This is a genomic window from Actinophytocola gossypii (assembly GCF_025165815.1).
Classification (GTDB): domain Bacteria; phylum Actinomycetota; class Actinomycetes; order Mycobacteriales; family Pseudonocardiaceae; genus Actinophytocola; species Actinophytocola gossypii.
The window spans coordinates 56,955-114,625 of record NZ_JAFFZE010000003.1; the positions used below are offsets into that span (position 1 = coordinate 56,955).

The window sequence follows — 57,671 nt, forward strand, 5'->3', positions numbered from 1 at the left end:
GCAGCACCCGGAACAGCAGGAAGCCCAGCACGATCACCAGCACCAGGCTGACCAGGCCACCGCCGGCCTTGGTGAGGAGGTAGCGGAGGGCTCCGCCGCCACGGGTGGGCGGCGGAGCCTCGGCCAAAGCCTCCTCGGTCGGCGTCAGGATGTCCGACACGAGTCTCCAATCGGGAAAGGAGCGGGCTACTCCCGGTCGTCCGCGGTCCGGCGACGGCCACGAGCGAACAGGAAACCACCCACCAGGAGCACGACGACCACGCCGCCGATGATGGCCAGGACCAGCCCGGTGTTGCCGCCGTCCTCGCCGGCCGCGTTCGTGGTGTCGGTGTCCGACGCCCCGCTGGAGTCGGAGACCATCATGCCGTTCTCGTCGAACGTCGGCACCGGACCCTCACCAGCGGGCGTGGCACCGTAGTAGCCCCAGTAGCCCTGCTGGTTCATGATCACACCGCTGTCCGCCGGCTGCAGCGGGAAACCCTCCCACGCGTCCTTGCGGTAGGCCTCCAGCACGTTGTCGTACCCGAGGATGACCATGGTCGCCCGGTCGTAGAGCACCTCCTGCATCTGCTTGACCAGGTCGACCCGCTTGTCCCGGTCCAGCTCCTGCAGCTGCTCGGCGTAGAGCCGGTCGTACTCCTCGTCACACAGGAACGAGTCCGGCGTGCCGCCCTTGCCCTGCGCGTTCGGCCGGTTCGCGCACGTCTGCAGGGACAGCACGAAATCCGGGTCCGGGTTGGCGTTCCACCCGCTGAACGCCAGGTCGAAGTCACCACGGGTGGTGTCCTCGTTGACCTGGGTGTCCGACACCGGCTCCAACGTCACGTTGATGCCGATCTCCTTCAGCCAGCCGACGATGTACGGGCCGCCGTTCTCGTCGATGTTGGTACCCGCGTGCGCCAGCAGCCGCAGGTTCAGCGGCTTGCCCTGCTTGTCGAGCCGCACCCCGTTCGGGCCCATCTCGTAGCCGGCCTCGTCGAGCATCCGGTTCGCCTCGTCGAGGTCGAACTCCCGCTTGACGTCGTCACCCGGCGACCAGGCGAAGTCGGAGAAGATCGGCGGCAGGTAACCCGCCGCCGGCTCCGCGTAACCGCCCCAGACCTTGTCCACCAGCGTCTGGGAGTCGATCGCCGTGGCGATGGCCTGCCGCAGCTTGATGTCCTTGAGCGCCGGGTTCCCGCTGCCGATCGGCTTGCCGTCCTCGGTCGCCGCGCCCGGATTGATCAGGATCTCGTTGAACCGACGGCCCTGCGCCTGCACCAGCTCGATGTTCGGGTCGCTCTTGAGCGCGTCGTACTGGGTCGGGTTGAGCCGGTTGACCACGTCGACGTCGCCGTTCTGCAGGCCCTGCACCGCGGCGTCGGCGTTGCGGTAGTAGATGAAGTGGACCTCGTCGATCTTCGGCGCGCCCCGCCAGTAGTCGGGGTTGGCCTTCATCTTCGTGTACTGGGCCTCTTCGAACTCGGTGATGGTGTACGGGCCGCTGCCGACCATCGGCATCTCCGGCTCCGCGCCGACGTCGGACATCGTCGACCACACGTGCTCGGGCACGACCGGGATGTCCAGGGCGGTCATCGTCGCCTGCGGCACCTTCGTCTTGATGACCAGCGTGTACTCGTCGGTGGCCTCGACCGACTCGAACTGCTCGACGTAGCTGCCGTTGGCCGTACGGGCGACCTCGTTCTCCAGCATCAGGTTGTAGGTGAACGCCGGGTCCTCGGCGGTGATCGGCTGACCGTCCGACCACGTCATGCCCTCGCGGATCTTGAAGGTCCAGGTCAGCTTGTCCTCGGAGGTCTCCCAGCTCTCCGCCAGCGCGGGCACCGGGGACATGTCCTCCTGGCTGTAGACCGTGAGGAAGTCGAACGCCGTCCGCAGGATGTCCGTGCCCGTACGGGTGATGCTGATGAACGGGTTCAGCGAGTCGATCTCCTGGGTGACCCCCACCCGAAGGATCTGTGTCTGGTTCGCCGCCTCTGCCCGTACCGCCGGTTGCGTCGACGCGCCGGCAGGCACCCCTACGGGCACCGTGACCAGCGCGGACACGAGCACGGTGATACCGAGCGCGACACGCCTCGATCTCACGATGATCACCTCTTCCTGATAGTTGGAAGGAAGTAACCACTTGTTCCACTAAGAAGTCAATCTGTGTCGGCAACGTGTACCAACCCGTAACGTGTACCCCGTGCGGATCATGATTTCAGCCGACATGGAAGGCGCCACCGGTGTCACCTGGACGGCGGACGTGGAGATCGGAACCCCCGAGTGGCAACGGCTACGCCCCGTGTTCACCGGCGACGTCAACGCCTGCGTCGCCGGCCTCCACAACGGCGGCGCCACCTCCGTCCTGGTCAACGAGGCCCACTCGTCCCAACGCAACATCCTGCTCGAAGACCTCGACACCCGAGCCACCATGCTCACCGGCAAACACAAACCACTGTCCATGATGCAAGGCATCGACCAGGGCATCGACGGCGTCGTGTTCCTCGGCTACCACACCGGAGCCGGCGTCGACGGCGTCCTCGCCCACACCTACCTGCCCAACCAGATCACCGGCGTCTGGCTCGACGGCGTCCACGCCAGCGAAGGACGCCTCAACGCCGCCCTCGCCCACGAACACGGCGTCCCCGTCATCCTCGTCACCGGCGACGACCTCACCTGCGCCGACGCCCACACCTACGCACCCCACGCCCGAACCGTCGCCGTCAAGGACTGCGTCAGCCGCTACGCCGCCATCTGCAAACCCCCCACCGTCACCGCCGCCGAGATCACCGAAGCCGCCACCACCGCCATGACCCACGCCGGACGCACCGAAGGCACCGTCACACCACACCGCATCGAAGTCGAGTTCGACGCCGCCCACCTGGCCGCCGCCACCGCCGTCATCCCCACCGTCACCCAACTCGACGTCCGACGCGTCGGATTCGACGCCGACTCCATGACCGAAGCCATGAAAGCCTTCAAGATCGTCACCGCCATCGCCAGCGGAGCCACGGAAGGAAGCTATGGCTGAGCACCCAGTAGAGGACCTCTGCGCACAACTGATCCGGTTCGACACCACCAACCACGGCGGCGGATCATCCGAAGGCGAACGGGACGCCGCCGAGTTCGTCGCCCAACACCTCTCCGCGGCCGGCATCGAACCCACCCTCCTCGAACGCGCCCCCCGCCGCACCAACGTCATCGCCCGCGTACCCGGCACCGACCCGACCCTGCCCCCACTGCTCATCCACGCCCACCTCGACGTCGTCCCCGCCGACCCCACCGAATGGACCGTCCACCCCTTCGCCGGCGAGATCCGCGACGGCTACGTCTGGGGCCGAGGCGCCGTCGACATGAAGGACATGTGCGCCACCCTGCTCACCGTCCTGCACCGCTGGACCACCGAAGGCCGCGCACCCCGCCGCGACCTCGTCCTCGCCTTCGTCGCCGACGAGGAGGACAACGGCGAATGGGGCGCCCACTGGCTCGTCGACCAACACCGCACCCTCTTCGACGGCGTCGCCGCCGCCATCGGCGAATCCGGCGGCTACACCGTCCGCGCCACCACCGCCGACGGCCAACCCGTCCGCCTCTACCCGGTCGCCACCGCCGAACGCGGCACCTCCCACCTGCTCCTGACCACCACCGGCCGCGCCGGCCACGGCTCCCGCCGCAACGACGACAACGCCGTCACCACCCTCATCGCCGCCGTCCACCGACTCGCCGCCCACCGCTGGCCGGTCCGCCTCACCCCCACCGTCGAAGCCTTCTTCCACCAGACCGGCAAAGCCCTCGGCATCCACGTCGACCTGTCCACCGACGACGCCGTCGACGACACCCTCCGCCGCCTCGGCCCCGCCGCGAAGATCGCCGAGAACACCGTCCGCAACAGCACCACACCCACCGTGCTGTCCGCCGGCTACAAGGTCAACGTCATCCCCGGCCTCGCCCAGGCCCGAATCGACACCAGAGTCCTCCCCGGCGCCGACACCGAACTGTTCACCGAGGTCGACCGCCTACTCGGCCCCGACGTCACCCGGGAGTTCCTCACCAACCAACAAGCCGTCCAGGCCCCCGTCGACTCCCCCTGGTTCACCGCCATGGCCGACGCCCTCACCGCCGAAGACCCCGAAGGCGTCGTCGTCCCGTTCTGCATGGGCGGCGGCACCGACGCCAAAGCCTTCGCCCCACTCGGCATCGACTGCTACGGCTTCGCCCCACTCTGGCTACCGGAGAACTTCGACCACCGACACATGGCCCACGGCGTCGACGAACGCGTCCCGATCGAGGGCCTCCGCTTCGGCACCAACGTCCTCGACCGCTTCCTGTCCAGCGTGTAGCCAACCCTCAACACTCAATCGAGGGTCAACCTCAACCCCCGGTCGAGCCCCTCAACACACCCTCGAGTGACACCAGAGACAACACCATCTCACCGCCGGTGAAACGTGAACCGCCCCGTCGTCAAAAAGTACGGCGCGAACACCGGAAGCCGCCTCCCCCGCCGAAGCCGCCCCGCCGCCGCCCGCCACCACGACCGCACATCCGTACCCGTCGCGAACACGTGCAACACGTCCCCGTCCACCACCGCGGCCGGACCACACACCCCCGCGCCGTACCAGTCCGCCGCACCCACATCGGTATCCAGCAACCGCTCCACCGGCCCCCACGAACCACGACCCCCAGGAGCCCGCACACCCTCCGTCAACCAGAGACCCTGACTCGGGAACGGCGTCGTCCCGTGCAGATTCGTCCCCCGCGCCAACACCATCCGCCAACACCCCGGAGCACCGAACACCGTGTTGTCGAAGAACCCCTCCTCCACCGACGCGAACCGCTCCGGCGCACCCCACGACGTCCCGTCGACACTCTCGGTGTACCGCAACTCGTAGTCCGGCTGCTCACCGCGACCCACCTCGCCGATCGCGGACAGGAACCACATCCGCCACAACCCGTCGGAGTGGACGACGAACGGCTCCAACGCGCTGGGCCGCGCCGCGTCCCCAGTGAGGACAGGCCCCGAGTGGCGCTGCCAGGCCCCATCCCGGTACTCGAGGTACCCGATGGCGTACCGACTGCCCGGACCCGTCGACTTCCGAGTGCTCCGCCCCGCGTAGTAGATCCGCTCCACCTCGCGACCGTCCACCGAGCCACGCACATAACTCGGGGTGTGCATCCCCGCCGCGTCCCACCCCCGCCGACCGGAGGGCGCACCGAGCTCGACCGCACGCCCCGCCCTGTCGACGACGAACTCCCAGGAGTCATCGGCGACACTCGCCCCGACCGGAAGCCGAGCCTCGACGATCCGCACCACGAACTGCGTGGTGAACGCGCCGATGAACATCGACCACGTCCCGTCGCGGTGGTGCACGTCCGGGTCACTGACGCCGATCAGACCATGCCCCGGCCTCGGCTCGTCGAGCATGCCGAACAGTGGACGTGCATCAGTCAAGGTCCAATCGCTCGCCGCCATGGCCGCCAGACTACGGACAAACACCCCACCGGCCACCAAACAGGTCCACCAGCACCAGCGTGCCCCTCCCCTGGCCCGAAGCGTCTTTGATCTGTCGGTACGGCTCGGGACAGGCCGGGCCGATGCTCGGCGAAATAATCGGACATCAATATAGTTACTAGAATATTTTAGTGAACCAGGGGAGCAGCGCCGGTCGACCGGCCGGGATGGCCCAGGCGCCCGCCGAGCGCGAGAACCAGCCGACCCGTGAGGGGTGGCCCCTGACCTTCAGCTGAAGGCGCCCGCCGAGCAGCACGGATGCCCCCACGGAGCCCGTCGTCGGGATCGCCCGACCTTGGACCGGAAGATCATCCGAAAGCCGCGGCCATCGTCCGGCTTCGCCGGCCTCTGGGACCCCTTCGCGTGACTGATCGGCAGGTCGCGCGGCATCGCCACCCGTCCTGATCTCCCCACTCCCCTCTTGGCGGCGGGGTGCTTTGGTCGTCGGGCCGCGTGGTGGCCGATGTGGATGCCGCGTAATATCGGACATCTAAATAGTTACTAAATGATATTTAGAGGTCGTGCCCTGCACCACGGCGAAGGTGGCCGCGCTCGACCGACTCCTCGTCGGCACACTCCGGCACTTCGACGGCACTGCACGACGCCTACCCGCCGTCCGAAGACCCCGTCGAGGGCGCGACCGTATGACGTCAGCGAAACGCGACAGGGAACGGCGGTGCTACCTCGACCCCTCGGGAAGCCGCCTGGTGCGGTAGTGGTACCGCGCCACCTCGGTGAACCCAGCGCCCCGGTACAGCGTCAGCGCCGGCTCGTTCTCCGCCCGCACCTGGAGCCAGCAGTCGCGCGCTCCCCCGTCGCCCACCAACGCCTGAGTCGTCGCCGCGGCCAGGCCCCGCCGGCGCGCGTCCGGCCGCACCGCCACGCAGTACAGCCCGCCCCAGCCGTCCACCAGCGCCAGCCGGGCCACCGCCGCCGCCCCTGCCCCGTCCCAGGCCGTCGCGTAGCGGGCCGGGCCCGCGGTCAGGATCCGCCGCGCGACCGACCTCGCCCGCTCGTCACCCCGGCCGTCCACCCGCCACCACAGGTCCATCCACTCCTCGTCCGGCTCGTCGGCGACCGTCACCCGAGCCGCGCCCGCCGGCAGCCGGTCGAGCACCTCCGCCGCCGAGGCCGTCATCACCAGCGTCGGCGACCCGTACGCGTAACCCCGGGCCGCCAGCAGCGCGTCCAGGTCCGGCGGGTACACGGTCGGGCCGAGCTGGAACACCGCCGGGAGCCCGCGTGCCCGGTACGTCGACGCCACTCTGGACAGTGCGGCGTCGACATCGGACGGAGGGGTCAGCGGCAGCACCGAGTTCGCCCGCTGCGTCACCCCACCCGAGAACCTGGCCAGCCAGCCGTCCATGCTGACCTCCTCCAGCGCCGGCCACCCCCGCCGCATCAGCTCATCCAGCACGCCCCGAGCATGTCACCGCACCGGTTCACGGTCACCCGCACCGTGCCGACCGGCTGACGTCTCAACCGACACCGCTGGTGGCCGGCTCCTGGTCGAACTGGGTGCGGTACAGCTCCTCGTACCGGCCGCCCGCCGCCAGCAGGCTCGCGTGTGTGCCGCGCTCCACGATCCGACCCTCCTCGACGACCAGGATCTGGTCCGCCGCCCGGATCGTCGACAGCCGGTGTGCGATCACCAGCGCGGTCCGGCCGGCCAGCGCCTCGGTCAGCGCCGCCTGCACGGCCGCCTCCGACGTCGAGTCCAGGTGCGCGGTCGCCTCGTCCAGGATCACCACGCGCGGCCTCGCCAGCAGCAGCCGCGCGATCGTCAGCCGTTGCCGCTCACCGCCGGAGAGCCGGTAGCCGCGCTCCCCCACGATCGTGTCCAGGCCGTCGGGCAGCGACGAGACCAGGTCGTGCAGCCTGGCCCGGCGCAGCGCGTCCCACAGGTCCTCGTCGGACGCCGCCGGGTCGGCCAGCAGCAGGTTCGCCCGGATCGACTCGTGGAACAGGTGTCCGTCCTGGGTGACCAGGCCGAGCGTGTCCCGCAACGACGCGAACGACACGTCCCTGGCGTCCGCCCCGCCCAGCCGGACCGCGCCGGCGTCGACGTCGTACAGCCGGGGCACCAGCGAGGCGATCGTCGACTTCCCCGCTCCCGACGAGCCGACCAGCGCCACCAGCTGCCCCGGCTCCACCCGGAACGAGACGTCGTGCAGGACCTCCACTCCCCCGCGGGTGTCCAGCTTCGCCACCTCCTCCAGCGACGCCAGCGACACCTTGTCCGCCGACGGGTAGGCGAACGACACGTGCTCGAACTCCACCGACACCGGCCCGTCCGGAACCGGCACGGCGTCCGCCTTCTCCTCGATCAGCGGCTTCAGGTCCAGCACCTCGAAGACCCGCTCGAACGACACCAGCGCGCTCATCACCTCCACCCGCGCGCTCGCCAGCGCGGTCAGCGGCGCGTACAGGCGGGTCAGCAGGAACGACAGCGCCACCACCGTGCCCGGGTCGAGCGTCCCGACCAGCGCGAACCAGCCGCCGAACCCGTACACCAGCGCGAGCGCCAGCGCCGACACCAGGGTCAGCGCGGTGATGAACACCGACTGCACCATCGCCGTGCGCACCCCGATGTCGCGCACCCTGCGCGCCCGCACGGCGAACTCCTCCGACTCGGCGTCCGGCCGGCCGAACAGCTTCACCAGGGTGGCGCCCGGCGCGGAGAACCGCTCGGTCATCTGGGTGCTCATCAGCGAGTTGTGGTTCGCGGCCTCCCGCTCCAGCCTGGCCAGCCGGGAACCCATCCGCCGCGCGGGCAGCACGAACACCGGCAGCAGCACCAGCGCCATCAGCGTGATCTGCCAGGACATGCCCAGCATCACGACCAGGGACAGCACCAGCATCACCAGGTTGCCGACCACCCCGGACAGGGTGTCGCTGAACGCCCGCTGCGCGCCGATCACGTCGTTGTTCAGGCGCGAGACCAGCGCACCGGTGCGGGTTCGGGTGAAGAACGCGATCGGCATCCGCTGCACGTGGTCGAACACCGAGGTGCGCAGGTCGAGGATCAGCCCCTCACCGATCCGCGCCGACTGCCACCTGGTCAGCAGCCCGAGCCCGGCCTCCGCGACCGCGATCGCGGCGATCAGCACCGCCAGCCGCACCACCACCGACCCGGGCGAGCCGTCCACGATCGCGTCGACGACCTGGCCGGCCAGCACCGGCGTGGCCACCGCCAGCGCCGCGGCCACCACACTGAACAGCAGGAACCACCCCAGCAGCCGCCGGTGCGGGCGCGCGAACCGGCCGATCCGGCGCAGCGTGCGCACGGAGAACGGGCGCCGGTCGTCCGTGGCGTTCATCGCGTTGTAGAGCGACATCCACGCCGTCGTCTCCATGTCCATCGTGCTGCTCCCACCCTGCGTTCGTGTGCCGTACGCGAGTCTGGCACCGCGTACCGACAGTTCCGGTCGAGCCGGACGAAAGCGACGGTAGAAGCTCGAGTTAGCTCGAGGTCAAGCCCGTTCCAGTCCCGTCGGGTTGATCTCCGGCAGCACCCCGGACGCCCACAGGGCCGACACCGACGGCGCCAGCACCTCGACCAGCCGGTCCACCCCGGCCTCGCCGACGGCCGACAGCCCGCCCCGCCAGGACGCGGCGTCGGTCCGCTCCTCCACCTCGGCCAGCAGCTCCCGGCCCGCCGCGGTGAGCCCGCCGTCCCCGGTCAGCAGCCCCCGGTCGGCCAGCCCGGTCGCGGCCGAGTCCCACGCGTGCTCCGACCAGCCGCGCACCGACCGCAGCTGGCTGCCGGGGAACCGCCCGAACCCGACCTGCAGCAGCAACGCCTCCAGCCCGCTCAGCCCGCACGCCACCAGCGCCGCCACGTGCCCGTCGCCCCGGTGCTCGCGCAGCGTCGTCGCCACCTGCCACAGCGCCGCCACCGGATCGTCCGGCAGCGGCAGGCAGGCGTTCGCGGCGTGCAGCGGCCGGCCCGTGCCGTCGGCGGCGGCCAGCACCGGACCCAGCTCCGCCGCGACGGTCGCGCAGACCGCCTCGTCCACGCCGACCTTCCGCAGCGCGGCCGCGCTCACCTCGGACCGCGCGACCAGGCACGCCGCCGGGGTCGCCCTGGCCCACGCCTCCGGCAGCGCCTTGGCCACCATCGACGGCTCGAACCCGGCGAACGCGGCGACCACGGGTTCGGCGCCGACCGGGCCCAGCGGCGCGGCGCGGAACGCGAAGTAGGTCATCCAGAAGCCACGCAGGCCGATCGCGACACCGGCGTCGCGGACCCCGGGCGCGAAGTAGACGACGTCGTGCAGGGGCTCCAGCGAGGACCACAGGCGACGAGCAGGGTGCATGGCGGCAGTGTGCCCGGGAAATGGGATCATGCGCCACCGAAACGTCGATCGACCCGGCGAGGAGCTGTCGCGGATGAGTGCTCGGGGTTTCTTCTCGTCGTTCGAGAACACCGACCCCCCGCTGACCTGGATCGACGGCGTCGACGTCGACGCGAACAACGCGCCCCGCGCGGCCGGCGCCACCATGAGCACCCGCGAGGGCGGCGGCCCCGCCAAGCCCTACACCGCCAGGCCAGGCGTCGGGTTCACCGGCCGCCGGGCCCTGCGCTACCAGGGCAACCACCCCGGACGGGGACCCGCGTACGTGGTCAACCGGCTGTTCCTCGTCGACCTGCTCGTCTCCCGCGACACCGTCCTCGAGTACGTGCTCCTGCCCGAGCTGCTCGGCGACGACCTGCGCTACCCCAGCACGTTCGTCGCCGTGGACCTCGCCTTCGACGACGGCTCCCGGCTCTCCGACCTCGGGCTCGCCGACCAGCTCGGGTTCGCGCTGACCCCGCGCGGGCAGGGCGAGTCCAAGGCCCTCTCCCCCAACCAGTGGAACCGCCGGTTCGTCCGCATCGGCGGCGTCGCCGAGGGCAAGATCGTCACCACCGTGCTCCTGGGCTACGACAACCCCGCCGGCCCGGCCCGGTTCGCCGGCTGGGTCGACGACATCGCGATCGTCGACCGCCCGAGGCCGGAGCCGCGCCGGCCGGTCGACCACGTGATCACCACCCGGGGCACCAGCTCGGTGAAGTCGTACTCGCGCGGCAACACCTTCCCGGCCACCGCCGTCCCGCACGGGTTCAACTTCTGGACCCCGGTCACCGACGCCGCGCGCCTGGACTGGATCTACAGCTACGCCCGGCACAACAACGACCGCAACCTCCCCGCCGTCCAGGCGTTCGCGGTCAGCCACCAGCCGAGCCCCTGGCTGGGTGACCGGCAGACCTTCCACGTGCTGCCCTCGGCCGCCGCGGGCAAGCCACGCGCCGGACGCCGGCGGCGAGCCCTGACCTTCCGGCACAACAACGAGATCGCCCGCCCGCACCACTACGGCGTCCGGTTCACCAACGGCATCCGGGTCGACATCGCGCCGGCCGACCACGCCGCGATCCTGCGGTTCACCTTCCCCGGTGAGGACGCCAACCTCGTCTTCGACAACGTGACCCGGCACGGCGGCCTCACCCTCGACCCGGTCGCCGGCACCGTGTCCGGGTACTCCGACGTCCGCAGTGGACTGTCCGAGGGCGCCGGCCGGATGTTCGTGCACGCCACCTTCGACCGCCGCATCGCCGGCGGCGGGAAGCTGCGCCGCGGCCTGTCCCGCCGGGTCACCGGCTACCTGCGGTTCGAGCCCGACCCGGACGGCGAGACCGTCGTGACCATGCGCATCGCCACCTCGCTGATCAGCCTCGCGCAGGCCAGGCGCAACCTGTGGCTGGAGATCGCCGACGACGACACCTTCGACACCGTCCGCGAACGCGCCGCGCGGCAGTGGGACGACATCCTCGACCGGGTCGAGGTCGACGGCGCCTCCGACGACCAGCTCACCACCCTCTACTCCAACCTCTACCGGCTGTTCCTCTACCCCAACAGCGGCCACGAGAACACCGGCACCACCGAGAACCCCAGCCACGCCTACGCCAGCCCGTTCGCCAAGCCGGCGAAGAAGAACACCCCCACCCAGACCGGCGCCGCGCTCGTCCAGGGCCGGATCTACGTCAACAACGGGTTCTGGGACACCTACCGCACCGCCTGGCCCGCCTACGCGCTGCTCGACCCCGCCCGCTGCGCCGAACTGGTCAACGGGTTCCTGCAGCAGTACACCGAGTCCGGATGGGTCGCCCGCTGGTCCTCCCCCGGCCACGCCGACCTGATGACCGGCACCAGCTCCGACGCCGCGTTCGCCGACGCCCACCTCAAGGGCGTGCCGGGCATCGACCTGCGCGCCGCCTACGAGGCCGCGCTGCGCAACGCCACCGTCGCCCCGCCAGACGACACCGTGGGGCGCAAGGGACTCGACCGGTCGATCTTCCTCGGCTACACCCCGGACACCGTCCGGCACGGGCTCGCCTGGACCCTCGACGGCTGCGTCAACGACTTCGCCATCGCCAACCTCGCCGCCGCCGTCGGCGACCGCGACAACCACGGGTACTTCCTCGACCGCGCCCGCGCCTACGTGCGCTCGTTCGATCCCAACACCGGGTTCTTCCAGGGCCGCAGGAAGGGGAACTGGCGGCAGACCGCCAGCCAGTACGACCCGCGCGCCTGGGGTGGCGACTACGTGGAGACCAACGGCTGGAACACCGCGTTCTCGGTGCCGCACGACGGCGCCGGTCTCGCCGCGCTCCTCGGCGGCCCGGCCGCGCTGGCCGCCCGGCTCGACGAGTTCTTCGCCACCCAGGAGACCGGGCGCGCCCGCGGCGCCTACTGGCGCACGATCCACGAGATGCCCGAGGCCCGGGACGTGCGGATGGGCCAGTACGCGCACTCCAACCAGCCCTCGCACCACATCATCTACCTGTACGCGTACGCCGGAGCGCTGTGGCGGACCCAGGAGAAGGTGCGTGAGGTGCTGTCCCGGCTCTACGCCGGCAGCGAGGTCGGCCAGGGCTACCCCGGCGACGAGGACAACGGCGAGATGTCGGCGTGGTGGCTGTTCGGCGCGCTCGGCCTGTACCCGCTGCGGGTCGGCAGCCCCGAGTACGTCATCGGCTCCCCGCTGTTCCGCCGCATGTCCGTGCGCGTCGGGGAGGACGCGACGCTCGTGGTGAACGCCCCGAACAACAGCCCAACCAACGTGTACGTGCAGGGCCTGATGGTCAACGGCACGCCGTGGGAGAAGGCGTGGCTGCCGCACGAGGTGGTCGCGCGCGGCGCGGTACTGGACTTCCAGATGGGCCCGGAACCGTCCCGGTGGGCGTGCGGTCCGGACGCCGCCCCGCCGTCGCTCACACCACCCGGCACCGTGCCCCGCACGATGGTCGACATCACCGCCGACCCCGGCGGGCACGCCGAGGGCAGCGACGGTGTCGCGGTGGCCGCCCTGTTCGACGACACCAGCCGCACCCAGGTCACCTTCCGCACCCCCGCCGCGTGGGTCGGCTATCGGACCTCCGGGGCGGCCGCGGGCGTGGCGTACTACACGCTCACCTCGGGCACCGGACGCGACGACCCGCGCAGCTGGGCGCTGCGCGGGTCGAACGACGGCGTCAACTGGACCGTGCTGGACGAGCGGTCACGCGAGACCTTCCGGTGGCGCCGGCAGACCCGCGCGTTCGCGGTGGCCAACCCCGGGCAGTACACCCACTACCGGTTGGACGTCACCGAGAACACCGGGACCCCGACGACCACCCTCGCCCAGCTGGAACTACTGGCGCGGTAGCCGGCGGGACTGCAGGAACTGGGTGGTCTGCGCGTTCATGGCCATCACCAGCGCGATGACCGGCATGATCGCGAAGAAGATCGCCGAGCCGATCAGCACCGCCTTCGCGCCCTCGAGCATGTCGATGCCGCCGGAGTCCAGCGTCGAGTACACGATCATGTAGAACAGGCAGATCGCGATCTCCACGATCGCGGCCACCACCAGCAGCGTGCGGCTCTTGCCGGACATGAGCTGCAGACCACCCAGGATCAGCAGGACCACGCCGGCGGTCTGGGCGAGGGCGACCATGAGCTGGATGAGCAGCGCGGTGCCCTCGAGGTTGGGCACACCGGTCCAGACCAGGATCGTGGTGATCGCGGTGATGCCGGCCTGCACGTAGGCGAGCACACCGGCGGTGGTCGCCACGCCCGGGCGGGGGATCGGACCACTCGTGTACTCCTGCGACGCCTGCGGCATCCCGCCGTAGCCGGGAGCAGGCGGCATCCCACCGCTGTTCGGGTACTGGCCGCCAGGCTGCTGAAAGCCCCCGCTACCGGGGTTGTGCCCACCGGGTTGCTGCGGCTGCTGGCCGCCGTATGGCTGCGTCATCACTTCTCCTTCGGCCTCCGGCGACACGCCGGAGGCCGGATTGTTCACTTGAGGGGTGCACGAATACTGGCACAGTCGCCGGAGCTCCGTGCGGGTTTCACGCAGTTCGCGACCCGTGTCGACCGTGCTACGGTCAGCGGCCGGTCTCGCCGCCCGGGACGGCCTCCCCCTGCGGGACCTCCGGGGTCGGCTCCGGCGGCACGATGCTCGCCAGCTCGCCGCCGTTGTCGTTCATCCGCAGCACGAACGGGCGGGTGTCGGTGTACTGCACCACCGACACCGAGGCCGGGTTCACCACGATCCGCTGGAAGCCGTCCAGGTGCTGGCCGAGCGCGTCCGCCAGGATCGCCTTCAGCACGTCACCGTGGCTGCACAGCAACCAGACCGCGCGCTCCCCGTGCTCGGCGGTGATCCGCGCGTCGTGCGCCCGGACCGCGGCCACCGCCCTGGCCTGCACGGTCGCGAGACCCTCGCCGCCCGGGAACACCGCGGCCGACGGGTGCTGCTGCACCACCGACCACAGCTTCTCCTTGAGCAGGGTGCGCAGCTCCCGGCCGGTCCACTCCCCGTAGTCCACTTCGGACAGGCCGGGTTCGGTCACCGGATCGAGGCCGCGAGCCCGCGCCAACGGCGCCAGCGTCTGCTCGCACCGCAGCATCGGCGACGACACCACCGCGGCGATCGGCACCGGCTCCAACCGGGCCACCAGCTCCTCGGCCTGCCGGCGGCCGGTCTCGTCGAGCTCGACGCCGGCGGACCGTCCGGCGAGCACCCCGGAACCGTTCGCGGTCGAGCGGGCGTGCCTGAGCAGTACGACGGTGGCCACGGCGCCAGTAGATCACACGGCCGGGCCGGCGTCCGGGTCCAGCGCCCCGGCCGCCACCAGAATCAGGATCAGCGCGCCCAACGCGAGGCGGTACACCACGAACGGCATGAAGCTGCGCCGCTTGATGTAGCTCATCAGCCAGGCGATCACCGCGTACCCCACCGCGAACGCCACGATGGTCGCGACGATCGTCGGTCCCCAGTCCGGCGCGTTGTCCCCGCCGATGTCGGTCAGCTGGTAGAAGCCGGAGGCGAACACCGCGGGCACCGCCAGCAGGAACGCGTACTCGGCGGCATCCTCGCGCTTGTAGCCGAGCATCCGCCCGGCGGTGATCGTGCCGCCGGAACGGGACACGCCGGGGATCAGCGCCAGCGCCTGGGCGAACCCGAACCCGATGCCGTGCGGCACCGTCAGGTGGTCGAGATCACGTTCCCGCTTGCCCAGGTAGTCGGCGACGCCGAGCAGGATGCCGAACACGATCAGCGTCATCGCGATCAGCCGCAGGTCGCGGAACGCGTGCTCGATCTCGTCCTCGAACAGCAGGCCGAGGATCGCGATCGGCAGCGTGCCGACGATCACCAGCCAGCCCATCCGGGAGTCCGGGTCGTCCCGCCACGTGGACGGCCGCCGCAGCGACCGGAACCACGCGACCAGGATGCGCCAGATCTTCTTGCGGAAGTACAGGACCACCGCGGTCTCGGTGCCGATCTGCGTGACCGCGGTGAACGCCGCGCCAGGATCGTCCCAGCCGGCGAACGCCGCGGTGACGCGTAAGTGCGCGCTGGAGGAGATGGGGAGGAACTCGGTGAGTCCCTGCACGAGACCGAGGATGAGGCCTTCCAGCCAGTTCAACTACCCAACTCCCGCAAGTTCGAGCGCCTCCACCGCGACGCGCAGGGCCGCGATGCTGTGCTCGAGATCTTGCAGTACCGGGGAAAGCGTCAGTGTGGTGACCCCCGACTCGGCGAGGGCCCGCATGCCGTCTGCTATACGTTCCTTCGGGCCGAGCAACGAGGTCTGGTCGAGGAACCCGAGGGGCACCGCCGCGGCCGCCGCGGCGTAGTCCTTGGCCAGGTAGCGGTCCTGGATCTCGGCCGCCTCGGCCTCGAACCCCATCCGGCACGCCAGGTTGTTGTAGAAGTTCTGCTCGCGGCTGCCCATGCCGCCGACGTAGAGCGCCGCGTACCCGCGGACCTGGTCGGCCGCGGTCCGCCAGTCGTCGCCGACCACGATCGGCACGGTCGGCACGACGTCGAACCCGTCGAGGGTCTTGCCGGCCTTCTCCCGGCCCTTGCGGATCAGCTCCAGCGACTCGGGGCCGAACTCGGGCGAGTAGAAGATCGCCAGCCAACCGTCGGCGATCTCCCCGGTCAGCTCCAGGTTCTTCGGCCCGATGGAGGCCAGGTAGATCGGGATCTCCTCGCGTACCGGGTGCACGATCAGCTTGAGCGGCTTGCCGGGCCCGTCCGGCAGCGGCAGCGTGAAGTGCCGGCCGGAGAAGGAGACCCGCTCGCGGCGCAGCGCGGTGCGGACGATCTCGACGTACTCGCGGGTGCGGGCCAGCGGCTTGTCGAACTTCACCCCGTACCAGCCCTCGGACACCTGCGGGCCGGACACGCCGAGGCCCATCCGGAACCGGCCGCCGGACAGGGTGTCCAGGGTCGCGGCGGTCATCGCGGCCATCGTCGGCTGGCGGGCCGGGATCTGCAGGATCGCGCTGCCCACGTCGATCCGCTCGGTGTGCGCGGCCACCCACGCGAGCACGGTGGGGACGTCCGAGCCGTAGGCCTCCGCCGCCCACGCCACCGAGTAGCCCAGCCGGTCGGCCTCCTGGGCCAGCTTCAGGTTGTTGGCGTCGTTGCCGGCGCCCCAGTAGCCGAGGTTCAGTCCGAGTCGCATCGGGGGACCATACCTCGATCCGGGGTCACTGCCAGCACTGATGACCTCGTCCGCTTAGGCTTCTCCGGGTGGAGCAACGACACCTCGGCGACAGCGGGCTGCGGGTGTCCAGGATCGGCCTGGGCACCATGACGTGGGGCCAGGACACCGACGCCGACGAGGCCGCCAGCCAGCTCGTCGCGTTCGCCGACCTCGGCGGCACCCTGGTCGACACCGCCGACGTCTACAACGACGGGGAGAGCGAGCGGATCCTCGGCGCCCTGCTCGACGACCTGGTGCCCCGCCAGGACATCGTGCTCGCCACCAAGGCCGTGGCCCGCCGCGACGAGGGCCCGTTCGGCGGCGGCGCGTCCCGAGGCGCGCTGCTCACCGCGCTGGACGGGTCGCTGCGCCGGCTCGGCGTGGACCACGTCGACCTGTGGCAGCTGCACGCCTGGGACACCGCGGTGCCGCTCGAGGAGACCCTCGCGGCCGTCGACCACGCGGTGACCAGCGGCAAGGTCCGCTACGCCGGCGTGTCGAACTACTGCGGCTGGCAGCTCGCCACCGCCGCGACCCTGCAGCGCGCCAAGCCGTTCGGGGTGCCGCTGGTCAGCGCGCAGCTGGAGTACTCGCTGCTCGAACGCGGCCTCGAACGCGAGGTCGCGCCGGCGGCCGCCCACCACGGGCTCGGCCTGCTGGCCTGGGCGCCGCTCGGCCGGGGTGTGCTGACCGGCAAGTACCGGGCGGCCACCCCGGCCGACTCCCGCGGCGCCTCGAACCACTTCGCGCCCTACGTCGACCACCACCGGACCGAGCGGGCCGCCCGGATCGTGCAGGCCGTGGTGACCGCCGCCGACGGGCTCGCCACGTCACCGCTGTCGGTCGCGCTCGCCTGGGTCCGGGACCGGCCTGGGGTGTCGTCGGCGATCGTGGGTGCACGCGACACCGGGCAGCTGCTCGGGTCGCTGGTGTCCGAGGAGCTCACGTTGCCCACGGCGATCCGGGCGGCGCTGGACGACGTGAGCGACCTCGAACTCGGCTACCCGGAGACCCGGCTCGGCTGAGGCTCCGGCGACCCGGCCGCGCGGAACCCGCCGCTGCGCGGGTCGTACACGTGCATCCGCGCCTCGGTCAGGTCGAAGTACATGCCGACCAGGGTCAGCTCACCCCTGGCCAGCGCCGCGGCGACCACCGGGGACGTGCGCAGCCGGTCGAGCTGAGCCAGCACGTTGTGCAGCGCGAGCCGGTCCCACTCCGCCTCCGGCTCCCGCCCGTCGACGGTCAGCGGCGGCATCTCCCCCGCCCGCCGCAGGGTCGGCGCGGCGTGCCGCAGCCACGAACGCAGCGCGGGCGCACCGGCCGGCACGCCGCGCACGAGCGCCTTCATCGCGCCGCACGACGAGTGCCCGCAGACCGCGACCTCCCGGACCCGCAGCCGGCCGACCGCGTACTCGAGCGCGGCGGCGACCGAGCCCTCGCGGTCGCCGGGTACGAGGTTGCCGATGTTGCGCACGGTGAACAGGTCGCCGGGTCCGCTGGCGGTGATCACGTTCGGCACGATCCGGGCGTCCCCGCAGGTCAGCAGCAGCGAGTCGGGGGTGTGCCGGTCGGCGAGGCGGCGCAGGGTGGGTTCGACCAGGTGCGCGGTGCGGCGCGCGTACTCGGCGGTGCCGCGCAGGATCGGGCCCGGCTCGGCGCGCTGGGCCGGCACCACCCCCTCCGCCGAGGGCTCGGGCGCCGGCTCGTCGGGGCGCTCCGGGTCGCACTGCCACTCCGACCATGGCGCGAACCAGCGGGGCAGGGCGCGCTGCGCGGCCGCCCGGTGCACGGTCGGCTCACCGGCCTTGCCCCTGGCGAACCACGGGTGGCCGATCTCGTTGACGATCACGGTGCCGCCGGTGCGCTCGTGGGCGTGCTGCCAGGCGGACAGGGTGTCGAACGCGGCGTGGTCCATGAAGTCCACCACCAGCTCGAGGGTGACCGTGCTGCCGCGCGGAACGCCGCCGAGCACGGTGGTGAGCCGCGGGATGGACAGCGAGGCCAGGGCGCCCTCGACCACGATCCGCCAGTCGTCGCCGTCCCGCTCGGCGTGGATGCCGGCCCACAGCAGCCGGCGCAGCGTCAGCGCCGCCGCGAGCCCGATGCCGAGCAGCACGCCGTCGAGCAACCCCAGTCCGACCACGCCGAGCAGCGTCACCAGGTAGACCGGCAGGTCGCCGTGCCGCAGCACCTGCTTGGCCCGGCCGACGTCGACCAGGCGGGCGCCGACGTAGACCAGCAACCCGGCCAGCGCGGCCAGCGGGATGTGCCGCAGCACCCCGGCGAGCAGGACCACGAACACGAACACCCACAGCCCGTGCAGGACGGCGGAGGCGCGGGTGCGCGCGCCGGAGGCGACGTTGGTGGAGCTGCGGACGATCACGCCGGTGACCGGCAGCCCACCGAGCGAGCCGGACGCCATGTTGGCCATGCCCTGCCCGACGAGCTCGCGGTTGAGGTTGGCGCGCGGGCCGGTGTGCAGCTTGTCGACGGCGACCGCGGACAGCAGGCTCTCCACGCTCGCGACCAGCGCGATCGTGAACACGGCGAGGGCGAACGCGCCCCAGCCGCCGTCGGGCAGCACGGGGGCGAAGTCGAGGTTGAGCACGTTCTCCGGCAGCTCGACGCGGTCGATCGTCATGCCGGTGACCACGGACAGCACGGTCATCCCGACGACCGCCGCGAGCGGCCCCGGCACGCGGCGGACCGCGGCGGGCAGCCGGCCCCAGCAGACCATGATCACCACGGTGAGCACACCGACGAGGGTCGCCGGGCCGCTGGCGTCGACCACCTGGCCGGGAAGTTCGAGCAGGTTCGCGACCGGGGAGTGCTGGGTGGCGCCGCCGAGCACCACGTGCAGCTGGGCGAGCGCGATCGTGACGCCGATGCCGGCGAGCATGCCGTGCACGACGGCGGGTGAGATGGCGAGCGCGGCACGCGCGATCCGGCTCAGCCCGAGCAGCACCTGAGCGGCGCCGGCGAGCACGGTGATCGCACACGTGGTGGCCCAGCCGAAGGTGTCGATGGTCTCGGCGACGATCACTGTCAGACCGGCGGCGGGGCCGCTGACCTGCAGGATCGAGCCGCCGCACAGCCCGGCCACGACGCCGCCGACGACCGCGGCGGTCAGGCCGGCGACGACCGGCGCGCCGGACGCGAACGCGATGCCGATCGACAGCGGCACCGCGACGAGGAAGACGACGAGGGATGCGGGGAGGTCGTAGCGCAGGGTGGTTCGCCAGCGGCCCGGCGGCCCGTGCTCGTTGCCTGACCTGGTCTCGATCATTGCCATGCCTCCGTGTCCGGGCGGTGAGTGGGTTATCGCGGGCCCGGACGAACGCCGGCGCCCGATGACCACAGACAACCCGATGACCTGGTGCGATGTCTGTCACCGGCGCCGAAGTCCACCCGACCCGGTGATCGACCCGCCCGGCCCACGACGCGCGGTGAAGAGGGGTTAGCGTCGTCGGCGTCAATGGAGGATGCTGGAGGATACGTCCCGACGGCGTGACGCACCGTGGTCGCGCACGTCGGGCCGGCGGAAGTGTCGGAGGTCGATGTTGCGTCGCATGATGACCGCGGTTCTGGTGTGCTGCGCCGCGGTGGGGACGGCTTGCTCGTCGAGCGAGCCGAGCGACCAGCTGATGGTGACGGACGACCCGGTCGCGGCGACCGCGGCCAAGTCCCCGGCGCCGTCCACCGCGCCCGCGGGGACGGTCAGCGAGCTGGCCGGAACGCCCACGTCGACGGTAGTGGACCCCGAGCACGGCGTCCTTGCGGTGGCGGTCGAACAGCCCCCGTCGGTGCTGCTCTACGACCTCCCGGACTCCGGCTCCCTCACCGCCCCGACCGAGGTGCCACTGCCCGCGCCCGCGGAGTCGATCACGCTCGCCGCGCCGGGCGGCCCGCTCCTGGCGGCCGTACCCGGCGAGCTGGTGCGAATCGCCCTGCCGGACGGCTCGGTGTCCGCCGCGCCCGTCGACGGCGAGCTGACCAGCGCCGCGGCGTTCGGCGACCGCACCCTGGTCGCCGTACGTGACCGCAAGGCGGTGGCGGTACTCGGCGGCGACACGGTGCACCGGATGATCTCCGGCGGCCTCTACAGCGCCGACCAGGTCCTGGCGACCGACAAGGGTGCGGTGGTGTTCGACCGCCTGCGCAACGCGGTGTTCGAGCTGGACGTGCCGAAGGGCACCGTCGACGAGGGTCTGCGGGCGGGTGAGGGAGCGACCAACGCGGTGACCGACCGGTTCGGCCGGGTGCTCGTGGCCGACACCCGTGGCGGCGCGCTGCTGGCGTTCTCGCTGGACCCGCTGCTAATGCGGCAGCGGTACCCGGTGGAGGGGGCGCCGTACGGGTTGGCGTACGACCGGGAGCGCGACCTCGTCTGGGTGACCCTCACCGGCACGAACGAGGTGGTCGGGTTCGACGTGGCGGGGGAGGAACCGGAGGAGAAGCACCGCTTCCCGACCGTGGAGCAGCCGAACTCCGTGGCCGTGGACCCGAACAGCGGGCGCGTGATCGTCGCGTCCGCGACCGGAAAGGGAGTGCAGGTGATCGAGGTATGAGTGCAGACGGGGTGGTCGACGGGGACTGGGAGTACCGGCCGTTGCGGCTACCGCCCGGATTGTCGCGGCGCGCAGCGGCCACGCAGCTGTCCATCCACGCCGAGTTCGCCGGGTGGGAGCTGTCCAACGTGCGGCTCTACTCGGACGGGAGCCGGCGGGTGCTGCTCAAGCGGCGGCGCGCCGCCGGCCTCCTGCCCGGGCTGAGCACGTAGGTCGTCAGCCGCCGTTCGCCGGCGGCGTCTGCTCGACGAAGTCCCACACCAGCCGGGCCCCCGCGTCCCCGGTCCGATAGACGTGGATCCCGGTCCCCACGGCGATGCCGACGGTGACCACCGCCGCGACGATCGTGGTCACGGTGGTGCCGGTCGTCCGCGTGGTGGCGACCGCGGTCCCCCCGCCGGCCGTGTCCTCAGGCACGCTCGAGGCCCGCTCCGCCCGCCGGTGCAGGATCATGAACGCGGTCACCGCGACGAAGAGCCCCAGTGCCCACCAGACCAGCATGTCCCCCAGCTCCGCGTGCTCCCGGATCCCCGGGTTCGTCCCCACCCGCGACTCCAGGAACTCCCCACTGCTCGTCGCCACCGGCGTCAACACGAACCCAGCGGCCGCAGCGGCCACCACCAACCACCCGAACCGCTTGCGGACGGCCGGCCACACCGCGATCAGAATCGATCCAGCGACGGCGATCGGCAATAAGACGACAACGAAGTGCACGACGAGCGGGTGCAGCGGAAGTCCGCCGATGAAATCGGGCACAGGTGCCTCCGGTTCGGTTCGAAGATGCGTGATCAGTCTGGCGTGGCACCCGTTCGTTACGCGTAGGTTCGCCAAACGGTTCAGCAGGTCCGAAGGAACCTGTCGAGCACGCGGGCCCCGAACCGCACCGCGTCCACCGGCACCCGCTCGTCCACCCCGTGGAAGAGCGCGGTGAAGTCGAGATCGGCGGGAAGGCGCAGGGGCGCGAACCCGAAGCACCGAATCCCCAAGCTGTGAATCGCCTTCGCGTCCGTACCCCCCGACAGCATGTAGGGGATCGTCCGAGCCCCCGGATCCTCGGCGACCACAGCGGCCGTCATCGCCTCCACCAGGTCCCCGTCGAACGAGGTCTCCACGGACGGAAGCCGCGTGACCCACTCCCGCTCCACGTCCGGCCCGAGAATCTCGTCCAGCTCACGCTCGAAAGCCGCGTCCCGGCCAGGCAGAACCCGGCAGTCCACGACGGCCTCGGCAACAGAAGGAATCACGTTCGCCTTGTACCCCGCGGTGAGCATCGTCGGGTTGGCCGTGTCCCGCAGGGTGGCCCCCACCACCCGAGCCAACGGCCCCAACTTCTCCACCGCCCCGGGCAGGTCGCCCTCATCGAACTCCAGCCCCGTCAGCGAGGTGACCGAGTCCAGGAATGCCCGAACCGAGTCCGTGACCACCAACGGAAACCGATGGCTCCCCAACCTGGCGACAGCGGCCGCGAGCTTCGTGACGGCGTTGTCGTCGTGAATCATCGACCCGTGCCCCGCACGGCCACGAACCCGCAACCGCAACCAGGCGATCCCCTTCTCCGCGACCTCGATCGTGTAAGCCCGCAGATCATCCGCAAGAGAGACGGAGAACCCCCCGACTTCCCCCACAGCTTCGGTGACCCCGTCAAAGAGGTCGGCCCGATGCTCCACCAACCACTGCGACCCGAAGGCGCCCCCCGCCTCCTCATCGGCAAGAAAGGCGAACACCAGGTCCCGAGGCGGCACAACCCCGTCCCGCTTGAACCCCCGAGCCACGGCGAGGGTCATCCCCACCATGTCCTTCATGTCGACAGCCCCCCGCCCCCAGATGTACCCGTCCTGGATGGCGCCCGAAAACGGATGCACAGACCACTCGGCAGCGTCCGCGGGAACAACGTCCAGGTGCCCATGCACCAGCAACGCCCCCCGCTCCCGATCGGCCCCCGGGAGCCGCACGAACACGTTCCCCCGCCCCTCAGCCCCCGACTCGAGGTAGGTCGGCTCGTAGCCCACCTCCGCGAGCTTCCCCATCACGTACTCGGCGGCCACCCGCTCCCCCACGGTCGTGGCAGCCTCCCCCGTGTTCGTCGTGTCGATCCGGATGAGCTCACTGGTGAACTGAACGGCCTCGTCCTGGACGCGCGCGGCACTCGTCTCCTCGGTCACCACGCCTTCCTACCATCCCGACGATCAGGAAGCCCCAAACCCCCAGGTCAACCCCATGATCCCCACAAAGGGGTATCCCATGCCCCCACCCGAACGCGATCCGCTACGCTATGCACCACACAAGTCCGAGTGGCGGAATGGCAGACGCGCTAGCTTGAGGTGCTAGTGCCCGACAAGGGCGTGGGGGTTCAAGTCCCCCCTCGGACACATCATTACCCCATGAACGATCTTCACGTTCCCGTCGGGGTTCAGGCGCTCAGCGATCGGCATCGTCCGTCGTGGCTGCCGTCTCCACGGTCCATCCTGCGGTGTCACACACGATTGTCAGATCGAACTGGCGCATCAGTTCAGCAAAGTCTCGACGTTGCCCACTGTCGCCACTCCCCCGCTCTTCGGAGCCCAGCCCATCGTCCAGCTCCAGGACCGCGAGATGGGCGGGGAGGCTGGCGAGGATGTGATCCTCGCGAACGTAGAGGTTCTTCGCCCGCTCGGGAACCGCTCGTTGAGCGCTGGTGTAACCGTGGCGGCAGCGGTAGCCGGCCCGGTTGTTAACCCAGTGAGCGTCCATCCGCCGACCACACAGACGGCAACGCACCAACCCGGCCAGTAGATACACACGGGTGGTGCCATCCCCGGTAGGGCGCGTGGCGCGGATGGCCTGCGCGGCAACGAAGTCCTGCTCGGTGACCAACGGTGGGTGCACGATCTGTTTGGAGATCACCCAGTCCTGCACCGGGTTCCACCGATGCACCGGGCCCCGCCGTTGCTTACCGCGTGCCGCCTCGTAGTCACGCCCCTGCCGGTTCCACACCTGACGACCCGTGTACCGCGGGTTCGCCAGAATCGCAGCCACCGTCCGCAACGTCCACACCCCACCACTACGATGGCTGTTCCGCTCCGGATCCACATGCGACGGACACCGCACTCCCCTCTCGTTCAACTCCCGAGCGATACCCGCCACGCTCCTTCCCGCGAGACGTTGCGCGAACATCCACCGCACATGCGGCGCTGTAGCGGGATCAGGGTCGAGCCGCCGCAACCGTCGCCCCCACTGCGCGTGGGCACGGTTGGGGTGCGGACCCGCATCGACCAGCCGATAGCCGTATGGCGGCCGGCCGCCCAGATACCGGCCTTGCTCGCACACCTGCGCCCGCATCGCCGCGGTCACCCGATGACGGGACCGCAACACTTCCCGCCGCGACTGGGCGCCCAGCAGCAGCATCAACGCCTGATGCGTCACATCATTCAGGTCAAGCGGACCATCGGTCTCCGGCAACCACAACTGCACCCCACACCGCTCGAACACCGGCATCAACTGCTGCAACTGATCACCGTAGAACGCCCGCTCGAACTCCCCCACCACAATCGCGTCGAACCCGCGGTTGGGATCTCTCAACGCGTTGAGAAGGGCCGCGGCCGCCGGGCGGTCCGTCCACGGCAAGCGGCGCGAGTAGCCGCTGTCGAAGAACTCGGACACGACCGCACCCCGACCGAAGATCACGTTCTCCGCGACATCACGCTGCCAATACTCGGACGACGCCCGATCCTGATAATCCTCCGTAGACGTACGACCGTAGAACGCAAAACGCAACCCAACGCCACGTTTCTCGGATCGCGCACCACCGCGTCGCGCCTGTCTCTGCACCACCCAACCCTCAAGCATGCTCTCGTCCCCGACTCCCACATCTCACTCCGACAGTCGTCATCAGTGCGTTCCCATCTGAAACGCCGAGCAGACACACTTGTGACGCGAAGTACCTACGTAATCACTCCCGACAGTCGCGTACACCCGACCGACGAGCGGTCCAACGCCGCCAACGAGCGTTCTCGGACCTGGTCATCGCCGACGGCGGGCTGAGCCCGCAGCAGGCACGCCCCCTGGAAGATAACGGCGAGGGCCGGCTGCAGGTCGAGTTCGCCCAGATCGCCCACTGGCTACCCGCCTACGCGGCCAGGACACCGGGGCCGGCACTGGAACTCGACCGCGTGTGTTCGGCTGATCCACGCCGACCGCATCAACATCCGAACGAGCGAGTCGCGCTGGTAGGCGGTCCACAGAACGCGCTGCTGATCGTGCATCCTGCCCACGTCGTAACCGCTCTACTGGCCGAGTTCCACGCTGGTTATGTGAAGGCCCGGGGGCTTACGCAGTCGGCGATCGCTCACGGACGCCAGTAAGGAATCGGCGATTCACCTGGAGTGTTTAGGACGATCGCCACGCTCTGCTCGGCCCTGGTGACGGCCACATAGAACTCTGCCGCTGCGCGGTCCTCGAGTCGCGTGCTGCTTTGGAGGAACTTGCATATATTACTTGTGGGCCAGATCATGACCCGCAGCCGGGACAAGCCTTTTGAGACGCGGAAATTCATGAAGTCGTATGGCTTGTTCTTCGCCGAGTTCGCGCTCTGGCGCAGCAGCAAGGGGTCGAACTGTTCGAGGTAGGCCGGTACGTCCGTTTCGTGGACAAGGAACAGGCCGTCGTGGTCGGTACATGCAGTGTTTATCGAAGTGGTAGGCGTGAATGCCCATGATGCGTCGAAAAGACTATCCGCGAACGACGCAATCTCTTGACGACACCGCCAGGTTTCGGCGCGCTGTTCGATGTGCAGCTGCCCTTTCTTCTGCTGCTCGCGGAACCAGTCCCAGATTTTCATGTACTGGTAGCGTTTGTGCTTCTTTTCGCGTTCGTTGGTCAACAGGACTGCTTGGCGAACGTCGCCAACCATGTGGAGTGCGATGGGTGCCTTCATGAGCCGGAGGAGGATCTCCAGGTCGTATCCACATAGGTCCTGCGCTTCGTCGATGTAGATCGTGTCGTAGATCCGGCTGAGGCATGCCACTGCCGCATTCTGACTCGCGTCCGAGATGCGCGTCGCAAGTTGCGCGAGGTGAACCCGCCGGACCTGTGCCTCCGAGTTGAAGTACCTTTCATATGCGTCATTGCTGGCGTATTGCTGGGGCATGCTGTCGAAGTCGAACCCTGTAACACGTACGCCTGAGTAGACGAACGGCAACGCTGGCTTGACGAAGTGCCGGATCAGGAACGTGAACCAGCCCATGACCTCGATGGCCGGACGAAGCCCGACTTGGCTCGCGATGCGGCGACGCAGTTCGTCCTGGTTAGCCGTGGTGTATGTCAGGACCAGGATTCGCTCCTGCGGCGGAGCAGCGACGCAGGCTTCCACGATGCCCTGTGTCTTCCGCGCACCCGCAACGGCCAAGGTGAGCTGGTTGTCAGGCATCGTGAATGAACTTCACAGCGTCGGCGATGTACTCCGGAGGTGTCAGATTGTGCGGTGAGTCGGCTATGCGGATCGCGGCATCCGTCTTGTTGTTCGTCATCCAGGTCACTGTGTCGGCCTGGGGTGTGATGCCCAATACCGTTCGCATGGTCGCATCGGAGTTCTTGGCCAGTAGTTGCGGCTCGAGGGTGCGCCCGTGGACAGGCGCGCTGATGAACACCTCGCGACAGGTCCTGTCCAGGTACTGCACGAGGTCTGCACGAAGTACCTCCGCCGACTTGCCGTCGTTGTCGCGCAGTGCCACGCAGCGCTTGTCGAGTGCGGCAGCTAGTTCCAAACAACGTTTGAAGGACAGCCCGCGCATGCTGAGCACGTCGACGCCGTCCTCGATAGGACGCCGCTGATATTGGTCGCAATAGAAGCGCTCGAACACGATCTCGTCGGACGGCCCCTCGACAAAGACTACGCGATCCGCGAGAACGAGCCGCAGCGTGTCGTAGCCCGGCAGCTTGCGGAAGTAGGCCACCGTGTCATCGCTGATATCACCGAATGTGCATGTGTTGCCATCGTTCACCAAGCGCAGTGCATCAAGCCCCAGCCTGTTCAGTACGTATGAGCTGTGCGTCGACATGAAGATCTGCTGGCTTTCACCGCGGAGATCACGAATCCTTGATACGAGCCTGTTCAGGCTCGTATGCGACAGGTGGTTCTCCGGTTCCTCGATAGTGACCACCCGCGCCGTGCTGTTGTTCCTGTCCATCGCGAGCGCAAGCTTGATCGATACCTGCTGTCCGAGCCCTGCCATGCCGAAGGGCAGGTCAGACACGTGAGGTACGACACTCAGGTCCCACGCGGACCGCGACGATTGGTCCATCGCCAGGCTGAGCTGGTGGCCGTCGAGTGGGCCGTCCAGGTCCCGCAGCACCTTGTTCACACCTGCCAGGTGCTGCTGGGTCATCTCCTCTTTGACCGACCTGTAGGCCACAGACACGGCGGCGTGCTCCGCTGGCGCGAGCCGCTCCTGGAGCAGCTGCCGGACGTGGTAGTCGACGGCGTTAGAGGATCGAACCGTGCGTGAGTCGATGACCGCTACCGTCAACTCCCGAGGTTTAGCGCTGAGCACCTCGCCTCTGAAGGTTCGCCAATTGACCTTGAAGTACTCGACGGGCAGGATCCCCGTCCCGGAGTTCAGGTGCTGCTCGATCTCCTCTGCGTATGCCTGATCGGGCTCGATGGCGAGTTCGACACCGGGACACATCCTAACGGGACGTTCCGAGTGGTTGGCACCTGCGAGCGTCTGCAGACCGTCCTCATCGTTCAAAAAGATCTCGATAGAGATCGTCGGAGGTGTTCGTTGCCCGCCAGCACACCGGTCGGCGAAGAAGTCCTGGACCAAACCGTGGTTGAACCAGTACGGGTTCAGTTCTTCGGCAGCCGAGCGACCGTTGATCCTGCCAGTCAAGGCCATGTTGATGGCTTCAAGGATCGTCGATTTCCCGCTCTGATTGTCACCAACAAAAATATTCAGGTCATTGGAAGCCGTGACCGTCGTGTCTTTGAATTTCCGATAACCACGAATCCGAACCTTTTCAATCACGACAAACCCCTTACCGCCTGCTTGTAGTCGTTTACGGACCGCAGGGTCTTCCGACTCTGAAGCAACACCGTTGCTGACGTCCACTTGATCTCCGTTATGGACAAACATCGCCACAAGACGGCAGTCTGTTACCACCTGTTACCGCCCAACCGGGCCAAGTTCGGCGAGTCCGAACCGGTCATGTGCAACGCGGAGTGCACGCGTGGGTCGGTTGACCTACTGGCCCGGTCCAACTCGGCCCGCTCCACCGCCTCGGCAGCGGGATCTCAACGGTCCGCCGCAACACCTCGCGGCCGCCGGTACCACACCATCTGCAGCGATACGTCCGGTCCAGCCGTCCACATCGCGAGGCACATACGCCGGCACCTGGCCACTCTCGTCCCACGCGGCGGGAGGCGCGCCCAGCAGCACAGGGTCCGTCGGCTCACGGACCGGCTGTAGCCGACCGCCGAGAACCTGGTCCTGCAACGCGGTCCGGACCTCTGCGTCATGGTCGACCAACGCCCGCCCGCGTGTACCGAACACCCCGAGCATCGCGAGCACCACGCCCCGTGACCGCGCCGACTATCCGGTCGCTGAGGAGGAAGCCGGCCAGCACTCCGAATCACCGCGCCCACGACAGCGACAGCGGCGAGTAGCAGCCGCCCCTTCGCCCGACGAGACACCACGCCCTCGACGGTATCGGGTCAGGCCTTGACAGCGGCGTAATGTGTGTGCGGACCCGTGCAGGCCACGCGCTTGAACCGCTCATCAAGGTTCGCCAACGAACCGAACCACCACCCCAGAAACTCAGAGGAACTGAGCCAACTGCTGGCCTCGGTCCTGCTCAGCAACGACGAGAAAGCGGGGTGTCATATCGTTCGCGACGTTACAGGACGAGCTGCTTGCCAGTTGACGGAAGGGACGCGTGGACCATGAGCGGCGCGCACGGCTCTGAAAGTAGCGACGCTTCAAGAGGAAGCCTGGAGTTCGACCCTATTGTTAACGGGGTCGACTTCCTCGACAGCGCGATCTCCCATCTGGCCGAAGCCGACGATCCCCGCAGCTTGAAGTACGCCGTCCTGCATCTGCAGGCCGCTATCGAGATCCTGGTCAAGGTACGGCTGCAGCGCGAAGGCATCCAGCACATCTTCGAGGATCCATATAGCGCCGATCAGAACAAGCTCAGGCAAGGCGACTTCCGCAGCGTCACGCTCACCACGGCGATCAAACGGCTGGCCAAGGTCGCCGACGTCCAGCTGTCAAACACTCAGCGCAACGCACTCAACTCCCTCAACAAGGAACGCAACAAACTCCAACACTTCGGCTCCACCAGCAACCACGAGGTCGTGACCATCAGGGCCGCGGCAGCCCTTGACGTGCTGTCCGAGTTCATCCAGCAACACCTCGTGCCGGACGCACCCGACGAAGAGACCGAACACCTCGAGCGGGCCGAAGAACTCATCGCTGCCACGCTGACAACCATCAGCGCGGTCCATCGGGCCAGGTCGACCCGCATCGCGCCCGAACTGGACGCCTGGCAGGGAATCATCATTCACTGCCCGGAATGTATGGAGGTGACGTGGACCTTCCAGCCCCACGACGAAGCGTCACGCTGCCGGTTCTGCGGTCATGACTGGAACCAGGTGGAGGGCACCGACGCGGCCGAAGAGTACGTCTCGGCAGTCCTCGGTGAGTCACGCTACGAGGCAGCGAAGGGAAGGACCGGCTGGTCGATCACTGACTGCCCGGAATGCGAGTTAGAAGCGCTCGTCGCAGTCGCCACCCGTGACGATCCCAACAGCTTCCTCGTCAACGCATGCTTCGCCTGCGGCTTCGTCACCGACGGACGTCTCGGCTCCTGCGGGCGGTGCGGTCGCACTACTTCGGATCCCCACGACGGCATCTGTTCCTACTGCTTGGACGACTTGGTAGCAAGGGACTGAAACGATCCGGTGCGCGATCCCTGAACCGGCACCATCTCCGACTGGAAAGGTCCTGCCGTCAGGCCAGCGTCTGCAACCCGCTTACCAGATCCGCCTGCACGAGTTCGTCGCGTTCGGCCGGCGTCAGCCAGCGTGCTCTCGACCCGGTCGCACCGCGCTCGACCCACAGGACGTCGTCCACAGCTTCGGCGACGGCGTGCAAGTGGCTGATCACCATGACGAGGCGGTCGCCGCCGGCCTGGGTGCGCAGTACTTCCAGGGCGGCCTGCAGGGCCGTGGTGTCGAGCGCCGCGAACCCTTCGTCCAGGAACAGGGAGCCGAGTCGAGGGCCGGTCAGGGAGTGCAGCTCGGCCAGCGCCAGTGCCAGTGCGAGGGACGCCAAGAACTTCTCGCCGCCGGAGAGCCGACTCGGGGTGTGGACGACGCCGGAGTTGCGGCTGACGATCTCGAAGCTGCCGGCGAAGCCGAACCGCTGATCGGTCAGCTGCCTGAGGAGGTCGCTGGCGATGGCCAGCAGCGTTTGGGTGTTCAGTTCGGTCAGGTGACCGAGGAACTTGGCGTCGACCAGTTCGCCGCGCAGCACGTCCAGTGCCGCCAGTCGTGCACCGCCGGCTTCGATGGCGAAATCCAGATCGGCGGCCGGCCGGACCTGCTCCAGCGCCGCTTTCTGTGCCGTGCGCTGGACTTTCGCCTCCTTTTCGGCTGTTGCGCGGCTAGCGACGAGCGGGTGCAGCGAGATTGGATCCGTCAGGTCCGCGGCGGGGTCGAAACCCTCCACATCAGTCAGTGTCGCAGCCTGTTCACCGAGGTGGATGCGCGCTTCTTGTGCGAAAGACGCATGGGTGGCGCTGGTCTCGATCAGTTCGGCGTGCAGCTCGGCAGCAACTGTCGACAGAGTCGTCGAGAAGGTCCGGATTTCGGCGAGTCCCGATTCTGCGGCGGGCCCTGGTGCACGGCTCCGGCTGGTGTCGGGCAGCTGAGCCACCGCGTGTGCAGCCGCGTTCGCCCACCCGTCCAAGCGACTGCGAAGCCTGGCCAGCGGCTCGTCCACGGCGGTGTGATGTTCCAGGTCGAGGGCGCGCCGCAGGGTGAGAACTGTGTTCTTCTCGTGGCGACTCGTCTCAAGCGCGGTATGCAGCTCCCTGATCTCGGCCAGCCGGGCGGCTATCGCCTCGGCCGCGTCGGCGGCGTCGGCGGGACTGATGTCGATCGCGTCGTCCGGCAGGATTGCCTGGATTCGAGGGGGCAGACCGCCGATGTCCGCAGCGGCGCGGTCCACGGCGCGCGTGTGCCTGGCTGATGCCGCCTTGGCTTCCTTGACAGCCTTGTTGTGAGCGGTCTTGCTTAGGTCCAGTGCCGTGCGGTCCGCCTTGATCGCGGTGGTCTCCTTGGCGTCGTCGATGCGCAGTTGTTCCGCGCGGGTGGCGGCGGCGTGTTCGCTGGCGGTGAGGGCGGTGACGGCGGGCTCGGTGAGTTGCGTCGGGTCGGCAACGGCGCCCGGGTGGGTGGCGAGGACGGTGGTGGCCGCGGTCAGTGCGGCCGTCGCGGTTTCGGTGGCGAAGGCCACTTCTGTTTCCGTGGCGAGGGACGCGAAGTCTGTGAGGAGTTCCAGCGCCTTTTGGGTGGCTCGTTGCACTTTCTGCTCGGCAGCCCGGTGGTCTTGCGCGCTCCTGGCAGTGGTCGATTCGGCTGTCGTGACCGCGGCGCGGGCCTCGACGAGTTCACGGGCGGCCTCGTCCAGGTTGGTCTTTGCTGCGTTAACGAGGGTGTTCGCCGTCTTGAGTTCGGCCGCGGTTGCTCCGGCGTCCGCTTCGAAGTCATCGGGCAGTTCTCGTCGGCACACTGGGCAGTCGTCGCCTGGGTGGGCCTCAGCGGCGACTGCCGCCGCCTGGTTGCGCATCCGGAGGACCTCATGTTTGTCCTCGGCCTCCGTGAGGTCGGTCTTGGCGGCGGAGGCCTTTTCTTCGCGGGGCGCGATGGCCTGCTGGGCGGTTTCGAGAGCGGTGCGGGCCAGGCTGTGGGCCTGGGCGGCGGTGGCGACCTGCTGCGCCGCCGAAGTCGCTTCGGTGAGATGGGCGCGAACGGAGAAGCCGAGCGTGTGAAGCCGCGTGTTCACGTCGGCCGCGGCAGCGGCGAGCTCGGTGAGCGGCTTGGCTTGCGCGGCCCGCTGGGCCAGATCCGTGTCGGCTTTCGCGATGTTGTTGGCTTCGGCTGTGAGTTCGTTGTGCTGAGCGGCGAGCCGGTCACGCTCGCCCCGTTGGTCTTCGGCTTGCGCCGCGAGCTTTTCCACGACCGTGGCGGCTTTGGTGAGTTCGCCCAGGCCTTCACCTTGCGTCTCGATGGCTTCGATTTTCGTGGTCAGCTCGCCGTCGCGCTTGTCGGCCGCGGTGGCACGGGAGTCCAAGGATTTCTGCCTAGTGGAGAGGTCGGCGACGACAGGCTCGAGGGCGTCCAGGATGGACGCGGCGTCCGTCACGGCCTTCTCGGCCAGGGATTCGGCGGCGCGACTGGCCTCGCCCGCTGCCGTGGTGGCGTCAGCTGCCTGCTTCTGGAGCGACGACATGGTGTCGATGGCGGAGCCCAACCGCTTGGCGGCGGCCTCGGCGGCGCTGGCCGCCACACCGGCTACCTCGGCGGCCTGTGCCGGGTTGTCGGGCATGGCCTGTCGTTTGATCTTCGCGTCCGCGAGTAGATCCTTGAGGCTATCCCGGCGGCGGCTGGCGCCGGTGCGTACGGACTCGAGGGCGTCGGTTCCGAACAGCTCGCGGAGTCGTTCGGTCCGTTCCCGTGGCGCGGCGATGAGGAGCTGGTCGAACTTGCCCTGGGGCAGGAGCCCGACACGAAGGAAGGTTTCGTAGCCCATTCCCAGCACGGTTTCGATCCGCGTGTTGACGGCGCGCGCGCCGTCTTCTTCGTGGCCGGTGTCGAGGTTGGTGAGGTGGTGCCGCCCTGCGTTGGGGTTCTTGGCGTGCAGGGTTCGCTGCACCTTCCAGCGATGTCCGTCGTGCAGGAAGGTGAACTCGACGCTCATGGCCTCGGCGCCGTCGGCGATCAGGTGCCGGACTTGGTGTGCGTCCCAGGAGCTCTTGCGGAACAGGGCGTAGGTGATGGCGTCGAGCAAGCTGCTTTTGCCTGCGCCGGTGTCGCCGAGCGCGGCGGCCAGGCTCTTGCCGGTGAAGTCGACCGTGACCGGGCGCGGGTAGCTGCGGAAGCCGTTCAGAGACAAGGTCATGGGCCTCATCGCACGTCCTCCGTCCTGGTGGCCTCGGCGCCGATTAGCAGTCTGGAGCGGTCGACACCGTCAAGGCTCTCGCCGGCGATGACGGCGGTCAGCAGCGTCTCCTCGCAGCAGGGGGCCGGTTCGGCGGGATCCGGTTCGGCCTGCAGGTCGGAGAAGGTGGCCATGACGTGGTCCAAGGCGCGCCCGGTGGTGCCGCGGCCGGGCAGGTAGTCGCGCAGCAAGTCGTCGATGCTGGGCAGCTCCGCGGTGATGGCCGTGCGGTCCAGCACCTGCCCGGCGGCGCCGGGGAAGCGTTCCTCGATGCCGACGATCGTCGCCTGCGGCAGCAGCTTGGCGAGTGTCTCGGCGAGGAAGTGGTTGGGGGCGTCGACGTCCACCACCGCTTTCACCCAGGCGTCTCCGACGCGCTCGGCGCGCTGCGCGATCTCCTCCAGGGTCCCGATCAGGTGAACCAGGCGGCGGCCGGAGTTCAGGGCAACGAGGTCGATCAGGGGCACCCTGCCCGGGGCGATCTGAGCCAGGACGACGCTCTTGGTGTCGCTGGTCTCGCCGAAGTCCAACTGGAGCGGGCTGCCGGCGTAGCGCGCGGGAAAGCCGGCCCGGTCGACGCTCTGGGGTTTGTGGATGTGCCCAAGTGCGCCGTAGTCGACGCCCGGCAGGTCGTCGGCGGCGACGGCGTAGTCGGAGGTGATCGAGACCGGCCGCTCGGAGTGGGAGGGGGTGGCCCCCTCGACGAAGAGGTGTGCGGCGAAGATCAGGAGGTCGGCCGGACCACGGTCGGCAGCCAGGCGGCGGTAGACATCGGCTTGGACGGAGCGAATGCGCTCGGCGTAGGCGGCGGTCGCCGTAGCGGGGTCGGCGAAGTCGTAGGCGAACCGGTTGGGATGCAGGTAGGGCAGCGCGCCGACACGTAGCGTCAGGTCGCTGGCCCGGGTACTCGGCGATCAGGAGCCCGCCTGGGCGGGCGTCGGTGGCGAACCGCACCCGGACCAGGTCGTCGGCGCGGTTGCCCATGTCGGTGAGAACGTAGTCCAGGAATCGCAGGACATTGGGCGTGTCGTGGTTGCCCGCGACGACGACCACCGGAGCGATGTCCCCGAGCCGGCGCAGAGCCTGAGCGGCACGGTGGACGTCGTCGAGGGTCGGACGCCCGTCGAAGAGGTCACCGCTGTGCACGATCAGGTGGGGGGCGAAGTCCGCGGCGATCTCGACGATCTCGTCCAGGACGGCGTCGAACTCGGCGTCGCGCCGGTAGCGGCGGCCGATCTGCCGCCCGAGGTGCCAGTCGGAGGTGTGGAGCACGCGTCCCGTCACGGGATGCCTCCCTAGGGGGTAACGACGTCGAGCGAAGCCGCGACTTTGGATGTGACATCACGCACCGTACACGACAACTCGGGAGAACTCTGGAAGTCATCTGGAAGCCTGGTACGCTCTCGATCATGAGCGACCCTTTAGATGCGCTGGAGGAGAACATCGCCACGCTGCGCCGCGCGATCCGCGACGCCGCCACCGCAGGTGACTCCATTCGGCTCGACGAGCTACGTGCTCGACTCCGCCGCGCCGAACGGGCTTGGAGCGCACTCGTCGACACCGACGACCCGTCCACCGCTCCTGCGACCGCCGAGCGGATGGACCCGCCGTCGAGCGCGCCGGTCAGCCGGGGAGCGATGCTCCCGGCACGCGAGCACGCCCACCGGGCACTGATGCTGCTGCAGACCCCCGCAGCCCCCAAGCTCATTGTGAACGTCCACGAGGCGTTCTTCCCCGGCGAACTGTCCGCGTCGAAAATGTCGAGCCTGCGCCGGGACGAGGAACGCTCCTACCGAGCAGCGCCCGGCGCCCGGCCGTACTACCTGTGCCCCGCACTGACCTACGACCTACTGTCACCAGCACGGGCACTCGTCACGATCAGCACCTGGCGGCTGGAACAGCGGATCATCGGCCCGCTGTCGCCACGCGTGGACTTCCTCACCGGCGCGATCCGCATCGCCGAGGCGATCCGGGGGTCGATCGATTCGCCGGACACCGAAGCAAGCCCGACGGCGTGGCGCCTGCTCTGGCGCTTCGCCGTGAACATCCCCGGCGCCACGAGCACGAAGCCGGCCGCCGACGTCGGCACGACCGACCCGAACCAGGTGATCGACGCCGCCCGTGCCGAACTGGACGTGCACGCCGACACCGACCACGCCACCCGCGCCGAGTCCGCCCGGCGGGCACGTAAGCAACTCAGCGACGTTCAGCAACTGTTCGGCGCGTCGCTACGGGACGTCAGGCACCGGCAAGCCGAAGCTTGACCCCGACCCCATCGCACCATCGCAAGGAACGAACACCGTGATCGCAACCCCCGACCAGCGCCTGGACGCGCTACGCGGGCCCGCACCCCGCATGCACCACAACGCACGAACCCTGGCCGCGCTGGAAAACAACCCCCGCTGCATGCTGCGTGCCGTGCTGGACGCCTCCGGCTCCGACAAGGCCGCGATCGCCGCCCACACCGGCTACCAAGCTCCCTTCGGCCAATCCTCCTTCGCCCTCGCGCGCGGCAACGTCTTCGAGACGATGGTGAAGGCCAACGGCTGCGCGGAGTTGCTCCGGGTCCTGCGCGAGACCCTCCAGCTCACGCTGCCAGAGGTGGGCTACCAGGACCTCAACGACGTCGGCGGTGACGGCCGCGCCGAATCCCGCCACGCCCGCACCACGCACCTGCTGACGGCCGCGGCCCGCGGCCACGGCAGCGACACGCTCTACGACCACCCGATGCTGCGGCTCGTCGTCGGCGGGCACCCGGTGTTCCTCGAGCCGGATCTCGTCGCCTTCCGCGTCGACGACCGCTTCCACGTCGTGGAAATCAAGAGTTTTCCGATCGTCGACGACCAGGCTGCGCCCGCGCAGGTGCGGGCGGCGACGACCCACGCATGTGCCTACATCATCGCGTTGCGGGCCATGCTCGCCGCAAGCGGCATTGGCCCCGAATCCGTGTCCGACACGATCGTGCTGATCGCGCCGAAGGACTTCACCAACCGTCCGACCGGGGCGTTCGTCGACGCCCGCAAGCAGGTCGCCACCCTGACCCGGCAGCTGGAGCGGATCCAGCGCATCGGCGACCTGGTCGAGCTCCTGCCCGAAGGGTTGACGTTCGACCTCGCCGCCGACGACACCGGCCGCCCGCAGCGTCCGGCACAGGAGCTGGCCGAGGCGCTGGACCAGGTACCCGCCACCTACTATCCGGAATGTCTCAACCACTGCGAGATGGCGTTCTATTGTCGCTCCCGAGCCCGCGCTGACGGTTCGCTGGACGTGCTCGGATCCGCGGTCCGCGAGCAACTCGGTGGCGTCGACACCGTGACCATGGCCCTCGGCCTGGCTCGCGGGACGTTGACACCGAACGACGATCAGGTCGAGATGGCCGTCGCATTGCGGCACGCCGCCCGGTTGCGGGTCGAGCTGCACAACTCCCCCGGCGCGGCGGGAGCAGCCTCATGAGCCGGGTATCCGCACTGGCCCACCTAGAGGCGATGGAGGCGATGGAGGCGATGCCCCTGACCCGCTTCCGGCACCGACACCTGTCCGACCGGCCGCTGGTGGTGATTCCGCTGACCATGGCGGGAGAGGCGGGAACCCCTCTGGCGGTGCTGGTCGGAGAAAGCAGGAGGTCGTCGACCCTGCTGGTCGTCGGCCAGCCGCGCAACCGGGACCAGCGGTTCGCGTTCGCCGCCGAATTCGGCCGGATCGTGATGGGCTACATCGACTCCTGCCGCCAGGACCGCCTGGAAATCCCCTCCCGCGGAGAGGAGCGGCGTTCCCGCTACACCTCTGCTCCGCAGATCCTGGTTCCCAACAACGGCGGGATCAAGGCGCTGAGCGACCTGGGCCGCATGTGCCGGTTCCGCCGCACGGACGGCCCGTACCCGGTGCCCGCGGTCGTACCCGAACTCGGGAAGTGGCTGACGTTCCTGGTCGAAACGGCCGAGCAGGCGGGCACCTCGATGCTGCTGCCGATGACCGGCCTGCTCGGCGAGCACTGGGCCACCGGTCAGAGCGCACTCGAGGACCAGAACTTGGCCTCGCTCATGGCCTGGATCTCTCCCCCGGATGGGCTGACCGTCCAGGAGGCCATGGCCGACGCCGAGAACCCCGAATTGTGCCCGCCCGCGGGTCCCGCGACGTCCCCGCAGTTCGACAACACCTACCTCGCCCCCGCCATGCGGCGATTCGACACCGCGCGGGCGACCGGCAATGAGCAGGCGCTGGCCGAAGCCCAGGCCGACCTGCGGGGGTTGCTCAGCGAACAGCTCAATCCGACCTGGCGTCTGATGTGGACCGCCCTTGCGCTGCTGCGCGGCGTCGACGAGGCGCCGCGGGCGGCCGCACGCTTCGAGCGCGACTGCGACTCCTTCACCGACTACTCCGACTATCAGGACTCCGGCGACGCCCGGCCGCAGCCCAAACGAGACGGCGCGATCAGGGCTGCTCGGCGGCTGAGCAGGCTGGAGCGCGCGCTGGCCGACTTCGAAGCCGACATGGCCTTCGACGACCCATACGTCCGCGCCGACCAGCGCAGCCTCGGCGAGGCGTTCGCCGGAACGGTTGTGGCAGCCGAACCCGACCGGGTCGACATCACCGCGTCGAACCGGCGGGTGCCGAGGCCACGGGTCACCGTGCGCACCCTGGATCCCGTCCGACTGGTCGACGACACCAAGCTGATCAGCCCGACGATGCCACCCGGACACAAAGCCGAGATCGTCTCCATCGTGCGCGACGGCGACGCGAGCTTGATCATGGTGGAGGTCACCGGCGGTATGGGCCGCGCCCGGGTCCCGAGACCGGGAACCGTACCTGTTGTCGAGCAGCACATCGACTACCTGCCCGACCCCGGCTGGCGGCCGACCCCGGTGTTCCCGGAAGCAGACCAGATCCCGTGGACGCACGCCGGCGACCCGGAAGACTCCGAAACCATGGATCCCGTTGCAGCCGGCCAGGCCGCGACCGAGGAGTGGGGCGATGACAACTAACGACCACACCGGCTTCGACCCGGCTGCCGCCGCCGATGTGGCGACTACCGCGATCCTGGCCGACCTCGCAGATGCCGCCAACCGGGCGGTGGTCGTGGACTCGCCACCCGGCGCTGGCAAGAGCACGCTAGTGGTCCGAGCCGCGGGTGACCTCGTCGAAGGCGATGAGCGACCGATCATCGTCGCCCAGACCAACAACCAGGTCGACGACCTGGTTGTCCGCTTGGCCGAGGCGCACCCGGACATCACGATCGGCCGGCTCAGCGCGTCCAGCTACACCACGCCGCCGACCGTCGACGCCCTCGCGAACACCATCGTCGCCACCCGCGTGGCCGACCTGGCCGGCTGCAGGATCGTCGTCGGCACCTCCGCCAAATGGGCCACCGTCCGCGATGAGACCTTCGGCTGGGCGATCCTGGACGAGTCGTACCAGATGCGCTCGGACATGCTGCTCCAGATCGTCGAGAGGTTCGACCGCGGCCTGTTCGTCGGGGACCCCGGTCAGCTGGACCCCTTCACCGTCGTGGGCACCGAACGGTGGATCGGGCTGCCCCACGACCCGACTCAGAACGGCGTCACAGTGATGCTGGAGCACAACCCCGGCACCCCCGTGCACCGCCTGCCGGTGTCCTGGCGCCTTCCGACCACCGCCGCCCCGACCGTCGCCCGGGCCTTTTACCCGTTCGCTGGCTTCAACGCGGGAATCGGAGAAGGGGTTCGCGCGCTGGAGTTCCGCTCCGCGGGATTTGGCAGCAGCGTCTTGGACGAGACCCTGGCAATGGCGTTCGCCACCGGCTGGGCGCTGCACGAGCTGCCTCGCCGCCACGTCCCGCGCACCGACAGCGAGACCATCCAGGCGACCGCGGACCTCGCAGTCCGGCTGCTGGACCGCGGCGCGATCGCCACCTGCGAACGCCACCGCGACGGCCGGGTTCTGGACGCCGGGGACATCGCGATCGGCGTAGCCCACCGCGACCAGGCCGACCTGGTCCGAGCCGCGCTCGCCCGCACAGGCCGCCCGTACGCGGGGCAGGTCGCGGTCGACACGGCCAACCGCCTGCAGGGCCGCGAATTCGAGGTCGTGATCGTCGTGCACCCGCTGTCCGGTCGCCGGGACGCGACCGCGTTCCACCTGGAGGCCGGACGGTTGTGCGTACTCACCTCTCGGCACCGGCAGGCGTGCATCGTCGTCGCCCGCGAAGGGATCACCGACCTCCTGGACAGCCACCCGTCGACCGACGCCGTGCACCTGTCGGTGCCGGCGAAGTTCCCGGACGGCTGGGAGGCCAACCAGGTCGTGCTGGCCAAGCTCGCCCGACATCGCGTTGCCGCATGACTCCGTCACGGGGCGGGAGGTGAACCAGATGTATCTGCTGCGTCACACCGGCGCGCCGTACTCTGAGCGACGATGAGCACACGAGGTGTAGAGGGTGCATACCAGGGTGCGCTTCGCGCCTTCCAGAACCCAATGCTTGATCTGCTCCACCGGACGTATGCGCCGTTCGTGGTGACCGTGCTGGCGATGTTGTTCACCCCTGAGCGGCCAACCGTGGCGGTGGCGGATGCACATGCGGAGATCGACGACACCCTCGACCAGCTGCGGGCTGCGGGATACGGCGACGAGGACAACCAGCCGCTGCCTGCCGGGAACGCGCGCGACCTGTGCCGGCAGTGGGTCTACGCAGGCTGGCTGGTGCGACAGGTGTCCGACAACGACATCGAGGTGTACCGGTTGTCCGCACACGGAGTCGGCGCGCTTGAGGTCGCCGGCCGGGTCGGCGGAGCCCGGACCAGGGTGTCAGAGTCCCGGGTCAGGACGTTGTTGGACGCAATCGAGCGGCTCGCGCAGGACGCCGATCCGGATGTGATGGCCCGTATCGCGCGGCTCGAGGTGGAGATCCGGCAGCGTCAGCAGGAGCTCGCCCGTCTCGAACAGGGCGGCACCGTGGATGCCGTTGATGACGAGCAGTTGCTCGAGGCGGCCGAGAACGTGCTGCATCTGGCGCGGGAACTGCCCGCCGATTTTGCCCGCGTGGCTGAGTCGATCAAAGTGATGCAGCGGGATGTCGTCGCGGAGTTGCGGCAGGACGTGCGGCCGACCGGTGAGGTGCTGCGCGAGTACCTGGCCCGCGGCCAGCAGATCATGGACACGACACCGGAAGGCCGCGCGTTCGCCGGGGCGTTGCGCCTGATCGGTGATCCGGCGCAGATCGACGACCTGTGGAGCCAGCTGCACACGGTGTTGCGGCACCGATTCACCGACTTGCTGCCGGAGCTCCAGCGAAGGGAACTCACCGAGATCGCCCGCCGGATCGAGCAGGGCGTCAACGAGGTGCTGACGGCACAACGCCAGGCGTCCCATGTGATCACCACTCAGGTCCGCAACCATGACCCGTTGCGAGACCGCCAGGTGGACGAGCTGTTGCGGGACGTGATGTCCGGATTCCACAAGTGGGTACCCAACTCGCGGCGCAGCGCGACTGTGGACCCGCTGCGCCGCCTTCCGGTGGCCGATGTCGGGCACCTGCGGCAAACGATGAGCGATGTGCGGCCACCTCAACCACCCGCGCCTTTGCGGGAATGGGACGAAGCGGAGGACGTGCCAGACGCCGACACCCGCGCGTGGGGTGGTCCTCGGTACGCCGAACTGCGTGCGCACCTGGCGGCGTTCGCAGACGACGCGGAGCGTGTCGATGTCGCGGCCGCGTTCCGCGCAGCGCCTGAGGAGCTCCAACGACCAGTTGATCTGCTCGGCCTGCTGGAGATCGCGCATGACTCCGGAATGACCGATACGGCTGAGGTCACGGTGGTCGAAGCGGTCCGCCCCGACCAGACCCGCCGACGGTTCGCGTTCGGCGGCGTGTCGGTGACGAACCTTGCGACGAGCCCGGTGCCGGCCAGCGCTGACGGGAGTGACGACGATGAGTGAACCGGACAGCGACGAAGCCGACTGGTCGGATGACACGGCGGCGGGGTTCATCGCGCCGGTCTCGATGGAGGATGACCCGGCGGAACTGTTCGCCGGTGACGCGGGCACGCTCGACGCGGATGTGCGGCGGGTGCTGGTCCAACTGCTGCGGCGCAAGTTCTTGCTGGCCGAGAAGTACCCGGCACAGTGGCGCACGTTGCAGGAGAACCAGCAGATCATCGAGTCACGGTTGCATGACCTGTTCGTCCGGCTCGTGGTCGATCACGACCGCGGTATCGCCTACAAGCAGCAAGTGCGCTCCGCGGAGCTGGACGTGCCGATCCTGCTCAAGGACGACCCCTACAACCGTGCCGAGACCTTGGTGCTGGTGCACCTGCGAACCGTCTTCCAACGGGAAAGTGGTACGGGCGAGACATCCGCTCGGGTGGACATCGAAGAGCTGGAACAGACCGTGCTGACCTATTTCGATCCGGAGGACCACAACCTGGCCCGCGGCCAGCGCGACATCCGTAAGGCAATAGAGCGGCTGGCCACCGAAGGACTGATCACCGAGGAGTCCGCGGGGCGGTACCGGATCACACCGCTGGTCGAGGTTGTGCTGAGCACCGAGAAGCTCACCGAGCTGAACCAGTGGCTGCGCGAACGGAACGAGGTTACGTCGTGAGCATGATCGACACGCTGTTCGGGCTGATCCCAGTGGCCTCCCGTGGCCAGCAGTGGGTCGCGCGGAACCTGCAGTTGGTCAACTGGGGCGGCTACGATGGGTACCACCAGGTGAGGCTCGCTTCCGGCGCGACCCTGCTCAGCGGGGGTTCCGGGTCGGGCAAGTCGACACTGATGGACTCCTACATCGCGTTGCTCATGCCGCACACGACACCGTTCAACGGGGCGTCCAACGGCGGTGTCGTCGGCCGGCCCAGAGGCAAGGACCAGCGCAACATCCTCTCCTACGCGCGCGGGAAACTCGACGAGTCTCGGACCGATGGCGAGACGAGATCGCAGGTGCTGCGTGGGGACGGCCGCGACACCTGGTCGGCGATCGCGATGACCTGGGTCGACCACACCGGTGCCGAGTTCACCGCGCTCCGGGCCTGGTACGTGCCATCATCCGCCCGCACCCTCGACGACATCGGCCCGGTCCGCGCCACCTGTGACAGCTCGTACGACCTACGCACACTGGAAGCCGTGGCGAAACCGGACATCAAGCTCGCCCGTGCAGCGGTCACCGCAACCGGCCTCACCTGCTTCGAGACCGACAAGGAATTCATCGCGCGACTGCACACCACGCTTGGCATCGGGGCCGCAGGCGACGGGCACAAGGCGGTCGGGCTGCTCGGCCGAATCCAGGCCGGCCAGCAGATCACCACGGTTGACGCGCTGTACAAGACGATGGTCCTCGAAGAACCGTCCACATTGACCACGGCGGACGCGGTGGTGCAGCAGTTCGACGAATTGTCCGGCACGCGGAAGCGGATGATCACCGCCCGGCAGCAGGTGAAGGCGTTGACGCCAATCCGCGAACATCGGGACACCATCGACGACGCGAAGGCACAGCTGCGGGTCATCGACGACGTCGGGGCGTTCACCGACGCCTCGTCCCCCGCCGCGTTGTGGCGTCACGAACGCCGGCTTGACCTGTTACGCGCGGCCGAGGAAGACCTGGCACGGCGGCACCGCCAAGCCGAGCAGAACGTGCTGGAGACAGACGCGTTGATCAAGGCGGCGGAGTCCCAGCGCGACGGGGTGATCGACACCCTGCGCGCCTCCGGCGGCGACCGGTTGGACACCGCACTTCGAGAGATCCGCGGCGTGGAGCAGCAGCTGGCCAACGTCGAACGCTCGCGGGAGCGACTGGACCGGGCGCTGGACACCATCGGTGCCACCGTGTCGACCGAACCGGATTTCGCCGCGCTGGTCGAGACAGCACACCGAGTACTTGCCGACACCGACGCCAGGAAAACTGCGCAAACGCAGTTCGCTGAGGCAATGGCGGAACAACGGGACGCCGAACGAGTCCTGACGAGGTTGCGTGCCGAGCGCAAGGCCGCCAAGACACGCCGGAGCAACTTCCCGGACGACCTGCACAATGCACGCGCCGCGCTGGCCGAGGCCGCCAAGCTCACTCCGGACGACCTGCCGTTCGTCGGTGAGCTGATCGAAGTACGAACGGAGTTCGAGCCGTGGCGGGAAGCGTTCAACCTGGCGCTTGGCGGGTTCGCCTCCCGGATGCTGATCGACATCGGCCAGTTGAGCTCATTCCGCGAGGCGATCAACGCGGTGTCGCTCCCCTGGCGCGTCCAGTTTGAGGGGGTGCGCACTGGTCTGCGCGACGAGGTCGGACTGGAGGATAAGACGCTCCCCGGCCGGCTCGACTACCGGCCATCGCCGTTCACTGCCTGGCTCAAGAGCGAACTCGCCCGCCGGTTCGACTACGTCTGTGTCGAGACACCTAGGCTGCTTGGGCAATACCCCAAGGCACTCACGATCACCGGCCAGACGTCGGACCGCAGTCGGGGCGCGCACGGCGGTCACGGCCGGCGCAACCTGCTCGGCTTCACCAACAGCAGGCTGCTCGCCGACCTCGAAACCCGGATCGGCCATGCCCAACAACGCCTTGACATCGCCGAAGAGCGGGTGACGGAGGCGGAGACGACCCTCAACTCGTTCGAGGCCAGACGCGCTGCCTACCAGGCCCTGACCGAGCTGTCCTGGGGCCAGGTGGACGTCGCGTCGGTCAAGGCAGAACGGGACCGCTGGTCGCGCGTCATCGACGAGGTGCGGGCGGGCAACCCGGAGATCGATCGGCTTCAGCAGGATGTGGAGAAGCTCAAGAAGCGGGTCACCAAGCTGACCGAGCGCATCGGCCAGCAGAAGGGCGAGGCAAAGACGCTCGGCGAGTCTTGGGAATCGACGGTCGACGAGGTGGATCACGCCCAGCAGGCACTCGACATCGCCGTGGAGACCGGCATAGAGGTCAGCCGAGAACACCGGGCATACCTGGCGACGCTGTTCGACGGAGCCCCAGACGACACCGCCCCGACCGCAGCGCTCGCAGAGTTCGACGCCGCCATGAAACGTGCCACCGAGCGGCTCCGCGCCGACAAGCAGTCCGCTACGGAATCGATCAGCCGATCGGAGAAGGCACTACACGACACATTCTCGACGTTCGTCGAACGCTGGCCCAACCCGAACCTCGGCACCGACCCGCACGCCTCCTACCGCGACTTCGACCACCTGCTCACCGACCTGGAGACCAACGGCCTGCACGAGCTAGAGACCGAGTGGCGCGACAGCCTGCTCAAACTCTCCGGCAACGACCTCACCAGCCTCGACAGTGAACTCGCCGCCGCTGTCCGAGAGATCCGCGACCGGATCGACCCCGTCAACCGCATCCTCGCCGACCTGCCATTCGCCGACGACGACCACCGGCTGCGCATCGACCCGCAGGAAAGCCACTCCGCGGTGCGCGCCCGGTTCCGCAAGGAACTACGCGACGTACGTGCCTTCATCGACAAGGCGACGGCGGACGCCGACCGCGAACGCGCCTACCACCGGATGGCCAAGGTGATCGACCGCATCCGCCGCACCGCGCCCGACTTCGCCGACCTGATCGACGTGCGCAACCACGTCCGAATCAGCGCCGAGAAACGCAATCTCGACGGCGAGCACGTCGCCGTGTACGACCACATCGGCGAGAAGTCCGGCGGCGAGTCCCAAGAACTGGTCGCGTTCATCGTCGGTGCCGCGTTGCGCTACCAACTGGGCGACGCCGGCGCCGAACGCCCCCGCTACGCCCCCGTCTTCCTCGACGAGGCACTCATCAAGGCGGACGCGCACTTCACCGGCCGGGCCATCGGCGCCTGGCGCGGACTCGGCTTCCAACTCATCATCGGCGCACCCAACGACAAGCACAGCGCGATCGAGCCGCACGTGGACGCGGAGTACCTGATCCTCAAGACCACCCAGGGCCGGTCCTGGGCAAAACCCATCATCGGTGTATCCGACACATGACCGCCGACGCATCCGTCGCAGCGGAGGCAATATCATGAACACCCGCCTCATCACCCCGGACGATGCCGTCACGGCCATCAGCCGCAAGATCAACCAGAAGTGGGCGGAAGCTGTGTGCGCGGAACTGGGCGTCGGCGAGCGAGTCACGTTCTCCGTTCCGCTCCGCCCCGGCGTGTCGACCGGCAAGGCCGTCGAGCAGATCGGGCACGCCGCCTGGCACGAGTGGCACATGCGCTGGCGCGAGTTCGCCGGCCAGCTTCCCGTCGGCGTGGAGATCGTCTGTAAGACGGTCGCTGTCCGGGGTGTCACTGGCGAGTTTCCCGCCACGCTCATCGCAGACCTGGATGCCGCCGTCGTCCTGGAGGCCGAAGCCGGATCCGGATCTCGTACCGATGCCGAACCGCCGTCCGTGGACGTCGACCGCGCCCGCACGCTCGCGTCGTCGCTGCGGTCGGCTGGCGCGGTCCTCATCCCGGCCACCCTTCGGGCTACATACCGGCTTCAAACCACCGACGCGGAGGTGTTGGTCAATGCCGTGACCTGGCTACGCCAGCACCCCGACGCCAGCGCCTGGACCGCGCGTCAACTCCCAGTCCCCGGCATGCACACCAAATGGCTGGACACCCACGGCACGCTGCTGCGGGACGTCACCGGACGCGACGTCCGAGACGAGGTCCGGCCCCGGCTGACCGTCGTGCACCTGACCTACGTCGACCCTGACCACGCCGCAACGGGCCGCCGCAGACACGACGCCTGGACCACCGGCGACGTGCACGACATCGCCTACCAGCCGCGAATCGTCCTCATCGTCGAGAACCGCGACTCCCGACTCTGGTTCCCGCCAGTCAAGGACACGATCGTGGTCGAGGGCGGCGGCAAGGCCGCAGCCACCCTCCTTGCGAATGTGCCCTGGATCCGCGCAGCAAAACACATCGTCTACTGGGGAGACATCGACGCGGACGGCTACACAATCCTCGACCAGTTCCGCGCCGCGCTGGCCAAGCCGGCGCCGGACGGTGCACCGGCACAGCCCGTCACCTCCATCCTCATGGACGCCACCGACTTACACCGCTACGCCCAGCACGGCGTAAACCACGACAAGGCCGGCCGTCCCATCAAGCCGTCATCGGCGACCCTGCCGCACCTCACCGAAGCCGAGGCCACCGCGTACGACATCATCGCAACCGTCGGCCCCACGCCATTTCGACGGATCGAACAGGAAGCCATCCCCCTCATCCACGCCGCAACCCGACTGCTAGACGGCACGACGTGACGCTTGAAGCGAGTGGTCGCGGGCAGGCCCACTCACTTGTTCGTGACCTGTTTTAGCTGATGCTCTAGCCGAGCGCTATTGCGACATCAAGTTTGTTGCCGCCACGGCCCGCTAACCACGCACTCTCGGACCCCGCTTGAGCAACGATATAGATTGGCTTCAATGGACACTACTCGCAAGGTGGCGTTGCGACGGTGATAGTCACGCCATGCCCTTGCTTGGTCATCGCGTCCGAGTTGCACCCCGATCGATCCGTCCGCACGTGCGATGACCATCTCGTCCCAACCGCCCTGCTCACCAACGAACTGCTCCGCGAGTTCGAGGAACGTGGGCGAACTGTGATCAACATGCGCCTCTTCCCTCGCAACGACCCGACCCGTGACCGCACACAACACCGGAGCTGGTGAACAATAGGTTTCCTCGGCGAATTCGTACACCTGATTCGAGACTTCGTGTCGCATCGCACCCATCACCAGCCGTCGGTGCGATGGAGGCCGCAGACACTTCATAAACGAGAAATCAGTTTCAGAACGATCGACGCGGACAAGATAGAACGATCGTTGCCGGACGAATTTTGGATTGACGCGAACCTCGAAATGAGCTACACCACAACCCAACTTTTCGTCCCGCTCCGGATGAAGTTCTAGGAGATCAAGCAGGAACTGCTCGTCTGCGATTCCAGTAACCCGTTGCCCGGGATCATAACGATAAAGAACGTCGCGGCAGGCCTGCTCCGCGTCCTTCTTCAGCGCAAAGGAACGGTCCCCCACCAGCACGGGATTGCGCGGCATCGATGCTTCCCTCCGTAGCGTCCGAGGTCAGGTTTACTCGGCTTGACGCGGCCGTACAAGGGCAGCGCCAGTCGCTGGCCCCGCGTGCCTGTCTGTGCCACCGGAATCCGGTTGGCCAAGTCCTCCACGGTTCGGGAGACGCGTAGATGGCCGCCTCCCGGCGACACCGAACCCGCCATGATGTCGACATGGCTACTCCCGCATCGGGACCCCGTCCATCACGAGCCGGTGTCCGTAAGAAGATCCATCCCGCTACTGAGGCCGCGTTGTGGGCGTTGAGCAACGGGCGCTGTTATGCGCCCGGGTGCCCGATGCCGGTGATCATGGAAACCCGGCCCGGTGTCTACCGAAAGAACGCCTGGGTATCGCATATCTACGGGGTGCGGCCGGGCGCGGCTCGCTACCAGGCTGACTTGCAACCAGAGCAACGGGATTCGTTCACGAACTTGTTACTGCTGTGTCTGCCCCATCACGAAGAGGTCGACGACGAGAAGACCGGCGAGGAGCTCTACCCTCCCGACGTGCTCCGCCGTTGGAAGATCGAGCACGAGGGCGGCAACGGGCCAGCGCTGGCCGCGCTCGGTCCCATCGATGCCGATGTCCTGACCACGCTGTTGACCGCCGTGTTCACTCCACCGCTCGACCGGCTAGAGGCCATTACGAAACGCCTGGAGGAGACCGGCGTCGCCAATGCCGACACTGTCGCCGAGCTTCAGCAGGTCCTCGCCGTCCTGACCATGACGACCGAAGGTATCGACGCCCGAACAGCGCGAGCTCTCTCCTTCGCGGCTGAGGTATTCGGAACAAGTACCTTCCATAAGTCTGCTCTGCATCTCGGTCATGCGGCTGAGGTATTGCCCGGAGTTGCGAAGCGAATAGCAGGGGCAACGGACACGTTGGGCCGTTTCCGCTGATTTCGGTGTGTGTCAGGCATCGGGTCCTGTCGGCGTCATTTCTGAACTACGGGCCAATCGTTATTCGCGCGTCTGGTTTGGTGCCGCGCCATCCCATAACGCGGCGAGACTGATCAAGAAGTGGTCGAGATCGTCTGCGTGAACCCGAGCGGCGACGTAGTCGCTAGAAACAGCCGCTGTTCGCCCCTCGCGCTGACCCGATTTCGACCCGGCGACAAGTCGCTTGAGAAACCCGATCACGAGGGCTTCCACGCCTGGGACGAACTTCTCATCGATGCGGTCAGCGTGCTGCGGCAAGTCAAGTTCGACGAAGATCTCGCTCCGATGCCGGTTGATCCCCAAGAGTCCTGGAAGGCCGTGCTGAGCAGCCAGATCCGCAGACACCGTTAACGTCGCCATAGCCACACAGGATGCCAGACCTCGCCAACGACGGCGCCCACCGGATCGCCGGCCCCTGCGGCGCCCACAACAAGGCCTACGAACAGGTAGCCAAGCAGTTCGCCCATCGCCGCTCGAAGATGTGACGCGCTGGGCCGATCAGATACATAGCCTTCCCGCAGGGTAGCGACCTTCTGCCCTCCGGACAACGACGACGGTTGCGCGGTGGCAGCAGGGGGCGACGATGGGTTGCGTGAACGGCGCCAGTCAGGCCCCACGGATCCCCTCACACGCCGGCCGGGTGCGGGAGCGGCTGATCGATGCGCTCATCCCCGACGCACTCAGCCCCAGCAACGAGCCCGCGAGTGTTCCGCTGCCTGTGTTGCCGACGCTGCACCGGCTAGACACCCGCCACCCAGCAACGTTGCTGGTGTCGACCAGCAGGATGGACCGCTCCGGCCGCGTCCATGAGCGGATCCTGCTACGCGAACTTGGCTGGAACCCCGGCAGCCGGCTGGACATGGACACGATGCACGGCATGATCCTCATCGCCGCTACCCCGACCGGTCAGCACACCATCGACCACCGCGGCGCCATCAAACTCCCCGCCCCATCCGGCGCCTCTGCAGGATCGAATACGGCCCGCCGATCGTGCTCGCCGCAGTTGTACCCGAACAGGTGATGGTCATCCACCCCTCCACCACCATCGCCGCCATGACCGGCCAACCCCACCCCCTGGCCCAACCATGACCCACGCGACGCAACCAACACCTCCGACCAACGACTCAACCCAGGACTGCCCGAACAGCGCCTCCACCGGACCCACGCTGGTATCGTGGACGCATGAGCAACCTCCCGGAATCCGGGAGATGTCCCTCGAACAGGTGTTCTAATCCCCCCTCGGACACGCACACTATTCACCCGCATCGAAATCTCAGCGGTGGAACCCCCTGGCTCATACAGAACCTGCAAGTCTGTGCCCGCATAGAGTTCGGCCAGCTTCTCTCTACTTCCCCGGCTCAGCGTCGCAGGCACGTCGCCCAACGAGGCGATGCGCGCGTGCACCTCAGCGGCCTCCATCAAGTTCAGTGCAGGCGTGTTGTTGATCTCTGCCTGTGCCGCTGCCCGCTCGGCCTGCGCCGTGTTGATCGCCTCCACGAGCGCGGTCGGATCGATGCCCGCGGCGATCGCTGCTTGGAATCTTCGGATCTCCGCCTCGGCCTTGGCGAGCCGATGTTCGGCCGCATCCCGCCCTGTCGCCTTCTGTCCGGCTCCGTCCTGTGAGGCCACGAGCGCCGCAACGGTCTTGTCGACGTGGTCCCGGTGGAACAACTCGGCGAACCACTCGTTGATTGCGTCCCGGATGGTGTCCTCGCGGAGGTAAATCGCAGCGGGATGCATTGCCAACACCGGAAAACCCGGCGCAAGCGTCCGGGCAGGACACCGGTAATACATCGCGTGCTTACGCGGGCTGCCTTCCATCTTTCGCCTGCAGATCGCGCACCGGATGCGCCCGCGGAACAGGTAGTGCTGCTTGACCGGCCGAGCCGAGCGCTCCGTCTTCCGCGCGGTCCGCAGCCCATCAGCGGCCTTGGAGCGACGCAGCAACTGGGCTTGGGTGAAGTCGTCTACAGAGATGGTCTTCGGGTGCGAAGGCTTCCGAGAGCGCACGACCCGATCCGGAGTAGAGCGACGAAACCGCACCACGTGTCCGGCCGCCACGTCGTCCGGGTCAACCAAGGTCTCCTGCTTGGTCCACCGCCCGAAGATCGCGTATCCGGTGTAGCGCGGGTTCTCCAGGATGGATCGCACCGTGCTGCCCTGCCAGCCATCGGCGAGCCGGTGCGTGTTCTGCTCCGGCCGCCGCGCCGAAGGACACAGGATGCGATCCCGATTAAGCCCGTTCGCTATCGCCCGATCACCGAGCCCGGCCAGGTACTCAGAGAAGATCCGCCGAACCACCTCGGCAGCTGACTCATCGATCTCCAGGACTCGCAGCCGCTAGCCCTCCGCAGCCTTCCGCGGATTCGGATGCGGACCGCCGTCGACGACCTTGTACCCGTACGGCGTCCGGCCACCCTGATGCCGACCCTCGTTGATCACCTGCGCATCCATCGCAGCCCGCACACGAGCCTGGACGTGCTGCCGCTCATACTCGCTCATCCCGCCGAGGACGCTCATCAGCATCTTGTGCGACGGATTCCGCGCGTCGAACTTCCCGCCCAGCTCCGGCACCCACAGGTCCACCCCGTAGGCAGCGAACCGCGGCGCGATCAACGAGAACTGGTTCCCGACCAGCACCGCGTGCCCTCCCCCACCACGACCGCGTTCCACCCCCTGTCCAGCTGCTTCAACGCGGCCAGCAGACGAGACGCCTCCGCCCGACGCTCCCACGGCACCGAACGCGACTGCCCCACGTCGAAGAACTCGGCAACCACCTCCCCACCGAGCGGCCCGACGAACTTCGACGCGTTGCCCAACTGCCACCCGTGCGACGTCTCCGGGTCCTGGTTGTCCTCCGTCGAGCAGCGTCCGTAGAACGCGACCGGCCCGATCCCCTCCTCGACCTCTCCGACGAGACCTACCGGCGCAGGATCGCCCGCCAACTCAACAAGGGCGAGAACCCGCACGCCCTGCGCCGCAGCCTCGCCTACGCCGGCGAGGGCGCCGTCCGCCGTCGCCACCACGAGCAGCAGACCGAGCAGATGCGGTGTCTCACCGTGGCGACGAACGCGATCGTGTGCTGGTTGACCGAGTACCACGGCCTCGGCGTGGCCGCGCTGCGTCTCGACGGCCGCGACATCGACGACGAGGTCCTCGCCCACATCTGGGCCACCCCACCACGAGAATGTGCACTTCTACCGCACCCACTCCGCCGACATCGACGGCGAACTCGCCCAACTCGACGCCGACGGCTACCGACCGCTTCGGCTGCTGCCGGCAGGCCATCACCGCCGGCCGGTAGCGGCTCATTCGCGACGGCCATTGGTAACCCCCCGTAGCGCGCGTCTCGTTTGCGCGACGCACATCGGGGTTCTCCTTTACTCATGTGAGGGGTCTCCCTCCTCGGTGGGCACCGAGGCAGGCGGATCGGTTCAGCGCGCCGACACCGATTCGCGGGAGGATTCGGGGCGGGCAATCTCCTAACGGAACTTCCACGCGTACCGCAGGATGACGGACAGGAGCAGCACCTCGATTCCGATGGAGAGGCCGTAGAAGGAGGCCCACTCCCAGGCCTCCCCTACCGCGTTGAACACCGAGAAGGGGATGTAGAGCAGCGCAACGACGAGGTTCGTGGCGCGGTTCACTCGGACGGGCAGCGTCATGGAGAGCATCACCATCAGGGCCGGGATCGTCACGGACGCGGTGAAAATGCTCAACAACGTCCCGCTGATGTCGAACTCGAAGACGACGCCACTCCGGATTTCGTCGATGGCGCCAGGCTTGTAGAGGTGGAAGTAGTCGACATAGATATAGAGGAACATGAAGCTGGTCCATGCTGCCGCGAGCTTGGCCTGCACGGGGATCGGCGGGTTGTCGAGCCGGCTCGGGGTGTTCGTTCGGATGTCGCTCATCGTTTCTCACTTCCTTTCCGTACCATTCGTTGCCGCCGGAATGGCCGGAATGCCGTTTCGGAGGTTTGTTGGGCCGTCGGTTCCGGTAATCTGGAACAGATTGCTGGCGCGGCCGCATGCGCCGCTACGAGCCGAGGGCGATGGTGGCGGGCCGAAGGTCTACACCTCGGGTTCGACTTTGGTCGGATGCCGTGGGGCCCAACCCGGCCGTACGCTTTGATCATGATGGCCCCGGCGGACCAGCAGGACCGGAGCGCGCTACCGGCGGGCGTGATCAGCGATGCTGACCACGATCCAGTACGCCTGGCCGGGCGCACGGTCCGCGGCCGGGTCGTCGACGCCACCTGTTTCCTGCTGGCCGTTGGCGTCGTGGTGCTGACCCTGGCCGACAGTCGCGCGCAGCACATCGCGCCGGTCCCGCTCACCGTCGACCTCGTCCTCGGCAGCCTGTGCAGTCTGGCGGTGTGGCTGCGCCGGCGCTGGCCGGTCGGCCTCGCCGTGGCCGCTGGTCTGGTCAGCGTCTACGCGACGTCCGCCGCGGGCGCGGCGCTCGTCGCGCTGTTCACCGTCGCGGTCCACCGGCGCTTCGCAGTGGTTGCCCGGATCGTGGCCGGGTACGCGCTCGTACCATTCCTCACGCTGCTGGTTCGCCCGGACGTCCCGGTCGGCCCCTGGTCGCAGATCCTTCTGGGCGTCGTCTTCGCGCTCGCGGTGCTCGCCTGGGGCATGTTCGTGCGGGCCCGGCGCCAGTCGCTGCGCGAACGGGCCCGGCGGGTCGAGGCCGAACAGGAGCTGCGGGTCGCCGAGGCCCGCCAGAGCGAACGCAACCGGATCGCCCGGGAGATGCACGACGTGCTCGCCCACCGCCTGTCCCTGCTGAGCCTGCACGCCGGGGCGCTGGAGCTACGCCCCGACGCCGCGCCCGACGAGGTCGCCCGCGCCGCCGGGGTGGTCCGAGACAGCGCCTACCAGGCGCTGGAGGACCTTCGGGAGGTGATCGGCGTCCTCCGCGCCGGTGCCGGCCGGTCCGACGAGACGCCGGAACGGCCGCAGCCCACCCTGGCCGACCTTCCCGACCTCGTCGACCAGTCGCGGCGCGCCGGGATGACGGTGTGGCTCGACTGCCAAACCGATGCGCTTGCCGCCGTACCGGCTGGTGTGGGGCGCAGCGCGTACCGGATCGTGCAGGAAGGGCTGACCAACGCCCGCAAGTACGCTCCCGACGCCGAGGTGGCCGTCACCGTCCGGACAACCCCGGGCGACGGCGTAACCGTCGAGATCCGCAACCCGTGCCCGATGGGCGCCGGTGGTGGTACCGCGATTCCCGGCGCCGGCATCGGCCTCATCGGGCTCACGGAACGGGCCGCCCTCGCCGGCGGACGCCTCGAACACGGACCTACCCCGGCCGGTGAGTTCCGGCTCTGGGCCTGGCTACCGTGGCCTACCCTCTGATCGCGGCCCAGGGTCGTGTCCGTGGCCCGGCTGGGCAGAGAGAAGGAGCCCAACGTGAACGCAGCGGTACGGGTCCTCGTCGTCGACGACGACCCGCTCGTGCGGACCGGCCTGGCGATGGTCATCGGCGGCTCATCCGACCTGACCGTGGTGGGCGAGGCCGGCGACGGAAGCGAAGTAGCCGCCGCCGCCGACGCCTACGCCCCGGACGTGGTCCTGATGGACATCCGCATGCCCACCCTCGACGGCCTCGCCGCCACCGAACAGCTGCGCGCCCGACCCGACCCACCCGAGGTCATCATCCTGACCACCTTCGACGCCGACGAGCACGTCCTCCGCGCACTACGCGCCGGGGCCAGCGGCTTCCTGCTCAAACACACCCCACCCGCCGAGATCCTGCGCGCGATCACGCGGGTCGCAGCCGGAGAACCCATCCTGTCGCCGACCGTGACCCGACAGCTCATCGCCCACCTCAGTGACACCGGCGCCGCCGCCCGGCAACAGCACGCCGCCACCGCGCTGGATCAGCTCAGCGAACGCGAACGCGAGGTCGCCGTCGCCGTCGGGCACGGCAAGTCCAACGCCGAGATCGCCAACGAACTGTTCATGAGCGTGGCCACCGTGAAAGCCCACATCTCCCGCATACTCACCAAACTCGATCTCAACAACCGTACCCAGATCGCCCTACTCGCCCACGACGCCAGCCTCACCAGCTGACACCGGCAAAGCCTGGCCCCCCGCCGGCACCCGGATTGACGGCCCCAGCCAAGCCGCGACGCCCCCCACTTTTGGCCATGACGCCCAGCGCCGGCGATCGTTTCAGGTTGTCGGCGTGATGGTTCCGCTGCCCGTGTGGACAAAGGGTGCCCAGCCCCAGGGTCGTCCGTGGTGGCGGTCGCGCGGCGCGCTTACGGCGGTGTGCAGGGCCACCGTCGGATCGGCGGAGTCCTCGAGCGTGATGCGGCGGGCTGACCACTTGTGCTTACGGCACATCGCCTCGGTCCGGGCCACGACCTGGGCAGACGTTGGGCCGATCCAGCAGACCGGCTTCGCCGTACTTGCGGTGACGGTTGACCCACTTCGAGGCGCATTGCCGGGAGATTCCCATCTCGGCGGCGACATGCGCGATCGGACGGATCTGGCTGAGCAGGCGACCACACGAGGGATACTCGGGCCGGCGCTGCTGAAGCGGTGTGGTGAGGTGCGGCCCTCCGCGGCGCTGGACGGGCCGCGCCGCGGAGTCTGCTGGGCGGCCGTCTGTCAGGGGAAGATGCGCTGGTAGCGCAGCGACGTGTACCCGTTGTTGTCGGAGCGGATCTCGACAACGCTCGCCACGTTCGAGCCGCGATCGAGCCGTCGGGCCTGCAGACGGATCGTGGTCTGCTGGCTCACGTCGACCAGTTCGCTGATCGGGGCGGTCTCGTTGTCGCCGATTTCGATCCCAACCGGGTGCCGGTTTATCAGTTGGATGATCATGCGCTCGCTCAGCGGAACGACGGAGCCAGCCGTCTCGTTCCACAACCGGGCGACGATGTACGAGTTGGCACCGGGCGGGCCGGTGATGCGGCCGCGGACATCAGCGTCGAGCGCGTAGGTGCCGGCTTGGGGCAGCGTGACCGTCAGCGGCATGTTCGTCCAGGCACTGTTCAGATTCGGCAGGTCGACCAACTGCGGGTTCAGGTGTTCGATTCCCCGCGTCGCCTGCGCGGCCGGTTCCGCGACGATGACGTCGGGCTGCGCGGTCACGACGCCCGCCGCCAGCGCCACCGCCGTGGCACCGGCGGCCAGGTACATGTGGACACGTTTCATCGCTCACTCCTTTGTGCGACATTTCTTCAGGGACGTCCATGGCGACCGCGACCGGGTTGATCGAAACAAGGACTACTCGCCAAGCGCGACAGTCGAACCAGCTGATTCCCGGCGTTCGCCACCGCGTTCGTCGTGAATAGGGTATCCGGACGACAATCCGAACGGGCGCATCCTGCCGCACACATTCGGGTGAATCTGAAAGAGCGATATATATTTCGTCGCAGGCGGCGTTGTCATTTGACGACAGCAATCCAGCCCGGGTGGTGGTTGGCTACTGGTACCGCACGATCAGGCGGATCAGCTCGTAGCCGCTGCCTCGGTTCGTGGCGCCGGGGTTGGCGATGACGGTGACCGTGTCGCCCTCGGTGTCGAGGGTGGCGGTGATGTTGGTGATCCGAGCGGGTTCCCTTGGGGTGTCGGGGTTGGGCATCCGCATGGCTTGGGCGGAGGGCACGCCGGTGACGTCGGTGTCGGCGAAGTGGACGGTGATGGTTTGGCGGGAAAGGGTGACCTACTGGGCCGCACACTGGGGAATAATGGCCAGCAGGAGTCGTCGCTGGAGAAATCGCATGACATGGCTCGACCGCTATCGAACTCGTGCGTTGTTCGCGATAGGGACGTCGGTTGCCAGCGGTCTCATTTCCTCGCCATCGGCAAGTTCATGACTGACGCTCGAAAAATGTGCTGATCATCTGGATGGTCACGGTTGTCGGCGCCGTCGTGCTTGTCGTGCTCGCCGGCATCCGGGTGATTCGCCGTGCCCGCAAGCGGGCGCGGCGGGTTTTCGTGATCGTCTCGACGTTCGACCAGAAGTCCTGCATCGCGGAATTCGTGCGGCAGCTGACCAACGCCTTGGATCGGGCCAACATCGATCTCGTGCTCAAGGTGCCTGACCGCGATTCCGACGCGAGTGCGCAGGAATGACCACAGCGTTTACGTCGGCTATGACACCGCGGAGCTCGGAAATCAGGCTGGCTGGTGGCTCGTGAACCACCTTCGCGGCTCCCGGCGGTGCGCGCGGATTCCGCGGTCCGAACTCACGAGCGTGGAGGTCGTCATCGACGACACCTGCGAAGCCCGGAACAAATGGCTACAACGCACCCGGCCAGGTTGCGTTGGGAGGTGCCGCCGCCGGAACGGCGTGGCCCGGCGGCGGGCTCCAACAGGACGTGATTTCGGCGACCGTTCCGGCCGCGCGACAAACGCGTGTCGCTCAGCCGAAGGTGATGTCGATGTTGCCGGTGACGTTCTTCACGCCGCCGGTCAGGCACTGGGTCTCGGCGGCGGCCGTCGCGGCGTCGATGGTGGTCTGGTCGGCCGACACGGTGACCGGTGCGCCCGCGACCGACTCGGGGCCGCCTTCGACCACGGCGTTCTCCAGGTGGGGTCCGGTCTCGTCCAGCCGGAACGTCTCGGCGGTGACGGTGCTCTGCTGCGACGACCCGTCCGCCATGACCCAGTCGATCACCAGGCGGGGATCGGACAGTTCGGCCACCTCGCAGGTCGCGACGCCGTCGGCCGCGTCCGGCATCTCGTAGCGGGCGCCGGTGATCTGGCCCTGCGGGTCCTCGCACCGCGCGGTGCCCTGGAGGAGCCTGCCGCTGAACTCGGCCGGTTCGTCGGCACCCGTGATCGGCACGGACGGCTCGGCCAGGGCCCACAGCGTGCACGTCACGGGGGCCGGCTGGGTCTGGCCGTCCGCTGGCAACTGGGGCAGCACCACCGCGATGCCCGTGAGGACCGCGGTCACCGCCAGGACCGCGCCCCATCTGCGGTGGGTCTTCGTGCTGGTCTCATCCGTTCTGTCATCCATGTCGACTCCCGCTTATCTCGGCACGTTCGCAGGTCGAACGGCTGTAACCGAAAACAGTCGCACCGGTGGATTCAGCTACCAAGAGTTTCCGCCTTCTTTCCTTCTATCCGGTGAATTGCGCCAGCGCTCGCCGAAGATCACTGGAATCACTCGAAAGAAGCATGGTGCTTGCTCCCGTGCTCATCGCCGTGCCACGTTCGGAGCGGTACTTCCACGACGTCGAGAGGTCGTGCTGATGCGCATCGCGTTGACCGGTGCCACCGGGTTCCTTGGCGTTCGGCTGGTTCGTGAGTTGTTGTCCCGGCACGAGGTGCTCACCGTGCTGGCGCGCACGGGGTCGGCGGGCGTGGTCGGGCGCATCGAGGCGGCGTTGCTGGCGGCCGGTACGCCAGAGCCGGAATTGCGCAGCAGGCTGCGCGTGGTGGAGGTCGACCTCGGCGCGGCTCGGCTGGGGTTGTCGGCGGC

The 57,671-nt window shown here is 68.4% G+C and carries 48 protein-coding genes, 1 tRNA gene and 2 pseudogenes (2 of these 51 cut by a window edge); 24 read left to right on the plus strand and 27 right to left on the minus strand.

What is annotated here, in order from left to right:
• Positions 1-151, minus strand: partial view of an ABC transporter permease gene (locus JT362_RS01080; RefSeq protein ID WP_375546430.1) — the start only. Its footprint begins 866 nt before the window's first position; only the first 151 of its 1,017 coding nucleotides appear in the window; the start codon lies at positions 149-151; its stop codon lies off the left edge, out of view.
• A gap of 35 nt (positions 152-186) precedes the next feature.
• Positions 187-2,085 (minus strand): ABC transporter substrate-binding protein, encoded by a 1,899-nt coding sequence (locus JT362_RS01085; RefSeq protein ID WP_260189071.1) that lies wholly within the window; start codon positions 2,083-2,085, stop codon positions 187-189.
• Between the two features lie 100 nt (positions 2,086-2,185).
• On the opposite strand from JT362_RS01085, the gene JT362_RS01090 reads away from it, so the two are divergent.
• Entirely contained in the window at positions 2,186-3,013 is an 828-nt protein-coding gene (locus tag JT362_RS01090; protein WP_260189131.1) for a M55 family metallopeptidase, read from the plus strand.
• Positions 3,006-4,322, plus strand: coding sequence for a M20/M25/M40 family metallo-hydrolase (locus JT362_RS01095; RefSeq protein ID WP_260189072.1), 1,317 nt, complete (start codon positions 3,006-3,008; stop codon positions 4,320-4,322). Before JT362_RS01090 ends, JT362_RS01095 begins: the two co-directional genes overlap by 8 nt.
• Before the next feature lie 89 nt (positions 4,323-4,411).
• Here JT362_RS01095 and JT362_RS01100 read toward each other — a convergent pair whose 3' ends face one another.
• The 4 genes from JT362_RS01100 to JT362_RS01115 form a co-directional block, all read right to left on the minus strand.
• On the minus strand, positions 4,412-5,431 hold the full coding sequence (locus JT362_RS01100; protein WP_260189073.1) for a hypothetical protein: 1,020 nt from the start codon (positions 5,429-5,431) through the stop codon (positions 4,412-4,414).
• A 739-nt stretch (positions 5,432-6,170) separates the two neighbouring features.
• Positions 6,171-6,908 (minus strand): GNAT family N-acetyltransferase, encoded by a 738-nt coding sequence (locus tag JT362_RS01105; RefSeq protein WP_260189074.1) that lies wholly within the window; start codon positions 6,906-6,908, stop codon positions 6,171-6,173.
• Between the two features lie 61 nt (positions 6,909-6,969).
• Complete coding sequence (locus tag JT362_RS01110) at positions 6,970-8,853, minus strand: ABC transporter ATP-binding protein (protein ID WP_375546429.1); 1,884 nt, start codon at positions 8,851-8,853, stop codon at positions 6,970-6,972.
• Positions 8,854-8,964: 111 nt separating this feature from the next.
• Positions 8,965-9,810: an SCO6745 family protein gene (locus tag JT362_RS01115; RefSeq protein ID WP_260189075.1), complete on the minus strand. Its 846-nt coding sequence runs from the start codon at positions 9,808-9,810 to the stop codon at positions 8,965-8,967.
• A 73-nt stretch (positions 9,811-9,883) separates the two neighbouring features.
• Between JT362_RS01115 and JT362_RS01120 the strand changes: the two genes are divergently transcribed.
• Positions 9,884-13,180 carry a GH92 family glycosyl hydrolase gene (locus JT362_RS01120; RefSeq protein WP_260189076.1) on the plus strand — a complete coding sequence of 1,099 codons (3,297 nt, stop codon included), beginning with the start codon at positions 9,884-9,886 and terminating at the stop codon, positions 13,178-13,180.
• On the opposite strand, the gene JT362_RS01125 is transcribed toward JT362_RS01120, so the two are convergent.
• From JT362_RS01125 to JT362_RS01140, 4 genes are all read right to left on the minus strand, one after another.
• Positions 13,166-13,768, minus strand: coding sequence for a hypothetical protein (locus JT362_RS01125; protein ID WP_260189077.1), 603 nt, complete (start codon positions 13,766-13,768; stop codon positions 13,166-13,168). The genes JT362_RS01120 and JT362_RS01125 overlap by 15 nt on opposite strands.
• Before the next feature lie 133 nt (positions 13,769-13,901).
• Positions 13,902-14,594, minus strand: coding sequence for a histidine phosphatase family protein (locus tag JT362_RS01130; protein ID WP_260189078.1), 693 nt, complete (start codon positions 14,592-14,594; stop codon positions 13,902-13,904).
• Between the two features lie 12 nt (positions 14,595-14,606).
• Entirely contained in the window at positions 14,607-15,446 is an 840-nt protein-coding gene (locus JT362_RS01135) for an undecaprenyl-diphosphate phosphatase (RefSeq protein WP_260189079.1), read from the minus strand.
• The gene (locus JT362_RS01140; protein WP_260189080.1) at positions 15,447-16,493 is read right to left on the minus strand and encodes an LLM class F420-dependent oxidoreductase; all 1,047 of its coding nucleotides are present in this window, start codon (positions 16,491-16,493) and stop codon (positions 15,447-15,449) included.
• 68 nt (positions 16,494-16,561) lie between these two features.
• On the opposite strand from JT362_RS01140, the gene JT362_RS01145 reads away from it, so the two are divergent.
• On the plus strand, positions 16,562-17,539 hold the full coding sequence (locus JT362_RS01145; RefSeq protein ID WP_260189081.1) for an aldo/keto reductase: 978 nt from the start codon (positions 16,562-16,564) through the stop codon (positions 17,537-17,539).
• Here the strand turns inward: JT362_RS01145 and JT362_RS01150 are convergent.
• Positions 17,515-19,800, minus strand: coding sequence for a SulP family inorganic anion transporter (locus JT362_RS01150; RefSeq protein WP_260189133.1), 2,286 nt, complete (start codon positions 19,798-19,800; stop codon positions 17,515-17,517). The two genes, JT362_RS01145 and JT362_RS01150, sit on opposite strands and share 25 nt — an antisense overlap.
• Positions 19,801-20,083: 283 nt before the next feature.
• Between JT362_RS01150 and JT362_RS01155 the strand changes: the two genes are divergently transcribed.
• A complete protein-coding gene (locus JT362_RS01155) occupies positions 20,084-21,082 on the plus strand; it encodes a YncE family protein (RefSeq protein ID WP_260189082.1) in 999 nt (332 codons plus the stop codon).
• Complete coding sequence (locus JT362_RS01160; protein WP_260189083.1) at positions 21,079-21,294, plus strand: DUF5703 family protein; 216 nt, start codon at positions 21,079-21,081, stop codon at positions 21,292-21,294. Before JT362_RS01155 ends, JT362_RS01160 begins: the two co-directional genes overlap by 4 nt.
• A gap of 4 nt (positions 21,295-21,298) precedes the next feature.
• On the opposite strand, the gene JT362_RS01165 is transcribed toward JT362_RS01160, so the two are convergent.
• Positions 21,299-21,838 carry a DUF2231 domain-containing protein gene (locus JT362_RS01165; RefSeq protein WP_260189084.1) on the minus strand — a complete coding sequence of 180 codons (540 nt, stop codon included), beginning with the start codon at positions 21,836-21,838 and terminating at the stop codon, positions 21,299-21,301.
• 80 nt (positions 21,839-21,918) lie between these two features.
• Positions 21,919-23,244, minus strand: coding sequence for a M20/M25/M40 family metallo-hydrolase (locus JT362_RS01170; RefSeq protein ID WP_260189085.1), 1,326 nt, complete (start codon positions 23,242-23,244; stop codon positions 21,919-21,921).
• Positions 23,245-23,367: 123 nt separating this feature from the next.
• On the opposite strand from JT362_RS01170, the gene JT362_RS01175 reads away from it, so the two are divergent.
• Positions 23,368-23,451: transfer RNA gene (locus JT362_RS01175), tRNA-Leu, on the plus strand.
• A gap of 49 nt (positions 23,452-23,500) precedes the next feature.
• Here the strand turns inward: JT362_RS01175 and JT362_RS01180 are convergent.
• The 3 genes from JT362_RS01180 to JT362_RS01190 all read right to left on the minus strand — a co-directional run bounded on the left by JT362_RS01180 (position 23,501) and on the right by JT362_RS01190 (position 28,167).
• Entirely contained in the window at positions 23,501-24,892 is a 1,392-nt protein-coding gene (locus tag JT362_RS01180; RefSeq protein WP_311202651.1) for a recombinase family protein, read from the minus strand.
• 514 nt (positions 24,893-25,406) lie between these two features.
• A complete protein-coding gene (locus JT362_RS01185; protein ID WP_260189086.1) occupies positions 25,407-26,486 on the minus strand; it encodes a UvrD-helicase domain-containing protein in 1,080 nt (359 codons plus the stop codon).
• A complete protein-coding gene (locus JT362_RS01190; RefSeq protein ID WP_260189087.1) occupies positions 26,479-28,167 on the minus strand; it encodes an ATP-dependent nuclease in 1,689 nt (562 codons plus the stop codon). The genes JT362_RS01185 and JT362_RS01190 overlap by 8 nt, the downstream gene beginning before the upstream one ends.
• Positions 28,168-28,997: 830 nt before the next feature.
• Here JT362_RS01190 and JT362_RS01195 point away from each other — a divergent pair.
• Complete coding sequence (locus JT362_RS01195) at positions 28,998-30,008, plus strand: hypothetical protein (protein WP_260189088.1); 1,011 nt, start codon at positions 28,998-29,000, stop codon at positions 30,006-30,008.
• 58 nt (positions 30,009-30,066) lie between these two features.
• On the opposite strand, the gene JT362_RS01200 is transcribed toward JT362_RS01195, so the two are convergent.
• A complete protein-coding gene (locus JT362_RS01200) occupies positions 30,067-33,240 on the minus strand; it encodes an AAA family ATPase (RefSeq protein WP_260189089.1) in 3,174 nt (1,057 codons plus the stop codon).
• A gap of 5 nt (positions 33,241-33,245) precedes the next feature.
• Positions 33,246-33,638 (minus strand): hypothetical protein, encoded by a 393-nt coding sequence (locus JT362_RS01205; RefSeq protein ID WP_260189090.1) that lies wholly within the window; start codon positions 33,636-33,638, stop codon positions 33,246-33,248.
• Between the two features lie 57 nt (positions 33,639-33,695).
• On the opposite strand from JT362_RS01205, the gene JT362_RS01210 reads away from it, so the two are divergent.
• Entirely contained in the window at positions 33,696-34,163 is a 468-nt protein-coding gene (locus JT362_RS01210; RefSeq protein ID WP_260189091.1) for a hypothetical protein, read from the plus strand.
• 175 nt (positions 34,164-34,338) lie between these two features.
• Here JT362_RS01210 and JT362_RS35530 read toward each other — a convergent pair.
• A pseudogene (locus JT362_RS35530) lies at positions 34,339-34,563 on the minus strand (metallophosphoesterase family protein); the annotation flags it as partial.
• Positions 34,564-34,688: 125 nt separating this feature from the next.
• On the opposite strand from JT362_RS35530, the gene JT362_RS01220 reads away from it, so the two are divergent.
• The 8 genes from JT362_RS01220 to JT362_RS01255 all read left to right on the plus strand — a co-directional run bounded on the left by JT362_RS01220 (position 34,689) and on the right by JT362_RS01255 (position 46,474).
• Positions 34,689-35,543, plus strand: a complete 855-nt coding sequence (locus JT362_RS01220) for a hypothetical protein (protein WP_260189093.1) — start codon at positions 34,689-34,691, stop codon at positions 35,541-35,543.
• A 37-nt stretch (positions 35,544-35,580) separates the two neighbouring features.
• Positions 35,581-36,732: a hypothetical protein gene (locus tag JT362_RS01225; RefSeq protein WP_260189094.1), complete on the plus strand. Its 1,152-nt coding sequence runs from the start codon at positions 35,581-35,583 to the stop codon at positions 36,730-36,732.
• A 251-nt stretch (positions 36,733-36,983) separates the two neighbouring features.
• Positions 36,984-38,261, plus strand: a complete 1,278-nt coding sequence (locus tag JT362_RS01230) for a hypothetical protein (RefSeq protein WP_260189095.1) — start codon at positions 36,984-36,986, stop codon at positions 38,259-38,261.
• Positions 38,215-39,597, plus strand: coding sequence for an AAA domain-containing protein (locus JT362_RS01235; RefSeq protein ID WP_260189096.1), 1,383 nt, complete (start codon positions 38,215-38,217; stop codon positions 39,595-39,597). Before JT362_RS01230 ends, JT362_RS01235 begins: the two co-directional genes overlap by 47 nt.
• A gap of 72 nt (positions 39,598-39,669) precedes the next feature.
• Entirely contained in the window at positions 39,670-41,190 is a 1,521-nt protein-coding gene (locus tag JT362_RS01240; protein WP_260189097.1) for a DUF3375 domain-containing protein, read from the plus strand.
• Positions 41,183-41,854 (plus strand): DUF4194 domain-containing protein, encoded by a 672-nt coding sequence (locus JT362_RS01245; RefSeq protein WP_260189098.1) that lies wholly within the window; start codon positions 41,183-41,185, stop codon positions 41,852-41,854. The genes JT362_RS01240 and JT362_RS01245 overlap by 8 nt, the downstream gene beginning before the upstream one ends.
• Entirely contained in the window at positions 41,851-45,201 is a 3,351-nt protein-coding gene (locus JT362_RS01250) for an ATP-binding protein (RefSeq protein ID WP_260189099.1), read from the plus strand. The genes JT362_RS01245 and JT362_RS01250 overlap by 4 nt, the downstream gene beginning before the upstream one ends.
• A gap of 34 nt (positions 45,202-45,235) precedes the next feature.
• Positions 45,236-46,474: a DUF3322 and DUF2220 domain-containing protein gene (locus JT362_RS01255; protein WP_260189100.1), complete on the plus strand. Its 1,239-nt coding sequence runs from the start codon at positions 45,236-45,238 to the stop codon at positions 46,472-46,474.
• Between the two features lie 86 nt (positions 46,475-46,560).
• Here JT362_RS01255 and JT362_RS01260 read toward each other — a convergent pair whose 3' ends face one another.
• Entirely contained in the window at positions 46,561-47,265 is a 705-nt protein-coding gene (locus JT362_RS01260) for a DCL family protein (protein WP_260189101.1), read from the minus strand.
• 311 nt (positions 47,266-47,576) lie between these two features.
• On the opposite strand from JT362_RS01260, the gene JT362_RS01265 reads away from it, so the two are divergent.
• Positions 47,577-48,179 carry a hypothetical protein gene (locus JT362_RS01265; protein ID WP_260189102.1) on the plus strand — a complete coding sequence of 201 codons (603 nt, stop codon included), beginning with the start codon at positions 47,577-47,579 and terminating at the stop codon, positions 48,177-48,179.
• Positions 48,180-48,299: 120 nt separating this feature from the next.
• Positions 48,300-48,569: a hypothetical protein gene (locus JT362_RS01270; protein ID WP_260189103.1), complete on the plus strand. Its 270-nt coding sequence runs from the start codon at positions 48,300-48,302 to the stop codon at positions 48,567-48,569.
• 555 nt (positions 48,570-49,124) lie between these two features.
• On the opposite strand, the gene JT362_RS01275 is transcribed toward JT362_RS01270, so the two are convergent.
• Complete coding sequence (locus JT362_RS01275; protein WP_260189104.1) at positions 49,125-50,519, minus strand: recombinase family protein; 1,395 nt, start codon at positions 50,517-50,519, stop codon at positions 49,125-49,127.
• A 39-nt stretch (positions 50,520-50,558) separates the two neighbouring features.
• On the minus strand, positions 50,559-50,858 hold the full coding sequence (locus JT362_RS01280; protein WP_260189105.1) for a recombinase family protein: 300 nt from the start codon (positions 50,856-50,858) through the stop codon (positions 50,559-50,561).
• Between the two features lie 188 nt (positions 50,859-51,046).
• Here JT362_RS01280 and JT362_RS01285 point away from each other — a divergent pair, with 188 nt between their 5' ends.
• A complete protein-coding gene (locus JT362_RS01285) occupies positions 51,047-51,559 on the plus strand; it encodes a Tn3 family transposase (RefSeq protein WP_260189106.1) in 513 nt (170 codons plus the stop codon).
• Between the two features lie 141 nt (positions 51,560-51,700).
• Here the strand turns inward: JT362_RS01285 and JT362_RS01290 are convergent, their stop codons facing one another.
• The gene (locus JT362_RS01290) at positions 51,701-52,132 is read right to left on the minus strand and encodes a DUF6326 family protein (RefSeq protein ID WP_260189107.1); all 432 of its coding nucleotides are present in this window, start codon (positions 52,130-52,132) and stop codon (positions 51,701-51,703) included.
• Between the two features lie 222 nt (positions 52,133-52,354).
• Here JT362_RS01290 and JT362_RS01295 point away from each other — a divergent pair, with 222 nt between their 5' ends.
• A complete protein-coding gene (locus JT362_RS01295; RefSeq protein ID WP_260189108.1) occupies positions 52,355-53,584 on the plus strand; it encodes a sensor histidine kinase in 1,230 nt (409 codons plus the stop codon).
• Between the two features lie 54 nt (positions 53,585-53,638).
• The gene (locus tag JT362_RS01300) at positions 53,639-54,301 is read left to right on the plus strand and encodes a response regulator (protein WP_260189109.1); all 663 of its coding nucleotides are present in this window, start codon (positions 53,639-53,641) and stop codon (positions 54,299-54,301) included.
• Positions 54,302-54,587: 286 nt separating this feature from the next.
• Here the strand turns inward: JT362_RS01300 and JT362_RS01305 are convergent.
• From JT362_RS01305 to JT362_RS01315, 3 genes and pseudogenes are all read right to left on the minus strand, one after another.
• A pseudogene (locus JT362_RS01305) lies at positions 54,588-54,719 on the minus strand (helix-turn-helix domain-containing protein); the annotation flags it as partial.
• 125 nt (positions 54,720-54,844) lie between these two features.
• Positions 54,845-55,393: a hypothetical protein gene (locus tag JT362_RS01310; RefSeq protein WP_260189110.1), complete on the minus strand. Its 549-nt coding sequence runs from the start codon at positions 55,391-55,393 to the stop codon at positions 54,845-54,847.
• 271 nt (positions 55,394-55,664) lie between these two features.
• Positions 55,665-55,847, minus strand: coding sequence for a hypothetical protein (locus tag JT362_RS01315; RefSeq protein WP_260189111.1), 183 nt, complete (start codon positions 55,845-55,847; stop codon positions 55,665-55,667).
• A gap of 227 nt (positions 55,848-56,074) precedes the next feature.
• Here JT362_RS01315 and JT362_RS01320 point away from each other — a divergent pair, with 227 nt between their 5' ends.
• Positions 56,075-56,317 carry a hypothetical protein gene (locus JT362_RS01320; protein ID WP_260189112.1) on the plus strand — a complete coding sequence of 81 codons (243 nt, stop codon included), beginning with the start codon at positions 56,075-56,077 and terminating at the stop codon, positions 56,315-56,317.
• 289 nt (positions 56,318-56,606) lie between these two features.
• Here JT362_RS01320 and JT362_RS01325 read toward each other — a convergent pair whose 3' ends face one another.
• The gene (locus tag JT362_RS01325) at positions 56,607-57,206 is read right to left on the minus strand and encodes a hypothetical protein (RefSeq protein WP_260189113.1); all 600 of its coding nucleotides are present in this window, start codon (positions 57,204-57,206) and stop codon (positions 56,607-56,609) included.
• Positions 57,207-57,441: 235 nt separating this feature from the next.
• On the opposite strand from JT362_RS01325, the gene JT362_RS01330 reads away from it, so the two are divergent.
• Positions 57,442-57,671 carry the 5' end (the start) of an SDR family oxidoreductase gene (locus JT362_RS01330; RefSeq protein WP_260189114.1) on the plus strand. The gene runs 820 nt beyond the window's last position, so 230 of the gene's 1,050 nt are visible here — the first part of the coding sequence; the start codon lies at positions 57,442-57,444; the stop codon falls past the right edge of the window.

Bases quoted from the DNA above. Each gene is read 5' to 3' on its own strand.
- JT362_RS01095 (WP_260189072.1), top strand. From the start codon at position 3,006: ATGGCTGAGCACCCAGTAGAGGACCTCTGCGCACAACTGATCCGGTTC.
- JT362_RS01110 (WP_375546429.1), bottom strand. From the start codon at position 8,853: ATGGACATGGAGACGACGGCGTGGATGTCGCTCTACAACGCGATGAAC.
- JT362_RS01115 (WP_260189075.1), bottom strand. From the start codon at position 9,810: ATGCACCCTGCTCGTCGCCTGTGGTCCTCGCTGGAGCCCCTGCACGAC.
- JT362_RS01120 (WP_260189076.1), top strand. From the start codon at position 9,884: ATGAGTGCTCGGGGTTTCTTCTCGTCGTTCGAGAACACCGACCCCCCG.
- JT362_RS01125 (WP_260189077.1), bottom strand. From the start codon at position 13,768: ATGACGCAGCCATACGGCGGCCAGCAGCCGCAGCAACCCGGTGGGCAC.
- JT362_RS01140 (WP_260189080.1), bottom strand. From the start codon at position 16,493: ATGCGACTCGGACTGAACCTCGGCTACTGGGGCGCCGGCAACGACGCC.
- JT362_RS01150 (WP_260189133.1), bottom strand. From the start codon at position 19,800: ATGATCGAGACCAGGTCAGGCAACGAGCACGGGCCGCCGGGCCGCTGG.
- JT362_RS01155 (WP_260189082.1), top strand. From the start codon at position 20,084: ATGATGACCGCGGTTCTGGTGTGCTGCGCCGCGGTGGGGACGGCTTGC.
- JT362_RS01160 (WP_260189083.1), top strand. From the start codon at position 21,079: ATGAGTGCAGACGGGGTGGTCGACGGGGACTGGGAGTACCGGCCGTTG.
- JT362_RS01185 (WP_260189086.1), bottom strand. From the start codon at position 26,486: ATGCCTGACAACCAGCTCACCTTGGCCGTTGCGGGTGCGCGGAAGACA.
- JT362_RS01195 (WP_260189088.1), top strand. From the start codon at position 28,998: ATGAGCGGCGCGCACGGCTCTGAAAGTAGCGACGCTTCAAGAGGAAGC.
- JT362_RS01200 (WP_260189089.1), bottom strand. From the start codon at position 33,240: ATGACCTTGTCTCTGAACGGCTTCCGCAGCTACCCGCGCCCGGTCACG.
- JT362_RS01220 (WP_260189093.1), top strand. From the start codon at position 34,689: ATGAGCGACCCTTTAGATGCGCTGGAGGAGAACATCGCCACGCTGCGC.
- JT362_RS01230 (WP_260189095.1), top strand. From the start codon at position 36,984: ATGGGCTACATCGACTCCTGCCGCCAGGACCGCCTGGAAATCCCCTCC.
- JT362_RS01240 (WP_260189097.1), top strand. From the start codon at position 39,670: ATGAGCACACGAGGTGTAGAGGGTGCATACCAGGGTGCGCTTCGCGCC.
- JT362_RS01245 (WP_260189098.1), top strand. From the start codon at position 41,183: ATGAGTGAACCGGACAGCGACGAAGCCGACTGGTCGGATGACACGGCG.
- JT362_RS01255 (WP_260189100.1), top strand. From the start codon at position 45,236: ATGAACACCCGCCTCATCACCCCGGACGATGCCGTCACGGCCATCAGC.
- JT362_RS01260 (WP_260189101.1), bottom strand. From the start codon at position 47,265: ATGCCGCGCAATCCCGTGCTGGTGGGGGACCGTTCCTTTGCGCTGAAG.
- JT362_RS01265 (WP_260189102.1), top strand. From the start codon at position 47,577: ATGCCGGTGATCATGGAAACCCGGCCCGGTGTCTACCGAAAGAACGCC.
- JT362_RS01290 (WP_260189107.1), bottom strand. From the start codon at position 52,132: ATGAGCGACATCCGAACGAACACCCCGAGCCGGCTCGACAACCCGCCG.
- JT362_RS01295 (WP_260189108.1), top strand. From the start codon at position 52,355: ATGATGGCCCCGGCGGACCAGCAGGACCGGAGCGCGCTACCGGCGGGC.
- JT362_RS01310 (WP_260189110.1), bottom strand. From the start codon at position 55,393: ATGAAACGTGTCCACATGTACCTGGCCGCCGGTGCCACGGCGGTGGCG.
- JT362_RS01325 (WP_260189113.1), bottom strand. From the start codon at position 57,206: ATGGATGACAGAACGGATGAGACCAGCACGAAGACCCACCGCAGATGG.